Below are 54,751 nucleotides of genomic sequence, written 5' to 3'. Positions count from 1 at the left end.
GTGCGGTTCGTTGCCCGCCAAGCGTTGCCCGAGGGTGGCGAGCACGACCTTGACCGCGGCATCCGCCTGGTCGTCGTCCTGCGGGCCGCCGTGCTGGCGCAGATGTGCGAGGAATTCCTTGTACTGCATGGGTTTCCTTTCCTGGCGGTGAGTCGTGGTTCGGGTGCCGGCGCGTCCGATGGGGGAGGTCCGTCCGCTGAGCCGATGAGGTCGAGAACCCGCGGCGAATCCCGTTTCGGAGGCCCACGGCCGCGCGCCGGGTCGAGCCGGTGCAGCTCGCTGCGTGAGCCGCAATCGCCCGTGGTGGCCGGGCGCAGCGGTGTGGCGCGGGATTCGCGCTCAGATCAGGTGTTCCGGCAGCCGGCCGTGGCGTTCAACCGGCGGTCCGACATCGATGTGCCCGGACGGGCTCGTGTTCAAACATCGACTCGTCGTGCGCCGAATCGGTCCGATCTCGCCGAACCACGTGTAGGAGCGGGGTGATCGGGAAACTCGCATGGCAAGTCGGCGTTGTTCCCGGGGCGGGGCCGACCGAGGTGGGGTGTGGTTCAGCCGGAAGCCGTGCCCTGCCGGGCAGCGCGCAGGGGTGCATCCGTTCGGCACAGCAGCGGATGCACCCCTCCCCGCGTGCGCGGGGGAGCTCCCCCCCGGCCGGGACGTGAGCGGCTAGCCGCTCGTCCCGTTGGAGCGCGCGGTGACGGTTTCGGAGACGATGCGCTCGGCGGCGTCCCGCAGCTTCGTGTTGGTGTTCTGCGATTGCTTGACGAGCCAGGAGAAAGCCTGGTCGGCGTCGTAGCCGTGCAAGACCATGAGGATTCCTTTCGCCTGGTCGATGACGGGTCTCGAGTCCAGGGCGGTGCGCAACTGCTCGGTCAGCCTGCGGGTCGCCAGATAGCGTTGCCACGTCCGCAGGTGCCCCTCCACCGCGGTGGTGTAGAGCTCCAGGACCGTTTCGTCGAGTTCGCGGTACCCGTGGTCGCGCGACGAGTAGAGGTTCAGCGCGCCGCGGTACTCGGAATCGATGAACAGGGGCGCGGACAGGTAGCTGCCCACTCCGAGGCGGCGCGCGGCCGCCGCGAATTCGGGCCAGCGCTGCCGGGCTCCCTCCGCGTCGACCCGCACGATCTCACCCGACTCCGCGGCGTGCAGGCACGGCCCGGCGCCCGCTCGGTACTGCTCCAGATCGACTTCGAAGGTCGTCTCGTCGGTGCAGGCGCCGGTCTTGGGGCCGTCCTCGGTCTCCAGCGTGACCCCGGCCATGTCCACGTCCGGAATCGCCCGCAGCACCTGATCGCAGACCCCGTGGAGGAGCATGTCGAGGCTGTCCTCGCGATCCATGGCATCGGCCAGCGATTCCAGGGAGCCGGTGATCTCGTCGAGCTGGGCCTGCCAGGCGGTGGTGCCCTCAGCTTCGTTCTGCTGCATGCGGTCCTCTCCTCCTCCGGACCAGCACCGTAGCGGCCGGTTTCAGCGCGCTGAGGCGCACGCCGCGTCCAGGGTGGGATGGCAGCTCAGCTCCGCGCCCACGCCCGTCCGGTCGAGCGCGTGGGGCACTGCGTGGCCGCGGACCACCAGCCGCAGTCGCGACCCGGTGCTGAGCGCGCGCAACCGCGCGTGCCGCAGGACCTCCAGGCCCGCCAGCCCGAGGAATCCGACTTCGCTCAGGTCCACCACGAGCAGTCGAGCGGTCGCCGACAGCCGCGGCAGCAGGACTTCCTCGAAGCTCCGCACGGTCCCGGCGTCGATGTCCCCGTCGACCGCGAGCACGATCGTGTCCGGGTCCGGTCGTGAAACGCGCTGCCGCAGACCCGGCCTTCGCGGTGGACGGGCCGTCGCTGGTTCGGGCGTGCTGGTGAAGTCGGTCGATGCTCTCCCGGCGCGGACGGGCGTGGGCCCGAACGATGCAGGCGAACCGGTCACGGGATCCTCCTCGGCGCTCGTCGAGGCGCAGCCGCACCACGGCCTGGGAGGACACGTCCGCAGCGGGAACGCGACCCGAAGAGGGCAGCCAGGCCTGTGATCAGCGGCGACTACTCGCGTGCATGATCAGGCTGACTGCTCAACCGGTGGCCCACCCTACCGGCACCGGCGGAGCGACGACATCGTCGTCCCGGGGCCGTCGGGGCCGAGGCGTCGCCCGCGCGCTCCGGACCGCTGCCGTGGGCGACGCGCGGTGGTCGTGGCGATTCCCGAAGCGCGGTCGGCGGATTCCGGTGGTGCCGCTGATCGTCCCGCTCTTCGGGCTTCGTTGACCGGTGGTGATGGCCTGCCTAGCGTCGGGGTGGATCACCGGCACGAGGGACCGATTTCAGGAGTGCTCATGGCGCAAGTGCGCAGGGATTCGGAGAACCGCGAGGTTCGGCGGTCGGGGGAGACGACCATTCGCTACACGGTCAGCGGGCCGGTGGGGGGTTCGGCCGTGGTCCTCGTGCACGGTTGGGCGGGGAATCGGACGGAGTTCGACGAGTTGACGGGGTTCCTGCCCGAGGAGAACCGCGTGATCGTGGTCGATCTCGCCGAGCACGGCGAGTCGCGTTCCGGGCGGGAGGTCTGGACGGTCGAGGAGTTCGCCCGCGACGTGGTGGCGGTGCTCGACGCGGAGTCGGTGCACGAGTGCGTCGTCGTCGGGCACTCGTTGGGCGGCGCCGTCGTCGTGGAGGTCGCTCGGCTGCGTCCGGAGGTGGTCACCCGCATCGTCGCCCTCGACGCGCTGCACTACCTGTTCGTGTTCGGCGCGCTGGACGAGGAGCAGGCCGGAGGGCTGCTGCGGCCCCTCCGCGAGGACTTCGCCGGGTTCGTGCGCAGCATGGTCGAGGCGAGTTCGCCGGTGGACACCGATCCCGGCCTGAAGGAGTCGTACTTCGCCAAGATGTCGTCGGTGCGGCAACCGGCCGGGACCAAGGCGTTCGAAGGCCTGATCGCGTGGGACATGGAAGCGGCGCTGAGCGAGGTGCGGCATCCGATCACGGTGTTCGGAGTCGGGGAGAAGATCGCACCGGAGGCCGTCGAGCGGCTCGGGGATCGGATGCACCTCGTGCCCGTCGGTCTGGGCGCGCACTACTTCCACGTGGAGCTGCCCGAGGAGACGGGCCGGCTCGTCGCCGACGTCGTGCAGGGGCAGGGCTGAGCGGATTCCGCTCCGCTGCCGCTCGCGAGCCCCTGGGCGGAGCCTCGCTGAACCCGGTCGCACCGCAGGCCCACTCGGAGTTCCCGCCGGGTGGGCCTGCTCGTCCGGTCGCCGCTGCGCGCGGGCGGCCGGTCAGGACTCGGCTTGCTCGATCTTCTCGCGGCGGGGCAGGCCCAGGCGTCCCTTGGTGAACGCGAGCATGAGCAGGCAGAGCACGGTCATCGCGATCACCGCGTCGGCCTCGCCCGTCGAACCGAGCGCGGCGGCCTTGAGCCCGGAGGCGGTGTTGACGGCGGCGTGGGCGAGCACCATCGCGAGCAGTCCGCCCCGCGCGACGTTGTGGACGGTGCCGAAGGCGACGCAGAGTCCGACCACGAGCAGCACGTAGATCGGGATGGACATGCCCGCCTGCGAGGTGCCCTGGATCTCCCACAGCGGGGCGTGCCACACGGCCCAGATGATGCCGAGCACCACGTTCGAGGCGAACGGCGGCAGCGCGGACTGCAACCGCGGGAGGGCGAAGCCGCGCCAGCCGAGCTCTTCGTTGCCGCCGCCGGCGAGTGCGATGAACAGGAAGGTCATGGGCAGGCTCGCCAGGGCGGGTGCCAGTGCGACCTCGTCGATGCGGGCTCCGCGCAGCAGCACCGGGATCAGGCCGGAGGCGAGGACGAACGCGCCGGGCAGCAGTGCGATCAGGTAGGGCAGGAACCAGCCTCGACCGCGCGGGGAGAACCGCCGGAACAGGGCGCCCACGCCTGCTCTGCCGTGCAGGGCGGCGGTGACCACGACCGCGGCGACCGCCGGGCCGAAGCTGCCGACGATGACGAACGCCATCGGGTCCACGCCGGGGACCGCGGTGCTCGCCCACCACAGGATCCAGGAGAAGCCGAAGGCGATCAGGAAGTAGGCGGCGAGGCCGCGGGCCGGGAGGGTCGTGGCGCGGGCCGGGTCGACGGTGCCGGCGGGGCGCTGGGGCGCGTGCTCATCGGTGATCATGACGATCAACATACACTGTAGGAGAGAACTCCAACAGTGTAGGTCTCGATTATGCTCGACCCATGTCCGAAACACCGTCCGAGCAGCAGCCGGACAGCGTCTTCTACCGCCCGCAACGTCCCCGCCGCTCGGAGTCATCGCTGAGCCGGGACCGAATCGTCGCCGCGAGCGTCGCGCTGCTCGACCGCGACGGCGCGAGCGCGCTGACCATGCGCAAGGTCGCGGCGGAACTGGGCGTGCACGCGACGAGCCTGTACTGGTACGTGCAGCGCCGCGAAGATCTCATCGACCTGGCGGTCGACCACGTGCTGGCCGAAGCGGCGAGCGCGCTGCCCGGCGACGACGTGCCGTGGGACGACGTCGTCTTCCGCGTCGCGAAGCAGTACTACGACTCGTTCGTCGCCCACACCTGGGCCGCCGAGTTCGCGGGAGCGCGACCGCTGATCGGGCCGAACGCGCTGGCGCTGGCGCAGCGGATCATCACCGCGCTGCGCGAGGCCGGGGGCACCGAGCAGGACCGGGCGATCGCAGCGAGCGCGATCTCCCAGCAGGTCCTCGGGGCGGCCACGACGGCCGCCGTGGTCGGTGGCCTGTCGAACGCGCCCGCCGACGAGCTCGCCGCCGCCGTGGGAACCCCGGAGACGCTCGGCATCTGGATCCCGCCGTTCGACGACGTGCTGCGGCTGCTGGTCGACGCCATCCGGGCCAGGCTCGCGGCGGCGAACCCCGACCGGTGAGACCGGCGGGGAGCTCCGTCAGTTCGCGGACGCTCGCAGGCGGATCGGTTGCAGGTCCCACCAGGTGATGCAGCGCCAAGCCCGTTCCAGCGGGCCGTAGCGGAAGCGGGCGAGCCAGAGCCTGCTCGACACCACCTGGACGACGATGATCCCGGCGGCGAACACCGGCATCGTCGCCCAGGCGCTGGAGCCCTCCAGGCCGCGTGCTGGAGATGCCGAGCGCGGTCGACGGCGTCGACCAACTACGTCACCGCGACGCTGCTGGTGGTGCGCGTCGGGCGGCTCATCCCGGTCACGTGCCGAGTCGAGGATTCGAGGCGGGCGGGTGATCGGCTTCGCGGCCATCCCGAGCCACTGCTTTCGGGCAGCACCGGGCCGCGGCGGCGAGACCGCATTCGTCCTGAGTGGACAGTCACGCGAGGCCGGGTGCGCGCCCGTTCGGACGGGCGCGCACCGCCGGCCGAGCGGGCGTCAGGCCCGGTGGTTCTCCGGGAGCCACGCCTCGAAGTCCGCGCCGCCCACGACGAAGCGCCCGAACTGCTCGGCGAACTCGTCGACCTTGCGGCGGTTGTGCGCGGCCACCGCGTCCGGCGCGGCGGGCAGCGGTTCGCGGACACCGGCGAACACGCTGTAGAGCGGCACCGGCTGCGCGCCGCGGCCGAGCTTGGCCTCGTAGGTGCCCAGCCCCAGGCCGATCTCCGCGATGCCGCGCTCGGCACCGGTGCGCACCGCCTCGTACATCAGGACCTTGAAGTAGTCCGCCCGGTTCGGCAGGTCGTAGTCGAAGCCGACCACCCGCGAGTAGATCCCGTCGTCGCGGCGGTAGCGCAGGGCGAACGCGGCGGGCCTGCCCTCGTCCTCGACCAGCAGCACCGAGCTGTCGGCGGAGAGGTGCCGGGCCTGCCGGTGGTAGACGTCGAGCGCGCGCTCCAGGCTGTACCAGGTGTGGCCGTACTTCTGCATGAGCGCGTTGTTCAGCGGGGCGATCACGTCGACGACCTCGGCCAGCTCCACCTCGCGGATGGTGCGCCCGCTCTCGGCGAACTCGCGCAGCTCGCGCCGGACCCGGGTGCGGCGGTTGCGCGGCAGGTAAGCCAGGTAGTCGTCGAAGGACCAGTCGGTGCGCAGCACGTTCTCCACGTCCTGCAGCACCACGACCGGCTCGGCGTCGGCGTGCGCGCGGGCCACCTCCAGCGCCTGGTCCAGCGGCAGGAACAGGTAGCCGAGCAGGTCGGCGTCCCGGTCGACGGCCCACGTGAGGGTGTCGGCGGTGAGGGCGTCCACTGCGGCGGCGCGGTCGGCGGCCGGGAGCCCGGGGCGCACCGGCAGCTGGCCGCGGAACTCCGACCAGCCCGCGCCGATCACGTACGGCCGCCGCTCGTAGGCCTGCGCGCGCTCGTCGTCGACGATGCCGTCGAGTAGGAAGGTCGGGGCGTAGAGGCGGTGCGGGGGTTCGGTGAAGGCGTAGGTCTCCAGCCCGGCTGCCGCGCCCTCGTCGTCGGCGGCGATCAGGTGGCGGGCCGCCGCGGTCTCCGGCAGCTCCTCCTCGCGCACGCCCAGCCAGCCCGACGCCGAATAGGTGGTGGCCCGCTCGCGGAGGGAATCCCACACCTGCCCCGGAACTTCGGCGGCGCGGTCGTAGGCGGTGAGCTTCATCGGTCGTCCTTCTGGGGTGCGGCGGTGTGTGATCATCAACTCTTCCAGATGGGCCGCGACGCCGTCCTCGTCGTTGCCCCCGACCACCGCGTCGGCGCGGCGCCGCACTTCGGGCGAGGCCCCGGCGACGGCGACGGCGGTGCCCGCGACCTCGAACATGCCCAGGTCGTTGGGGGCGTCGCCGAAGCAGATCGCGGCGTCCGGTGTCGTTGCGCGCCGGGCCAGCACCCACCGCAGCGCGGTGCGCTTGTCCGCGCCGGGAGCGGAGAACTCCAGCAGGCCCGAGGTCGAGGAGGTGCAGCCGAGGCCGAGTTCGACGGCGACCTCGCGGCCGATCTCGGGCGGGCAGCCGACGACCATGAGGCACAGCACGCCGAACCCGGCGGGCACGGCCTCCGCCCGGTGCACCCGCGCCGACGCGCTGGCCAGGACGTCCGGCCAGCCGGGGGAGAGCACCCGGTCCTCGACCCGGTCCAGCGCCCACACCGCTTCGGGGCACCGGCGGGTCAGCTCGGCGACGGCGGCGGCGGTGAGCTCGGCGGGCATCGCGACGGTGCGCACGATCCGCCCGGATCCGGTGTCGGCGACCACGGCGCCGTTGGAGCAGATCAGGTCGCCCGGTGCCGCGTCCCGCAGCACCTCCCGCGCGCTCCACAGCGGACGAGCCGTGGCGTACACCAGGTGCAGTTCCGCCGCGACGGCGCGCAGGGCGCGCGCGGAGCGCTCGGACAGGGTGCCGTCCGAGCGCAGCAGGGTGCCGTCGAGGTCGGTGGCGACCGCCTCGACGATCCGCTCAGCCGACATCGCCGCGGCCGATCCGCCTGGCCAGCGCGGCGGGGTCGGAGGTGCGGCTGCGCACCAGCACCGGGCCGGTGCCGTCGAGCTCGTCGAACAGCCGCTGGTTGGCCTCCTCGATCCGCCGCCGCAGCCGCAGCGCGAACCACAGGATCGAGCGCGGGCCGACGACGCTGCGCAACGTCTCCCGGTTGCCCGACGCCCACAGCTCCTCCCGCCGCACGTATCGGCGGATCGTGCGGCGCAGCAGCCGCGGCCAGGACACGCGCAGCGGCGGGTCGAGCCACACCACGCAGTCCGCCGTGGCGGCGAAGTCGTCCACCGCCACGGCGTACTGCCCGTCGACCACCCAGGTCGGTTCGCGCAGCGCCGCGCCGAGTTCCGCGCGCAGTTCCGCCGCGGGCCGCGGCGTCCAGTCCCGCTGCCAGTGCAGCCGGTCCAGCTCCACGTGCCGGGCGCCGGCGACGGCCGCGAACTCGGTGGCGAACGTCGTCTTGCCGCTGGCCGAACCGCCGAGCACCCACACCCGGCGCGGTGGTGCCGGTGTCATCCGGCCGCCGCGTGGAAGCGGTGCGCGACGATCGCGGCGTAGCGGTGGTAGTGCCACTGCTCGAACCCGAGGTGGCTCTCGCCGTAGATGCCGAGGTCGGTGTTCTCGAAGACCTCCCAGCCGTCGCGGGCGACGATGCGCCCCATCTCCTCCAAGCCGGGGTAGTAGCCGCAGGCGCGTTCCTCCGGGTTGAGCCCGATCAGCCAGTCCGCGAAGAAGATCCCGCCCGGCGCGACCATGCCCATGGCGTGGTCGAACAGCGCCTGCAGGGTGTGGTGGCGGTTCGGTGGCATCGACCACAGCCCGCTGCCCATGACGAACTGGAACTCGCCGTCGGCGGGCAGCGTCATGTAGTCCTGCTCGACGATGGTGCAGCGGTCCTCCAGGCCCTCGTCGGCGAGCCGCTTGCGCAGCCCCACCACCTCGTGGCGGCCGTCGACCAGGTCGAGCTCCCCGCCGTCGAGGAACAGCTCGTCGGTCTCCACCCCGACGACCTCCCAGCCCGCGCGCAGCAGCGGCAGCGCGAACTTCCCGTCCGAGGCACCGAGCACGCACGCCCTGGGCCGCACCTGCTGGGCGTACACGCCGGTCGGCAGGTAGCGGGACATGGCGGGGAAGTAGGTGAAGTACGGCGCCCAGTAGCTGCCGCGATCCACTTCCAGCGGCGGATTCAGAGTCTGTTCCAGCATCGCGCATCCCTCTCGAACATCAGTCGTTCTTGCAGCGTGTTCTTGGTCTGTGTCTTGTCAGCGGCGGAGCCGCTGAGCAGTGACCGGCTTGAGCAGGGTGACCACCGGCGGGTTCTCAGCGGCCTTCTCGCGAGGACAGCGATTTCGCCGTGTATGGCATACATCAGAAATCGATCCCGCAGCGAGAAGGCCGCTGAGGTTCCGCTACCGGACCCGCTACGCAGATCACCCGACGGAAACGCCGCTCTCGTCGATGGCGCTGTTGCGGACGTTTCCCCAGCGGCGTTCGGCGGTTTCGTGGATGTACCAGATGTCGTCCTCGGTGAGCAGCTTCGAGACCACCTCCGGGTAGGCCTCCTCGAAGAAGGTGTACGGCGGGGTGTTCTCCCGTCGGGAGTGGTAGTCGAGCTTGTCCTGCCCGTGCTCCTGGGCCACGCCGGTGCCGGGGTGGTAGGTGAGGATGTTGGGACTGGCCATGATCAGCAGGTCGTCGTCGATGAGCAGGCCGATCTGCTCGATCGTCTCGGCGATGGTGTCGCGGTCCTCCCCGTCGAGGCCGAACAGCACGGAGCTGCCGACGCGGATGCCGTGGTCGCGGATCGTCTCCAGCGCCGCGCGGACCTTGCCCACCCACGGTTCGGGGTTGCGGCGCAGCAGGTTCTTCTTCACGTGCCGCATGACCTGCTCGGACATCGACTCGATGCCGATGTAGATGTAGGTGCATCCGGCTTCGCGCATCAGGTCGAGCCCGGCGGCCACTTCGTCGCGCTTGGCCTTGTTGAGCACGACGTCCACGGTCAGCTGCGCGCCCCACTCCAGTTCCCGCAGCGGGCGGTGGGATTCCGCCAGCGCGAGCAGGTCCCGGCAGAACTCGTTGATCGCCGTCCAGTTGCCACCCCAGAACACGGGGTCGTCGAAGAACAGCGCCTCCGCGCCCCAGTCGGCGAGGGTGCGCACCCGGCGGGCGACCTCCTGCGATTCGGTGATGGCGAACCGGGTGGGCAGCCGCTTCATCGCGCTGCTCTCCGAGCAGAAGGTGCACTTGAACGGGCAGGCGTCCAAGGTCATCATGTGCGCGGTCCGGCTGCCGTGCGGGGACGAACCGGCTTGCTCGAAGACCCCGAACCGGGCTCGGATGGAGAACGCCTCGTACGGCGAGGGCAGTTCCGACCGGCTCAGCGCCCGGCCGCGCACCGGTTGCACCAGCACGTCGCGGGTGCCGAAGCCGACGATGTTGCCGACTCCGGCGAGGTCTGCGCGGGTGGCGGCCAGCGGTGCCAGCGCGTCCATCACCGCGTCGACGTCGGTCCCGGCGAAGCCGGGTTCGGAGACGAGCCCGACCGCTTGCAGCAGCAGGTCGAGCAGCGGAGCTCCGTCGCCTGCGACGACGAAGTCCACCACCCGGTCGCTGCGCCCGTCGCGCTGCACCTCGACGGTGCTGCTCCAGGACAGCTGCACGAGGCCGGAGCCGCGTTCCTCCCGGATGGTCTCGTCGGCGTGCCTGCCGCCGAGCACCACCAAGCACTCGGGGACTTCCCGCTTGGCGTCCGCGGCCATCTCCAGCGCGTACCGGTGGCCGGCGGAGACCGCGCTGAGCAGCAGCACCTTCGGCCGCAGCGCGCGCAGCTGGGCGAGGAACGCGCTGCGCGCGGCCGCGTCCCAGATGCGCGGGTCGAACACCTTGCCGTCGGTGGTCGGGTTCTCGGCGGCCAGCCCGGTGCGCGGCCCGGACTGGCTGCGCCGGTAGTGCACGTCCGGGTAGTGGCCCCAGTCCGGGTACACGTCGTCGACGTCGGGCTGCTCGGGCAGCCCGGTCGCGCGCCGGTGCGCGGACCGTTCGACGGTGCTGATCAGGGCGGAGTACAGGCACATCGGGTCGCCGGGGTAGGCGACTTCGCCGCCCCGGTTGGTGGCCACCGGGACCAGCGCGGCCAGCACCGGGAAGCGCAGCGCCGCCTCCTGGTCGCCTTCGGCGGCGGTGAATGCGTTGCGGCGCAGGCGAAGCCGGTCGCCGAGCCGGCCTGCGGGATCGGCCGGGACCGGTTCGGGCAGCAGCGGGTCGCGCACGACTACGTCCACTTCGGACTCCCCTCGGTGCTTCGGCCCGGGGCGGTCACAGCGCGGTGATCAGGTCGCGCACCTCGGCCGCGGCGGCCGGGGAGTCCACCGTCGTGGTGGAGTCGCCGAGCTTGCGGTAGGCGAAGGTGGTCAGGCACGCGCGGGCCACGTCGGCGAAGTCGGATTCGGCCTTGGTGGCGGCGAACCGGTCCAGCGCCGCGGTGTCGCCCGCCGCCACGGCCTCGCGGACGCCGCGCTCGGTGTCGACGAGCTCGCGAACAGCGGCCTGGGCCTGCTCCGGGGTATCGGGCAGCGCGGGCAGCGATCCGGCGGTGATCGGGCCGTCGGCGACGGAACGGGCCAGCTCGATCTCGTTGTCGTAGAAGTGGAACGTGCCGGACTGGTGGATGTAGGGGCCGGGTTCCACGCCGAGCAGCGCCGCCGCCCACTGGTGCATCAGCATGAACAGGAAGCCGTCGTAGGGCAGCACCGTGAGGGCCTGCTGCGCGCGCATCACGGTGATCCAGCTCAGCCGGTCGTCGCGCAGGAACATCTGCACGCCCACCGCGCACGGGTATTCGCGGGACTGGCGGAAGTTGTCCTCGGGTTCGAGCACCAGGGCGAAGGTGCGCCGGTGCGCGGGGTCCTGCCGGATGCGCTCGACGACCGCCCCGATCTGGTTCCCCGAGGACGTGATCAGGCGGTGGCCGAAGGCGCCGCTGAGGGTGTGCTGGTCGTCGGAGTACTCGTGCGCGCCCCGCCGGTAGTGCGCGGGGGTGTCGACGTCGTTGCGCCCGTCCAGCGACCAGGCGAGCAGGCCGAAGCAGTAGGGCAGGTTCACCGGCAGCGCCGGGCTGATCGCGAGCGAGCTGCGGGGGTCGCGCACGCGGAAGGAGTGGGCGATCAGTTCCTGGTAGGGGCGGTCCTTCTGGCCGAAGTCCGATGCCTTGGAGTGCGGGTCGCGCACCGAGGGCACGGCGGAACCGCCCTCCAGGATCTCGCGAAGTCCGGTGGTGTAGGCGTCGGCGAAGGAATCGAATTCAGACACGGTGCTCCGCTCGGTGCTGTGGTTGTGCCCTCCGCGAGTGCGCCCGCACTCGTCGGACCGGCGGTGAATACCACCGGTCGAGGGCGTGGGCATAGCGGCCGGAATGGTGATTTCACCATTTCGCCGCGATGAGGAGGGGTCGGTGCTGACGTGCACGATCTGATGTGGTCGAACTGTCGTTATGAACCCGTCTGGTCTCGATTCCAGCACCAGAACTTTGGTGATATTACTAGGGTTGTTCGGCCGTTCGTGTACTTGCTTTCCATGTCAAAGACCATGTCTACCGGGCAAAACGGGCGATGATGATGCGTCCGGGCGGGGTGGAGGTGTAGTCGGGAACAGTGTGGAAAGACCTCGTTCTGGTCTTGCCGGTCAATTCGTCCTGGTTTTCGCGGGATCGCGTGATGGCGTCGATATCAGCACTGCTGATCCATGTGGGTGATCCCGTGTAAATGTTGTTGCCTTGGCAATTATGGGGTGTCTAGCGTGCTTGCGGCGCATATTTGGGCCGTGCTAGTTTCCTCGCTCGTGATCATCTTCGCAGATCAGGGGAATCTTCCCGGCGACCCATTCCGCGCCGGGCGGCCCGCCGCCCGCTGAGCCGATCCGGGTTCGGCGGCGACGAGATCGCCCCGCCCGGCCCGCCGCACCGGTGCGGCGCCCCCGCTGCCGCCGAGCGCGCGCAGGCGCGGGACACCCGCCCCGCGCGACCCCTGAGAGGAGAACCGTGCCCGACACCACCTCGCTCGACCCGGACCCGGCGCTGCTGCCCTCCGCCGACGACGTCCGGTTCTACGCCGAACACGGCTGGTACCTGTCCCCGAAGCTGCTCACCGACGACGAGGTCGACACCCTCGTCGACGCGAGCGAGCGCTACTACGCCGGGGAACGCGACCGGACGCTGCCGCACCACCCGGCGAAGCTGTCCTACTGGACCGCCGCCGACGGGGACGTGCAGCGCAACAACGACTACGTGCACTACGAGAGCGACGCCATCGCCGCGATCCTGCGCAAACCCGAGATCGCGGCGACCGCGGCGCGGCTCGCGCAGGTCGACCTGATCCGGATGTTCCAGGCGACCCTGCTCTACAAGCCGCCGCAGCCCGGCGAGAAGTCGAACATCGTGCCCTGGCACTTCGACAAGTACTACTGGGCGTCCTGCAGCTCCGAAGACCTGATCACCGCGTTCATCCCGTTCCACCACTGCGACGAGTCGCTCGGCACCATCACCATGGTCGACGGCAGCCACCGGTGGTCGGAGTTCCGCGGCTGGGACAGCCGCAAGGGCCACGCCGCCGTCGAAGGCGACCAGCAGCGCGAGCACCTGCTCGCCGAAGCGTCCCGGCGCAACGACGCCGACGTGGTCAAGGTGCCGATGACGATTCCCAAGGGGCACATGACCTTCCACCACTGCCGCCTCTACCACGGCAGCGGCCCCAACGTGAGCGACCGGCCGCGCCGGGCCATCTCCATGCACATGCAGGACGGCTCGAACGCCTACCGCGACCACCGGCTCGCCACTGACAGCAGGCAGACCACCTACAAGCACGACGAGCTGGTGCGCCGCACCGCCGACGGCGTGCCCGACTACTCCGATCCCGAGTACTGCCCGGTGCTCTGGCAGGAAGGCCGCCCGAGCGCATGACCGCACTCCGCTTCGCGCCGCCGATCCGGTTGTCGCCGGGGGCGCGCACCGCCCTCGGCACCGCCGTGGTCGTGCTCACCTACGCGTCCCTGATCGCGACCCGGCCGACGTCCCCGCACGGGGTCGGCGGCTCGGCGGCGCTGCTCGCCCTCGTCGGCTACCTGGCGGGGTCGCTGCTGATCGTCAGCGGCGCCATGGCCCGGCTCTCCACCTCCACGGTGACGCTGTTCCCGGTGGCCATCACCCTCAACATCGTGATCGGCCAGGTGGTGCGGATCAGCGGCCTGCCGGTGCACCTGGACTCCATCGGCACGGTGCTCGTCGGCGCGCTCGCCGGACCCGCGGCGGGCGCGGCGTGCGGGGCGCTGTCGAGCATCACCGTCGGCATGACGATCAACCCCGGTTCGCTGCCCTACGCGGTCACCGCCGCCTCCGTCGGCGCGCTGGTGGGCCTGTTCGCCCGGTTCGGCCTGTTCCGGCGAGCGCCCGCGGTGGTCGTGGCCGGTGCGCTGATCGGCGTGGTCGCCGGCATGGTGTCCGCGCCGACCACCGCGTTCGTCTTCGGCAACGCGAGCGGTCAGCTGGGGCAGTCGGTGGTCATCGGGACGTTGCAGGCCTACGGCAACAGCATGCTGGAGGCCGCCACCATCAACGGGCTCATCGCCGACCCGCTGGACAAGGTCGTGGTCTGCCTGCTGGCCTACGCGGTCCTGTCGGCGCTGCCCGCCCGGCTGCGCCAGCGGTTCCCGTTCGCGCGGGAGCACGGCGTCTTCGGCCGCGACCGGCGCGCCGCCGCGGAGGTGGGCGCATGAGCGCGGTGATGTTCTTCCAGGACGGCGGTTCGCCCGTGCACCGGCTCAACCCGGTGACGAAGCTGGCGCTCGCGCTGGCCGTGACCACCACGGCGTTCGCGATCCCGGTGTTCTGGGCGCCGCTGCTGCTGGTGCTGCTCGTGCTGGTGCCCGCGGTCGTGGTCGCCGGGGTGGGCCGCACCTACGCCCGGTTGCTGCCGCTGTTCGCGGCGCCGCTGGTGATCTCGGTGTTCCTGCTGCAAGGGCTGTTCTTCCCCGAGGGCACCACGGTGCTGGCCGCGTGGGGGCCGGTGGCGGTCACCGCCGAGGGGCTGTCTTTCGCGGCGCTCACCTCGCTGCGGCTGGTGGCGATGCTCGGAGCGTTCCTGTTCCTGCTGCTCACCACGCATCCGGGGGCGCTGATGAGCGCGATGGTCGAACGCGGCCTGTCGCCGAAGACCAGCTACGTGGTGTCGGCGACGCTGCAGATCGTGCCCGCGTTCCGCGCCCGCGCCCGCAACGTGCTGCGCGCCCAGCAGGCGCGCGGCCTCGACACCACCGGCCTGCGCCGCCGGGTTCGGACGCTGCTGCCGCTGATCGGCCCGCTGCTGCTGGGTTCGCTGGCCGACCTGGAGGCCCGCGCGGTGGCGATGGAGGCGCGCGCGTTCGGCGCCCCGCACCGCCGCACCGCGCTGCTCGCCCTCGCCGATTCCCCGGCGCAGCGGGTGGCGCGACTGCTCATGGCGGCGGTCGCGGTGGCCGCCGTCGTCGCCAACGTCGTCGGAGTCGCCCGGTGATCGAGTTCGAGAACGTCGGCTTCACCTACCCGGAGACCGCCGAGCCCGCGCTGCGCGGCATCGCGCTGTCGGTGCCGCAGGGCCAGGTGTGCGGGGTCGTGGGCGCGGGTGGGGCGGGCAAGTCCACCTTCGCGGCGGCGATCGCGGGCATGGTCCCGCACGTCACCGGCGGGACCCTCACCGGAGCGGTGCGGGTGGCGGGCCGCTCGATGGCCACCACTGCGCTCGCCGAAGCGGTCACCGATGTGGGCCTGGTCGTGCAGGACCCGTTCAACCAGATGTCCGGCGCCAAGTTCACCGTCCGCGAGGAGCTCGCGTTCGGCCTGGAGAACCTCGGCGTGCCGCGGGCGGAGATGGTCGAGCGGATCGACGCCGTGCTCGCCGAACTGGGCATCGCGCACTTGGCGGACCGGTCGCCGTTCAGCCTCTCCGGCGGCCAGCAGCAGCTGGTGGCGATCGGTGCGGTGCTGGTCATGCGGCCGAAGGTGGTGGTGCTCGACGAGCCGACCTCGCAGCTCGACCCGGCCAGCACCGCGCTCGTGTTCGGCGCCTTGGCGGCGCTGCGCGCGGGCGGGATCACCGTGGTGCTGGTCGAGCACAAGGTGGCGGGACTCGTCGAGCTGGCCGACCGGATCGTCGTGCTCGCCGACGGCGCGATCGCCCTCGACGGCACTCCGCACGAGGTGTTCACCGACGAGCGGCTGCCCGGCTTCGGCGTCTCGCCCACCCGGTACACCCGAGCGGCGCGGCAGGCCGCCGAACGCGGCCGGTGGCCCGCGGACCGGCCGCTGCCGGTCCTGTTCGACGAGGCCGCCGCGGGTTTCGCCGCACCCGAGCCGATCCACCCCCGCTGACCCGGAATCCCGGCGGCACCGGGGAAAACGACGTGTCGAGGAGGCCCCGCCGTGCGGGCAGACATCCGGGTCGAGTCCCTGACCCACCAGTACGACGAGCACGTGACCGCGCTGCGCGGGATCTCCACGACCGTGCGCCAGGGGGAGCGGGTCGCGGTCATCGGCCCCAACGGGGCGGGCAAGACGACGCTGGTGCAGCACTTCAACGGCCTCGCGCGCCCCACCTCGGGCCGGGTGCTGGTCGGTGACCGGGACACCGGCGAGTACCCGATCTCGACGCTCGCGGCGCAGGTCGGCTTCGTGTTCCAGAACCCCGCGGACCAGTTGCACGCGCGCACGGTGGCGGCCGAGGTCCGCTTCGGGCCGCGCAACCTGGGGCGCTCGGCGGCCGAGGCGGACGCGCAGGTCGCGGCGGCGCTGGCGGCGACCGGGCTGACCGAGCTCGCGGACGCGCACCCGTACCACTTGGCGCCCGCGCAGCGGAAGCTGGTGGCCATCGCGTCGGTGCTGGCGATGGACACTCCGGTGGTGGTGCTGGACGAGCCCACCACCGGCCAGGACGCGTTCGCGCTCGACGTGCTCAGCGCGGTGCTCGCGGACCTCGCCGAGCGGGGCCGGACGGTCATCGCCACCACGCACGACATGGACTTCTGCGTGGAGAACTTCGACCGGGTCCTGCTGCTCACCGACGGCGAGCTGGTCGCCGACGGCGCTCCCGCCGAGGTCTTCACCGACACCGCCCCGCACCGCTTACCGCAGTTGTTCCGCCTCGCGGGCGAACTCGGCTGGGACTCCCGACCGACCACAGTGGACGAATTCGTGACGATGCTGGAGTGAGCGGGGGCGCACCAGGACGAGGTGCGCCCCCGCTCGGCCTCCCGGAGCGCGGGCCGGGTCGGGGTTTCCGGCGCCGCGACGGGCGGGAGGCCACCCGGGCTGCGAGCGAATCGGGGAGGAGGGGTCCGCTCGGCCCGGGAGTTCAGGAGTCATATCGGAGTGACCTGCGTAGCTGGTCGCTCAGCGGAACCTCAGCGGCTTGCTCTGGCTGGTCGCTGCTCAGCGGCTCCGCCGCTGACAGGACTACGACCTGAGTTCATTCTGCGAGGGCCTCAACCGAACAGGCCCGGCTCCGGCCCCGGGAGTTCGGCGCGCAGCACCGCGTTGCAGTCGGTGCAGGTAGGGGCGATCACCCAGTCCTCTTCGGACGGATCGGCGGTGAGCCGAACGCCGGTGCCGCACACCGAGGTCTCGCTCACCTGGCCGCACCAGCGGCGCCCCCGGAACGCGTGCCGCACCGCATCGCCGCCGGGGCGCCAGAAGTGCCGGTCAGGCATCGCTCACCGCCACGCATTCCCGGCAGGCGTCCCGATCGAACGTGCCGTCCGGGCAGGCGCCGCGCCGCAGGTGCACCGGCCCGTACACGAACGCCCCGCACGGCGCGGGCAACGCGCCGCCGTCGGACCGCCGCACCACGTGCCACCGCGAATCCACCGGCCCGCACGACGCGGCCCAGATCAGAACATCCATCGCCTTACCCCCTGCAGCCGCATTTACCAATGTTTGCCAACTTATGATCGTGTATCGGTAAATCAGCTTTCAATTCCCCGAAAGGGGGATGATCTGTGCTGGTAGAGCGAATATGATCATTTTCATGCCTGGAAAATCGGAGCACACTCCCAAGGCCCGAGCGCTCGGAGCGGAACTGCGCGAGTGCCGGACTGCGGCGGGGCTCACGCAGCAGCAGTTGGGCGAGCAGATCGGCATCAGCTACGTGTCGATCTCCCGCTATGAAACCGGTACGCGGACGCCGAAACCCGAGGACGTCGCGCAGATCCTCGCGACGCTGGGCGTGACGGGGGAGCGGTACGGCTCGCTCGTGGAGATGGCCCGGGGTGCGGACCAGCCCAACTGGCTCGACACGGGGGTGGGCCTTCGCAAGGAGCTGACCAGGCTGATCCACTTCGAACGGACCGCCACGGAGATCGTCGACGTCGCCACGAGCATCGTTCCGGGACTGCTGCAGACGGCCGACTACGCGCGGGCGGTCATGGCCGACATGGCCAGCGACGAGATCGAGCCCTACGTGACCATGCGGGTGGGCAGGCGCGAAGTGCTCACCAGGAGGAATCCGGTGCGGCTCACGGCATTCATTTCGGAGACCGCGCTGCGAGACCGGATCGGCGGTGCTGAAGTCATGCTCGATCAGCTCCGACACTTGGAAACGGTGATGGGAAACGAGCACGTCACCCTCTACGTGATCCCTGCGGTGTCGGAGCGGTGGCATCCGGGCCACGTGGGGTCTTTCAGCTACTACACGTTCGCCAAGACCTCACCGATCGTCCACTTGGAGCACTACGCGTCCGGTGTCTTCCTCTACGACGAAATCGATGTCGCTCCGTACTCGCCTGCACTGGATACGCTGCGGGAAGTCGCGCTGAGCCGAGACCACTCGGCGAAGCTCGTCGCCGAATTGGCACGTGATCTGGAAGGGGAGGTTCTGTGAATGTCACGCCCACGAACTGGCGGAAGTCGAGCCGTTCGCACCAGGTTTCCAACTGCGTCGAGGTAGGCAGGGTCGGTGCTGGCGCTGCGGTTCGTGACACCAAGTACCGCGCCGCCGGATACCTGGCGATCGACGCCGATCGCTGGAACGAGTTCCTGTTAGCCGTCAAGTCTGGCCGCTTCTCGGGCTGATTCGTCCGGCTCGCCGAACGTCGTGCCGTCCACGGCGGGCGTTCGGCGCAGCCGGTCCGCTGCACGCCGCCCGGATTCCGGGCGTTTCCGGAGCCGTGGCATCAAGCCGTTCGCGGCGGAGGCGGCGTGCTTTGCACTCAGCCTGATACCAGGGACGCTGCAAATCGAGTGTTTCGCCTGCACACATCGCCGAAGACACGAAGAGGGATCGCAGTGGATCTGCATGACGTGAAGTGGCGCAAGTCGTCCCGGTCGAACTCGGGCGGAAACTGCGTCGAGGTGGCGATCACCCCGGCCGTGATCGGCGTGCGGGACACCAAGAACCGCGCCGCCGGGCACTTCACCACCGACCACGTCCGCTGGAACGAGTTCCTCACCGCGGTCAAGTCCGGCCGCTACTCGCGCTGACCTCACTCGGCGAAGCTCGCCGTCGTCTCGGTCGGTGATCTGGAAGGGGAGATGCAGTGAACGTCACGCCCACGAACTGGCGAAAGTCCACCCGCTCGCACCTGGTTTCCAACTGCATCGAGGTCGGCAAGCTCGGCTCAAGTGCTGCGGTCCGCGATACGAAGGACCGCGATGGTGGGTACGTGGCGATCGATGCCGCTCGCTGGAGCGAGTTCCTGTTAGCCGTGAAGGCCGGCCGCTTCTCGCGCTGATTCGTCCGGCTCGCCGAACGTCGCGCCGCGCATCGCGGGGCGTTCGGCGCAGCCCCTCGCACCGCGCGCCGCCCGGATTCCGGGCCGTTCCGGGGAAATGACAGCATTCACGTCTGCCCCGAGAGGGCGCGGCCCGGCCGGGTTTTCGGCGCGGGGATCGCGGTGTTGAGAGGTCTCTGTCGTGCAGTTGACGCATGTCGCCCGAGGAAGCCGCCGGGGTTTGGTCCTGGCTGGCGGCGGGCTGGTGGACGCGCTGGGAACCGGCCTGTTCCTGGTGCTCATCCCGGTGTACGTGGTGGTGCGCCTGGGGATCGACCCGGTCCAGGTCGGTGTTGTGGTGGGTGCCGCGAACCTGATCGCGCTCGCCTCGCCGGGCCCGGCCGGGTGGTTGTCCGACCGGATCGGGGCCGGTGGGGTGTGGACGTTCCTGCTGCTGGTCCGGACCGTCGGGTACGCGGCGTTCCCGTTCGTGTCCTCGTTCTGGGCCTACGCGGTCCTGCTCTGCGTGCTGGGCCTGGCGGACCGGGCGAGCGCGCCCGTCCAGCAGCTGTTCCTGCTCCAGGCCGAACGCCCGGAGAACCGCAGCCGCGCCATGGCCGTGCTGCGCACCGCCCGCAACATCGGCATGAGCGTCGGACTGCTGCTCGGCGGCGTCGTCGTCTCCATCGGCACCGACGCCGCGTACTTCACCGGATTCGCGATCAACGCGCTGTCGTTCCTGGTGCTGCTGGCCGTCGTGCGGGTGCTCATCCGGCGCGGACGCGGACCGGTGCCCGAACCGGACGAGGTAGCGGTCGAATCCCCGGAGCGGCGCAAGGCGGTCCTCAAGGATTCCCGCTACCTCACGCTGGTGGCGGGCAACGCGATCCTGCTGCTGCACGACTCGGTGCTGTTCACCTTGCTGCCGCTCTGGATCATCACCAGGACCCCGCTGGCCGACGGCTGGGTGGGGCCGCTGCTGGCGATCAACACCGTGCTGACCGTGGGATTGCAGGTGCCGCTGACCCGGTGGACCCGCACCATCCCCGCCGCGCGCCGCACCGCGATCCGCGCGCTGGTCCCGCTGCTGGCCGCGGCGGCGCTGTTCCTGACCGCGGAGAACGCCTCCGCCGACGTCGTACTGCTGGTCGTGGTGCTGGCGGTCGTGCTGATCACGGTGGGGGAGAACATGCACTCGGTGTCGGCGTTCGAACTGTCCTACCGCCTCGCGCCGGAGCGTTCGATGGGCGCCTACCTCGGCGCCTTCGACTTCGGCCAGGCCGTGCAGTTCGCGGTGGGGCCGCCGTTCATGACCGTCGTCGTGCTGCGCGGCGCGCTGACCGGCTGGGGAGCGCTGGGCGCCGCCTTCGCCGTGGGCACCGTGATGATGGCGGCGGCGGCCCGTGGCAGGCGTGGGGCGGAGGAGGTTGCTCCCGTGGCTCCGCGATGAGAGCCCGTTCCGCCGCGAGCCGGCCGCGACCCGCCGCCGCGCCCGTGCGCCGTCAGGACTGGCGGAGGAGGCGCTTGGTGGTGCGGCGGAAGGCCCAGACGACGACCACGGCGGCGAGCGCCGTCAGCGGGGTGCCCATGGCGACCTTCGCGAACGCGAGCCAGCCGGTGGAGTCGGCGAGGTAGAGCCATTCCTTGACGATGAACCGGGCGGTGAACACGGCGGTCGCGGCGAGCGTGGCGATGTAGTGCGCGCGCAGCGACGGCCGGTCCTCGCGCCAGTGGTGCGTGCCGCCGTGCAGGGCGTTCCAGGCGAGCCCGGTGATCGGCCTGCGGGCCAGCAGCGAGGCGAGGGTGACGACGGCGCCCGCGAGGCTGGCCCAGATCCCGATCAGGAAGAAGTCGTTGGCCGACCCGGTCCACGCGGCGATGCCGCCCGCAGCCGCGACGCCGAACACGCCGCCGAGCGCCGCCGAGACCTTCTCCCCGCGCAGCAGCCGCACTCCGGCGAGCACCAGGGCCACGGCGACCGCGATCCCGATGGTGATGGGCAGCGGCGCGAAGGGGACGGTCGCGGCGAACACGACGACCGGCAGCGTCGTGTACACCATCCCCGAAGGACCGCCCAGGTGGTCGAGCATCGTCTGCTTCTGCTCGAAGGCCGGTGCGGTGGTCGTCTCGTCGGTGCGGTCGTCGATGCGGTCCATCGTGGTCATCGCTGATCTCCCGGTGTGCCGTGGTGTGGGGTGAGCTGCGAACCAGGAGAAGCCGTGCCGCAACGGCATGCTCAAGATCCAGGCGGAGTGTCATGGGTCACACTTCTGGGTTATGCCTGTTCGTGCGCGGTGCTTCGGCGCTCGCGCGCTTGACCGTGCCGCAACGGCACGGTTTTCACTGGAACCCGTCGGCGCGACCGCGTCGGCGGAACGCTCTACGAACGAGGTGATGGCGTGGGATGGAGCACGCGTGAGATCGCTGAGCTGGCCGGGACGAGCCTGCGAGCGGTGCGGCACTACCACGAGGTCGGCCTGCTGGCGGAGCCCGAGCGGCGGGCCAACGGCTACAAGCAGTACGGCGTGGCCCACCTGGTTCGGGTGCTGCGCATCAAGCGGTTGACCGACCTCGGCTTCTCGCTGTCCCAGATCGCCGCCATGGGCGACGCCGACGACCACCCGGAGCAGGCATTGCGCACCCTCGACGCCGAACTGGCCGCCACCATCGAACGGCTCCAGCGAGCCCGCATCGAACTCGGCCTCATCCTGAGCAAGTCCGCGCCCACCGACCTGCCCGCGGACTTCGCCCCGGTCGCCGCGAACGCAGGGCTCTCCGACGCGGACCGCTCCCTCGTCGTGGTCATGACCAGGGTCCTCGGCCCGCAGGGCTTGCAGACCTACGGCGACCTGCTGCGCAACGCCCCCGGAGACGCCGCGGACAAGGAGTTCGAGGAGCTGACCGCCGACGCGGACGACGACACCCGCCAGCGGCTGGCCGAACGCCTCGCCCCCTACATCCGCGACGTCGAAGAGGCGAACCCCGGATTGCGCGACATCCACGCCGACGCCCCCGGCGGCGTCCGCCACGCCCAGCGGACCTTCGGCAAAGCCATTCGCGACCTCTACAACCCCGCCCAGATCGACGTCCTCGTCCGAGCCGAAGCCCTCATCGTCGACAGCCGCAAATCCGAGGAAGACCCCGGCTGACCCGTTCCACCCCGCAGCAGCGGGCGCTGCTCCAGTAGGGCGCCCCCTGGTCCGCTAACGCCCCCGCCCGAGCTTTCCCGCGCTCAGATCGACGAAAGATCGTTCGCGAGCAAGAGGATCGTCGGTAGCATCGATCGATCTCGGCCGAGTCGCCGATCCTTCTACGCGCTGGGGGCCGTGTGGTGCACCGGAACGCTGGCAACGGGGAACCGGTGGCGCTCGGCAAGTGGCAGCAGTTGGCTCTGGCCCTGGGAGGTGTCCTCGGGTCCGGCTGGATCATCGGCATTCCCGAGGTCGCGCAGGTGACCGGTCCGCACCGTTACCTCGGCGTGCTGCCGTGGCTGGTCGGGTTCGCCGTGCTCGTGCTGGTGGCCGCGATCGTGGTTCGGCTCGCCCGCACGGATCCGCGTTCGGGCGGGTTGGCGTGGTGGGCGCAGGACCGCAGCGGCCGGGTCGTCGGCACCATCATCAACGCGGGACTGTTCGTCGTCTACGCGGGGAATCCGCCCGCCGGGGCGTTGGCCGCCGCGACCGCGCTCAACGACGCGTTCGGCTGGCGGTGGTGCACGTCCGAGGACGGCACGTGCGAAGTGGCGGACTGGCGCATCGGGCTGCTCGCGCTGGGCTTGCTGAGCGCGTTGTTCGCGGTCCACGTCCTCGGTGCCCGCGCGATGCTCCGGTTGAACGTGGTGCTCAGCGCGGCGAAAGTCCTCCTGCTGCTGGTGTTCATCGGCGTCTCCGCGTTCGCCCACGTGCTGATCCTCCCGAACCCGGGCCAGGATGGTGACGCCGTCTTCGCCGTGCTCACCGTGACCGCGACGACCGGGATCATCTTCGCGTTCACCGGGTTCCAAGGGCCGGTGGACAACGGCGACAAGTCCGGCAAGGACCACCGCGGCTTCGCCGTCTACGGCGCGCTGATCATCTCGTTGTTGCTCTACGCGGGGCTCCAGCTGGTGTTCGCCGAGGGACTTGCCGGGAACTGGCACCTGCCCGATCCCGGATCGGGCTGGCCGTTCGCGTTGCGGGTCGTCGCGACGGTCCTGCCGCCGCTGACGAACGCGCTGGTCTTCCTCTACCTGGCCGCGATCGTGCTCAAGACCTCCGCGGAGCAGGGAGTGCTCGCGCTGCCCGGCTTCAACAAGCGCAAGTCGTTCCAGCCGATGCTGGTCATCTTCGCGTTCGGGTTCGGCCTGCTGGTGCTGATGTGGGCGGGCATCTCCGAGATCACCGCCGCCAAGAGCGTGCTCTACCTGTTCGTCTACTCCTACGCCGCCGTCTGCTACCGGGCGTCGTGGCGGCAGAACGTCCTGGAGCACTCGCGACTCGACACCCGCGGGGGCCGCGCGCTGGCGCCGGTGAGCTTCGCGGCGGTCACCGTGATCGCGTTCTACACCGGATTCCCCACGTTGCTGTGGGCGTGCGCGCTGATGGTCGTGGTCGCGACACTGATGTTCTGGTCCCGCCGCGCGGAAGCGGATCGCAACCGGGCCCAGCACCTGCGCCGCGCCCGGTGGCTGCTCGGCTACTTCGCGGTGCTGCTGGTGCTGAGCGGGTGCCACTTCGTCGTCCGGTACTCCTTGGCCGCGGACCCCGGCCCGCTCGCCGACCTCCTGCGCGGATCCCGCGATCTGCCGCCGTTCGAGAACGGGCTGGTGGACGGAATCGTCACCAGCGTCCTCGCGGTGGTCGCGGTGGTCGCGGGGCTGCTGTTCTACCGCAGCGGTGTGCGGGAGGCCGAATCCTTCATCCGGCTCAAGAACGGGACCTCCGGCTGACGGCTCCACGAACCCCGCCGGCGTCCTCCGCGCGACCGCCGAACGTGCGACGAACGGGCCGATCCGATCGGAGAAAGCAGATCGACCGGACGAAGCTCGCCAGTAACATGGATCACTCCTGGCGGCATCGGAGTCGCCGACTCGGATCCGTCTACGCACTGGGAGCCGTGTGGTGCACCGGAACGACGACAGCGGAGAACCGGTCGCGCTCAGCAGGGGACAGCAGTTGGCCCTGGCGCTGGGCGGCGTCCTGGGCGCTGCCTGGCTTTCCGGGGTTCCCGAGATGCACCAGGTGTATTCGAAGTCCGGTTCCCCCGTGTACCTCGTCGTCCTGCCGTGGCTCGTCGGCTTGGTCGTGGTGCTCGCCGTCGCCGCGATCGTCGTCCGGCTCGCCCGCACGGATCCGCGGTCGGGCGGGTTGGCGTGGTGGGCGCAGGACCGCAGCGGCCGCGTCGTCGGCACCATCATCAACGCCGGACTGTTCACCATGTACGCGGGAAATCCTCCCGCCGGGGCGCTCGTCGCGGTGCTGGCGCTCGACCGCACCTTCGAGGGCGTGACGTTGTCCTACCCGCGCAGCGACGGCGGCTTCGCGCTGACCGGTGGGGGAGCGCTGGCCGCGTGGGCCGTGCTGAGCGGGCTGTTCGCGATCCACGTCGTCGGCGCTCGCCTGATGCTCCGGCTGAACCTGGCGCTGAGCGTGGCGAAAGCGGTGCTGCTGGTGGCGCTCGTCCTCAGCGCCGCGAGCGTGCACTACCTGATCCTTCCCGCGCCGACCGGTGCCGACCAGGACATGGCCCTGACCATGCTGATCCCGGTGATCACGGCAGCCGGGATGATGTTCGCGTTCACCGGGTTCCAGGGGCCGGTGGACAACGGCGACAAGGCCGGCAAGGAGCACCGCGGCTTCGCCATCTACGGTGCGCTGATCATCGCGACGGTGATCTACCTCCTGCTCCAGCTGGTGTACACGGTCGGGGTGCACGACGCCTGGCGCGCCCCCGAGCCCGGTTCCCCGGAATCCCTGCTGGTAGCGGTCGTGAGCGTCCTGTCCCCGCTGACCAACGCCCTGCTGTTCATCTACCTGGCCGCCATCGTGCTCAAGACCTCTGCGGACCAGAGCGTGCTGAAGCTGCCGCGGCTCACCATGCGCAGCTCGTTGCAGGTGCTGTTCGTCGTGTACCTGTTCGGCGTCGCGGTGCTGGTGCTGATGACGAGCCTGGGCGACTGGTCGGAGATCACCGACGCCAAGAGCGTGATCTACCTGTTCGTCTACTCCTACGCGGCCGTGGCCTACCAGGCGTCGTGGAAGGCGGAGATGTTCCCCGGTCCGCGCGGTGGCCGGCTGCTGGCACCGGTGAGCTTCGTCGTGAGCACGGTGATCGCGTTCTACACGGGCTTCATCACGCTGCTGTGGGCCTACGCGCTGATGGCAGTGGTGGCGGCGGCGATGTTCTGGTCGCGGCGCTCGGAGACCGACCGCAACCGGGCCGAGCACCTGCGGCGGGCCCGCTGGCTGCTCGGTTACTTCGCGGTGCTCCTGGCGCTGGCCTGGTGCCACCTGGTGATCCGGTACCTCCTGTCGGATCCGACCAGTAAGGAGGAGGGCCGCCCCGAATTCGTCGAGTTCATGCTCGGGCGCGAGGACCTCTTCCGGTTCGAAGATCCGCTGCTCTACGGGATCACCGCGGTGGCGCTGGCGGTGGCCGCAGGGGCGGCGGGCCTCCTGTTCCACCGGGTCGGTGTGCGGGAGGCCGAATCCTTCATCCGGCTCAAGAATCGATCCGACGCCTGAAGTCGCGTTCCCGCCCCGGCGCACCGCTCTCGCCCAGCTCCTTCGCATACCGCCGGTGCAGCGCCGCGTCGTCCCGGTTGTAGACGGCGCCGTCGATCCGCGCCACGAGGTCTTCGGCGACGGGATGGTCGTAGTGCGACACCGCCGCCACCACCCGGGCCAGGTAGGTGAGCGTCACCGCGTCCTCGCCGGGCTCCTCGCTCTGCTCCTGGACCGGCAAGTCCTTGAACTCCTCGTCCAGCTTCCGGACCAGCGGCACGGTGATCTCGGACAGCTTGCGCGAGCTCGGCGCGGGCAGGGCGACCAGCAACGCCGCGAGCTCCTGAGGTGCCAACCGGAGCGCGTGCTCGTGCAGCACCATCCGGAGCACGTCGTCCACCGGTTTCGTCGACTCCTTCTTGCCCAGGCCCACCAGGAACTCCCGTGCGTCCAGCAGGACTTCCGGCGGCACCACGGCGGCGAACCAGGTGGCCAGCGGAACGCTGTGGCGGAGCCCGTCGACGTCTTCGTGCCACTTCCGCAGCAGGAGACCGATGTCGTCACCGTCGCGCTGCCGTCCCACGGCGGTGAACAGCTGCTCGGCGTAGCGCGGGCACGCGAGCGCGAACTGCACCAGGTGCGAGGGTTTGCGGCTGCCCGCCACCGCGTGCGTGATGTTCCAGGCCAGTTCGGCGTCCTCGTCGGCGGCGTGGCGGTGCAGCGCGATCACGTCGTCGATCGGGCGGTCGGCGACGACGTCGCGCACCAAGGCGTCCGAGCGGCCCAGGAAGTCCTTGCGGCTCAGATAGGTCTCCAGCTCCTCCACCGAGGCGCCGCGCAGGTGCGTGAGGAACAGCTCCTCGATCGCGGTCCGCTGGTCGGGGGCGCTGCCGGCGAGGCCGTCGAGCAGGTCGCAGACGTCCTGGGGCGGGGCACCGTCGTGCAGCGCCCGCTCCATGACGATCGCCGGGGCGTCGGCGAAACCCCGCGACCGCAGCGCGCGCGCCAACCGGATCAGGTCGTGAGAGGACGAGGTCTTCACCGCGACCGCCAGCAGGCCGCGCATCACCGACTCGGACCGCAGGTCGAACGCGGCCACGTAGGCCGCGACGTCCTGCGGCAACCGCTTGCGCACCACGAGCTTGCCGATTTCGCGTTCCGCCGCGTCCCGCTGCAGCTGCGCGAACTTCGCCGCGTCGACCGCGGACCGGCCCAGCGCCACGTTCGCCAGCACGGTCTCCACCGCGAACTGCTCGCCCCGCGCGTACAGCGCGGTCAGCACCTCCTGCAGGTCGGTCATCCGGCGCTCCGCGGCGAACAGGCCGAGCAGGCGGTCGGCCGCCTCGGCCGCCGGTTCCTCCGGCTCGCTCACCAGCGCGGCGAGGCGTTCTCCGGTGACCAGTCCCGCCAGGTCCTGTTCGAGCCGGGTGACCTCGGGTTCCCCGGCCACGAGTGCTCGGTGGAACTCCGCGAACCGGTTCGCGTCCAACTCGACGGCCCGCTCCAGCAGGACCTGGGCGAAGTGCGCGCAGTCCGGGCAGGCGCTGCGCGAGAGCTGGCGGGCCGAATCTCCGGCGACGTCCTCGGCGCCGGTCATGAGCACGTCGGCGAGGCCCCGGTGCAGGGCCGGGCGTTCGTGCAGCTGGTGCGCCAGGTCGATCGCGTTCTCGCTGGTGCGCAGCCGGGCGCGCAGCTGCTGCTCGATCGCCGGCGCCGGGAGGTCCGCGCCGCCGTCCAACATCGCCGCGAGTTCGAAAAGGCTCGCGGACTCCAGCTCGTCCTGGATCCGCTGCTTGGCTTCCGGTGAAGAGTTCTCCAGCAGTGCCAGCGACCCTCGTCCGCGGCGAATCATGTCCGGCACCGGGTGACGGTCTCGGTGCAGGTTCCGCTCGAGTTCGGTGAAGACCTCGTCGATGTCGAGCAGGTTGCTCGCGTCGGGGAGTCCGCCGTCGAGGATCTTGATGAGCGCGCCGCTGAACGCGGTGTACACGCCGCGGTCGCCATCGATCGCCTTCGCGTAGGACTCCCCCCAGCGCAGTGCTTTGAGCACCCACGTCCGCTCGTCCCGGAACTCGGGCATCTCGACGTCGACGTGGCTGAGCATCGGCACCTGACCGCACTCGCAGCAGTCCAGGACCAAGACCTTCTTGCTCGCCAGGCACGTCTCCAGCGCTTCGTAGACGTGGTGCACGGGCAGCTGGGTCGATGCGTCGTGCGGCTTGCTGTCGCTGAGCGCCAGGTGCAGTTCGGGTCGGCTGGTGCGCCCGCACGGGGGCAGATCACCGTGGCCGCAGAAGTAGACGAGCGCGGAGTCCGAGGGCCCGCACTCGTCGAGCGTCGAGCGGAGCTCGTCCATGAACCGGCCGCGGATCGGGTTCTCGACCAAGCGGCTCGCGTCCCACAGGGAGCTGGCGTCGAACAGGTCGTGCAGCTTGCGCGCCGATTCTCCGACGGTGGGGTAGGAGTCGAATCCGTCCGATTCGTACTCGGAGACACCGATGAACAATGCGTGTCCGGTCATGAGTCCGCCCTCGTTCTCCCATGGCAGGGTCACCGCGTCATTGCGGGGCGGGCCGCTACCAGGATCTGCCGCTTCTCCGCCCCACCTCGGATGGCGGAGAAGCTTCACCACTGTGCCGCACCGGGGTGGTTCGTTGAACTGCGGTTGGAGTCCGCTTTCGTTCAGATGCCCGAAAGTGCGATTACTTTCAGTGATCGATGATCGTTGCTCGAGTGTGTCTTGCTTGCAAGCATACCAATAGATCGATTAATCAGCCACGTTGCGTAGTGCCTCGATGGCGGCGCCGTGTCGGGCGGATTCGGTTTTTCCGGCACGCAGGATTGCCCGAAAGGGCAGGTGGATCGGAGTCCTGCTCAGGTCAATTACTCCACAGTGGATCGAAATTAAAACCATCGCGATGTGGTGGCGATAGGGGCAGTTCCGTTTCGTTCGCCGCTGATTTCCGCAGGAATGCGGGATCTCCTGAAAGTGGTTCGACCGCCGCCCTAACGGCGCGGGTCGGATCGCCCCGAGGAATAGGTGTTCGGCTCGGTGGGTAGGTGGGGGTGGAAGGACTCGCCGAGCACAGAGGGGACGCGGACATCATGGCGAACAACGCGCACTTCATCACCGCGAACGCGGGCGGTGCTCCGGTGGTCATCGTGCGGGACGACCGCGGAACGCCCGTCACGAAGCTGGAGCTGCCGGCGGAGAAGTCGAAGCCCGAGCACGCCGACGAAGAGCTCAGCGCCGCGGGCTGGAGCCGTCAAGCGGACTGGAGCGCGGCCGACGACGGGTGGGTCGTGCCGGTCGTGCCGTCCTGATCGCGCCCACCCCGAGCTCCACTGCTGATGTGAGGAGATTCTGTTGGCCGAGCAAGGACTTCCGCTGCCGGACTACGACGAACTGCCGATCGGGACGCTGCGCCACCGGATGCGCGCGCTGGACGCGGACCAGATCCGGACGTTGCTGGAGCACGAACGCGCCCACGCCGATCGGGTGCCGGTGACCACGCTGCTCAGCAGCCGCCTCGACGAGCTGGAGCACGGCGCCACGCCCTCGTCCGGCTCGCAGGAGCAGATGCCGGAGGTGTCCGAGCACAAGCGCACCGGTTCGCCGGTGGGGCCGAGCGCTCCGGCGCAGCCGGGCCGCTCCACGGCGCACGGCACCGTCGGCCAGACCGGGAAGGGCGCCGAGCACAGCGAGTGAGGCGGGGGCGCGGGCTCCGCGGAGTCCGCGCCCCCGGCGGTCAGTCCGAGATGCGGACGTCCTCGCTCGTGCCGTCGGACAGGAACGACGCGAGCTCCCGGCCCTGGTCGGTGACCTCGGCGCGGTCCGGTCGGGAGAAGTCGCGCAGCGGGCTGACGTGCACGGTCGCGTCCTCGAACGACCAGGTGGCCGCCACGCGGCCGTCGACGAGCACCGCGCGCCGTCCGGCCACCGACAGGCCGCGGTGCTCGTCGTCGATGATCCGGCTGCGATCGGCGTAGCCGAGGATCGCGTTGTCGAACGCGGGCAGGAAGCGCACCGGCGCGGGCACGTCCGGATCGGGCCGCGGCGCGTCGGGGAGGTCGAGCAGTTCGCGCCCGCGCTCGTCGCGGAAGGCGACCAGCTCACCCCGGACCGACGCCACCGCGGCGGGCAGCCCGGCCACTCCGCACCAAGCGCGCAGGTCCGCCGTCGCGGCCGGGCCGAACGCGGCCAGGTAGCGCCGCACCAGCGCCACCCCCGCCGGATCCGACCCGTCCGCGGGTGCCGGATCGACCGCGCGCCCCAGCCACGAGGACAGCAGCACGTTGCGCGCGCCCCCGCTCGCCCGCCACAGCCCGCGCGGCGGCACCTGCACGGCGGGCACGAGGACGATCACCGCTTCTCCGAGCGCCCGCGGTCCGGCGGCGGGCCAGCGGTCGGTGAGCGCGCGCCCCAGCTCCGGCATCGACCTCGGCTCGTCGTCGGCCAGCAGATCCCGGCCCGCCGCGGCCAGTTCGTCGAGGTCGACGCCGTCGAGCTCCCGGCGGTACACCCCGAGCAGCCGCTGGCGGAGCATCGCGCCGTGCCGGGTCCGCCACGCCACCGCGTCCGCGGCGCTGACCAGGTGGATCGTGCGGCGCATCAGGTGCGTTCGCACCACCCGCCGCTCGGTCAGCAGGTCCGAGAGCACCGCCGGGTCGAACCCGCGCAGCCGGGACCAGAGGCCGAGGAACGGCTCCTGCGGTTCCTGCGCCTGCAGGCCGCCGAGGTGCGCCACCGCGTCGAGGACCCCGAGCTCTGCCCGCTCCAGCAGCAGCTGGCGGGCGAGCGCGGCCCGGTTGAGCGCCCGCGCGGACAGCCGGGTCAACACGCCGCGACCACCTCGTGCTCCCCGGCGGTCACGCCGAACGACCGTCGAGCGTTTCGCGGATGATGTCCGCGTGCCCGGCGTGCTGGGTCGTCTCCGCGATGACGTGGATCAGGACGCGGCGGGCGCTGTGGCGGCCACCGGGCTCGTGCCAGGGCGCCTCCGGCAGCGGCTGCGTCGCGGACAGGTCGGGCAGGTCGGTGACGATGCGCTCGGTCTCGGCGGCGGCCCGCTCGTAGTCCTCGACGATGCCCGCCAGCGTCTCGCCGGGCAGCACCTGGAACTCCCGCTGCCGGTCGATGGCCCACTGCGGGTACTCGCTCGCCGTGCCGGCCATGAAGTCGTCCCAGGTCACGCCGTCGGGCAGCGCGAAGCTCATCGCCGACGGTCCTTCGAGGACGAAGCGCAGCCAGCCCCGCTCGACGTTCGTGACGTGCTTGAGCAGGCCGCCCAGGCACAGCGCGCTGATCGTGGGGCGCGCGGCGGCCTGCTCGTCGCTGAGCCCGCGGGTGGTGGTGATCAGCGCTGCTCGGGCGGCGGCGAGTTCGGCGAGCAGGTCGGCGCGCTCGTCGACGGCGGGGGTGGTGGCGGTCATGATCGGATCCTTCGGGTCGTCGTCGTGGTTCGGGACGACTCTCGCAGGGGTAGCGGCCAGGTACCGTCCGCTTCTGCGGGCATCATCGGATTCATGCACGGAACCTCCGCTCGGCTGCTCGCGCTGCTGTCGTTGCTGCAAGCCCGCCGGGACTGGCCCGGCTCGCTGCTGGCGGAGCGGTTGGACACCAGCGAGCGCACCGTGCGCCGCGACGTCCAGCGCCTGCGCGAACTCGGGTACCCGATCCTGGCCGTCAAAGGACCCGACGGCGGCTACCGGCTGGAGGCGGGAGCGGAACTGCCGCCGCTGCTGTTCGACGACGAGCAGGCCGTCGCCCTCGCCGTCGCCCTGCAGATCGCCACCGGTACCGGGGCGGGCATCGGGGAGGCCTCGGCTCGGGCGCTGAGCACGGTCCGCCAGGTCATGCCCGCCCGGTTGCGCCACCGCATCGACGCCCTGCGGGTCACCGCCGTCGAACGGGCCGGGACCGGGACGTATCCGCAGGTCGACACGGAAGTCCTGGTGGCGGTGGGAGCCGCGGTGCACGCCCGCGAGGTGCTGCGGTTCGACTACACCCCGGCCTCGGCGCCGCGGCACGACGGTCCGCCGCGAAGGGTGCAGCCGCACCACCTGGTGACCTGGGGCGGGCGCTGGTACCTCGTCGCGTGGGACCTCGACCGCGAGGACTGGCGGACCTTCCGCGTCGACCGGATCGCGCCGCGCACGCCCACCGGCCCCCGCTTCACCCCGCGCGAGCTGCCCGGTGGGGACGTGGCGGACTTCGTGACCGAGAAGTTCATGGGCTCCGCCGGGTGGCCCTGCCGCGGTGAGGTGATCCTCGACCTGCCCGCCGACGCGGTGTCGCGCTTCGCCCACGACGGCGTGGTCGAGGAGCTCGGTCCGCGGCGCTGCCGGCTCGTGCTGGGGTCGTGGTCCTGGGTCGGCCTGGCCGCCACGATCGGCAGGTACGACGCGGACGTCGAGGTAGTCGGGCCGCCCGAGCTCGCGGCGGCCTTCGCGCGCCTGGCACGCCGGTTCGGCGCGGCAGCAGGGGAGTCCACTTAGGACGAGCGGGAATGTTCCGGCTGCGGCGCCGGTTGGTCGAGGTGGGCGCTGCTCAGCGGCTCCGCGCTGACGAGGCGGTGCCGGCGCGCCGATGTCCCTGGGGAACACGCGACCACGAGGAGGCCGGCATGAAGGCGGCGGTGTACTACGAGAACGGCGGCCCCGAAGTCCTGCGCTACGAGGACGTCCCGGACCCGGTGGCGGGAGCCGGTGAGGTGCTGCTGCGCGTCGCGGCGGTCAGCGTGCAGGGCGGCGACCTGCTGCACCGGCAGGGCTCGCCGTTCGAGACCGCCCCGCACATCGTCGGCTACCAGGCGGCGGGCACCGTCGAGGCCGTCGGCGCGGGAGTGACCTCGGTGCGCGCGGGTCAGCGCGTGGTGGCGTTCATGCCCGCCGGTTCGCACGCCGAACTCGCCGTGGCGCAGGAAGGGCAGGTCTACCCGGTGCCCGACGAGCTGGACCTGCGGCTCGCCGCGGGCGTTCCCGTCGAGTTCGGCACCGCCGACGACTGCCTGTTCGAGTTCGGCCGGTTGCAGGCGGGGGAGACGGTGCTCGTGCAGGCCGCCGCGGGCGGCGTGGGCCTGGCGGCCGTGCAGCTCGCGAAGGCCGCCGGGGCGACGGTGATCGGCACGGCCTCCAGCGCCGAGAAGCTGGCCCGGCTCACCGAACTCGGCCTGGACCACGCCATCAACTACAAGGACACCGACGTCGCCGAGCGGGTCGGCGAGCTCACCGACGGGCGCGGTGTCGACCTCGTCGTCGACTCGGTCGGCGGGAGCACCCTGGAGGGCAGCGTGGGCGCGCTCGCCTACCGGGGGCGGATCAGCTGGGTCGGCCAGGCCGGTCGGGAGACGCGACCGCCGCAGCTCGGGCCGCTGATGTTCAAGAACGCCTCCCTCAACGGCGTCTACTTCGGCGGCGAGATGGAGCACGACCCGGCTCGCGTCAGGACGGTCGTCGAGCGGCTCGTCGAGCGGGTCGCGTCCGGTGAGCTCACCGTCGTGCTGGACCAGGAGTTCCCGCTCGCCGAGGCCGCCGCCGCGCACCGCCACATCGAGAGCCGCGCCGCCTTCGGCCGCGTCCTGCTCATCCCCTGACGCGTCGCACCGGCTGATAACACCGAACAGCACCACCCACTACCCGCCCGCACAACAGCGCGCGGGCCGGCGCTCGTCCCGTCGGGAGGAGCGGAGCTGAGCGTTGCCACGATCGGCCGTCGGCCCGGACCCTCAGGGCCGCAAGCCCTTCGTGCCGGAGCACTCGAACCCGCGAGATCGCACCGATCCGCCCGGACGTGCGCATCGCCGACGCGTTCGGTGCCGGAGACCGGGAAACGGGGAAAAATCGGCCTTACCGCCGCGATCGCGGGGGAACTAGCATCGGTACTCGTGTCGGACGGGGTTCGCGGGCGGATCGTCGATGCGGCGTCCGCGCTGCTCGCCGAGGGCGGACCGGACGCCATGACCACCCGCGCGGTCTGCGCGGCCGCGAGCGTGCAGGCCCCGACGATCTACCGGTTCTTCGGCGACAAGGGCGGTCTGCTCGACGCCGTCACCGAGCACGTCTACGCGTCCTACGTGCGGCGCGAATCGTGGTCGGCCCGCCGCGATCCCGTCGAGGACCTGCGCCGCGGCTGGGACCTGCACGTGCGCTTCGGGATCGAGCACCCCGCCGTGTACGCGGCAGCGCACGCCCCGGCACGTCCCGGCGGCGGATCGAACGCGCGGCGGCGGGCGGCGGAGATCTTCGCGGGCCCGATCCGCCGCATCGCCCGGGACGGCCGGCTCCGCGTCCCGGAGCCGCGCGCGAACCGGCTGGTGCACGCCGCGGCGACGGGCACGACCTGGGAGCTCATCGCGACCGCGGCACCGGACCGGGACCCCGGCCTCGGCGACCTCGCGCGGGAAGCGGCGATCTCCGCGATCGTCGGCCCCGGTCCCGAGCGCGACGCCCCGCCGGAAGTCGGCGCGGCCCTGACGCTGCGCGCGGGACTGGACGGGCTCACCGAGCTCACCGCCCCCGAACGCGCCCTGCTGGCCCAATGGCTCGACCGGATCACCACCCCCGGCTGAGCGGCGACCCGCGCACGGCCGGGACTCGGCCGGAATCCGGCGGTTCCTGTCGTCGTCGCCACTGCTCGGGGGCGGTGGTCGCGGCATAGCGTCGGGCCATGTCCATCATCGCGCCGCTGCTCATCGGCGTCCTGTACGTGCTGCTGAACTCGCTGATCCCGGAGCGGCACCGCCGCCCGTTCAACGCGATCATGGTCGCCGGAGCCGGTGCCGCCTACCTCAGCGGCGGCGGTCTGGGACTCTGGGAGTTCGCCTTCACCGCCGTGCTGACCTACGTGGCCTACCGCGGCCTGAGCTCGTGGACGTTCATCGGGATCGCGTGGCTCCTGCACACGGCGTGGGACGTGCTGCACCACCTCAACGGCACCCCGATCATCCCGTTCGCCGAGCACTCCTCGTTCGGCTGCGCCCTGTGCGACCCGGTGATCGCCGTGTGGTGCTTCGCGGGCGGCCCCTCGATTTCCGACCTTTTCCGCCGCTTCCGAGGTGCGAAGTCCGTGGTCGCGTCGGGCGACTGATTCCTCCTGAAATCGCAACCCGCCGAACGGAGTGGAATTCGCATGGAGGCACGCGCGGCGCACATCTGTTCGCGCCGCGCGTGCCTCCAATTCATTCGAATCGATCGCTCATTCGCATCTCAGCATAACCGGTGCTGTGGAGATGGTTGAGTCGTGCATTGTTCGGATCAGACGACCCGTAGGTAGAGGTCGACGCGCGATCCCTTGTGTGACTTGTCGAAGTTCTTCCTGGTTCCGTTCCCGCCGGCCCGGACGGTGCCGAAGCTGTCGCCGTTCTCCCAGGTTCCGTAAATCTCGGCGGCCTTGCCGTCCGCCTTGGTGTCCTTGACCCAGCCCTGTGCCCGGATCTTCCCTCCGCCGCAGGTGAGGGTCCACCCGGCGGCGCCCCCGCGAACCGAGGGGTTCTTCTTGTCCCCGCAGGTCCCCTGGATGTGGATGATCCCATCGGATTCGGCCGGAGCCGCTACCGCGGCCCCGCCTCCGACCAGCGCGCTCCCCAGGACGGCACCGGTCAGCGCGACGGCGGTGGCCGCCTTCTTCGTGATCCGCATGTGTTCTTCCTCGATTTTCTGTTGAACCCCAGTCCGGTTTCCCCCACGGATAACCGGTGGAAGCCTCATCGGCTTCACGGTTCATATTTCCAGGTTCTCGGTCGCCGTTCCAGGTTGATCACCGAAATGGCTTAACCGGACATTTCGTCGACCTTTTCGGTGTGATTCGGCGGGGCAGGGTAGCGGTTTCGCGGACCGTCCGGTGGTGGAACGGAAAAGTTCTTCGGTGGTCGGTGCTGCTCCGATCGGTCCTCGAAATTGGGCCGATCGAGACGTTGATTCTTTTTCGGCATCGGATGATGCCGAAACGGTGTTAGCAGTGCATGATCTCCCGCCCCTAGTCTGCTGGCACGCCGCGATCGGGAGCCCCGGTGGTGCTGCTCAGGGGCTGTCGGTTCGCTTTCCCCGCGGAAGGACGACGATGTCTGGCATTGAGTCGGAAGTGGCCGGGAGCACGGCAAGACGACCCGCCGTCCGCATCCCCACCCGGTTCCTCGTGCTGGCGCTGATCTTCGTGATCACCGTGGTGAACTACGCCGACCGCAGCAGCCTGTCCATCACCGGCAGCAGCCTGCAGGCGGACCTCGGGTTCAGCACCGTGCAGCTGGGCTACATCTTCTCGGCGTTCAGCTGGGCCTACGTGATCGCGCAACTGCCTGGCGGGATGCTGCTGGACCTGTTCGGCGCCCGCCGGGTCTACGCGTTCAGCCTCGTGCTGTGGACGCTGGTGACCCTGGCCGTGAGCTTCGTCGGGTTGATCACGACTCCGGTGCTGGTCGCGGTGACCGTGATCTTCGTGCTGCGGTTGCTGCTGGGGGCGTTCGAATCGCCCGCGTTCCCGGCGAACGCGCGGGTCGCGACGGCCTGGTTCCCCACCGCGGAACGCGGCCGGGCCACGGCGATCTTCAACTCCGCGCAGTACTTCGCGACCGCGCTGTTCGCGCCGATCATGGGCTGGATCACCCACGAGTTCGGCTGGCGCTGGGTGTTCGTGATGCTGGGCGTGCTCGGGTTCGCGCTCGCCGCACTGTGGCTGCGGTGGATGGACTCGCCGCGCAACCATCCTCGGGTCTCGCCGGAGGAGTTCGAGAAGATCCGCTCGGGCGGCGGCATCGTCGACCTGGACGCCCCGAAGGGCGGGGGCGCGGCGCCCGTCCAGGAACGCGCCCCGCTGAACGCGGCCACGTTCCGGCAGATCTTCGCGGCCCGCGCGCTGTGGGGCGTGTACCTCTCGCAGTACGCGGTGAACGCGCTGACCTACTTCTTCATCACCTGGTTCCCGGTGTACCTGGTGCAGGGCCGCGGCCTGTCGCTGCTCGAAGTGGGGTTCGTGGCGGCGCTGCCCGCGGTGTGCGGGTTCGGCGGCGGACTGCTCGGCGGCTTCCTCTCCGACGGGATGCTGCGGCGCGGGTATTCGCTGACGGCGGCCCGGAAGGTGCCGTCGGTGGTGGGCATGCTGCTGGCCACCAGCATCGGGCTGTGCAACCTCACCGACAGCAGCGTGTTGATCGTCGCCCTGATGACGCTGGCGTTCTTCGGCAAGGGCATCGGAGCGCTCGGCTGGGCGATCACCACGGACATCGCGCCGCCGCAGGCGTCGAGCTTCGTGGCCGCCACGATGAACGCGTTCGGCAACGCCGCGGGCATCGTGACCCCCATCGTCATCGGCTACACCGTGCAGGCCACCGGGTCCTTCACCGTCGCGCTGTGGTTCGTCGCCGCGCACGGACTGCTCGCGCTGGTCGGTTTCGCCGTGATGGGCCCGATCAAGCGGATCACCTTCGACGCGGCCTGACCTCCCGAAGCCCGAAGCCGTCCATCCCAGTTGAACGGAGCGTTCCGATGACCTCGTCCGCCACCCTCGACCAGATCACCCGGGTGAAGATCTCCTCGGTGACGCTGCCGCTGGCGACGCCGATCAGCGACGCGAAGGTCCTCACCGGCAGGCAGCGGCCGATGACCGAGGTCGCCATGCTGTTCGCGGAGATCAGCACGGCCTCCGGCCAAGAGGGCGTGGGCTTCAGCTACTCCAAGCGCGCCGGTGGACCGGGGCAGTTCGCGCACGCCCGCGAGATCGCGCCGGTGCTGATCGGCGAAGACCCCAGCGACATCGGCAAGATCTGGGACAAGCTCGTGTGGGCGGGCGCGTCGGTCGGCCGCAGCGGGCTGTCCATCCAGGCCATCGCCGCGTTCGACGTGGCGCTGTGGGACCTGAAGGCCAAGCGAGCCGGCCTGCCGCTGGCGAAGCTGCTCGGTGCCCACCGCGACTCGGTGCGCTGCTACAACACCTCCGGCGGCTTCCTGCACTCGCCCATCGAGGAGGTCGTGGACCGCGCCGCGGAATCCGTCGCGAACGGCATCGGCGGCATCAAGCTCAAGGTGGGGCACCCCGACCACGGCACCGACCTCGCCCGCGTGAGCGCCGTGCGGGAGAAGGTCGGCGACGGGGTGGCCCTGATGGTCGACGCGAACCAGCAGTGGGACCGGCCCGCCGCGCGCCGCATGTGCCGGGCGCTGGAACCGCTGGACCTGGTGTGGATCGAGGAACCCCTCGACGCCTACGACGCGGAGGGCCACGCGCTGCTCGCGTCCACCTTCGACACGTCCATCGCCACCGGTGAAATGCTCGCCAGCGTCGCCGAGCACGCCGAGCTCATCCGCGCCGGCGGCGCCGACGTCGTGCAGCCCGACGCGCCCAGGATCGGCGGCATCACCCAGTTCCTCAAGGTCATGGCCCTGGCGGAGCAGCGCAAGCTGCAACTCGCACCGCACTTCGCGATGGAGATCCACGTCCACCTCGCCGCCGCGTACCCGCACGAACCGTGGGTGGAGCACTTCGAATGGCTCGACCCGCTGTTCAACGAACACCTGGAGATCGCCGACGGCCGGATGCACCTCTCCGCACGCCCCGGCCTCGGCATCACCCTCAGCGACCAGACCCGAGCCTGGACGGTCGCAGAACACGAAGTGAGTTGATCCGGGTTCGCCGCTCAGCGGCTTCGATGCTGACCGGACATCGATCGAAGGTTTCCGGTCGTGCTGGGCGGGTTGGTCATCCGGTCCTTCCGAAACGGCCCGATCCGCTCGGATTCCTCGCTGTGGTGCGGGACTCCGAGCGGGGTGGGGGTCAGCCTTTCGGTCAAGGGGGGTCGGGCCGATCAGCCGAAGTGGGGGAGGGCGTCGGCTGTGAGAGTGGTTCTCGTCGGTGGCGGACGCCCCGGCAGAACCACTCGGAACGGAGCCCCCCGATGATGTCCCTGATCGCTCAGCAGCAGGCCGAGCTCATCTCCGAAGACAGCGTGCTCGCCGCACTGGCGATCAACTTCCCGCTGGTCATCCTCGCCGCGTACGCGCTGCTGTTCATCGGAGCGCTGATCAGCATCCTCGGTTCCGCGCTGAGCGGCGGCATGAAGCTGGTGTGGGTCATCGTGGCCTTCATGGCGCCGTTCCTGGGGAGCCTGCTGTGGTTCGTGATCGGCCGCGCCGACGCCCGCAGGCGAGTCGTCCTCTGATGATCGCCACCCGGCTCGGCCATCAGGCCGGTGGATCAAGACTTTCGGCCGGGCGATCAAGTCGATCGGCGGACGTGGCCGATGCGCCCCGCTTGCGAAGGTGGTCCCGCCGGTGACCAGCCGGTGAGGAGCACTGCGAACGGAGCGTCCCATGCACACCTTCACCCACTTCTTCGAAGCGGCCGGTCTCGGCGTCCTCGGACAGCTCGTGGTCGGCATGGCGGTGCTGCTGGCGCTGAGCACGCTGGCCGGGGTCGTCGTCGAACCCGGCCTCGGCGGTCGCCGCAAGCTGCTGTGGGGATCGCTGGCGTTCGTGCCGTTCTTGGGCGGTGCGCTGTGGTTCTTCGTCGGCCGGTCGCGGGCCGAACCGGAGTCCGCCGACTCCGAGAACGCGAATCCCGAGATCGCCGACCCCGAGCCCGCCGCCGAATCGCGGCGAGCCCCGGCGACGATCAGCCGTTGACGGCGTCGGCGAACCAGCTCGTGATCGTCGTCGGGTGCGTGATGGCGGTGCCCACGACCACCGCGTGCGCGCCCCGGCCCATCGCCTCCGCCGCCTGCCGCGGGGTGTGGATGCGACCCTCGGCGATCACCGGCACCGAGACGGCGGCGACCAGGCCCTCGACCAGGTCCAAGTCCGGACCGGTGGGCTTCGGGCCCGCCCCGGTGTAGCCGGACAGCGTGGTGCCGACGGCGTCCACGCCCAGCTCCGCCGCCCGCACTCCTTCGTCCCATGTGGACACATCGGCCATCGCGAGCCTGCCCGCGTCGTGGATCGCCGCGATGGTGTCCTCGATCGGCCTCCCGTCGGGGCGTGGCCGGTCGGTGGCGTCGAACGCCACGACGTCCGCGCCGGTCCCGGCGACGGCGACGGCGTGGTCCGCGGTCGGCGTGATGTAGACGCCCTCCGCACCGTCCTTCCACAAGCCGATGATCGGCACGTCGACCGACTCGCGGATCAGCCGCAGGTCGTCGAGGCCCTGGGCGCGGATGCCCGCCGCGCCGCCGTGCAGCGCGGCCAGCGCCATCCGCCGCATCGAGTCCGGGTCGCGCAGCGGCTCTCCGGGATACGCCTGGCACGAGACGACGAGCCGTCCGCGCAACCTGTCGAGCACTTCGTTCATCCGAGTTCGTCCCAAGCCATCCGGGCGGCGCCGAGCACCGCGGCATCACTTCCGAGCCCGCCGGTCACGACCGGCACGTCGCGCACCGCGGGCAGCACCTCGGCGGCGACGGCGGCGCGCAGCGCGCTCCACCACACCGGCCCGCAGGAGCTGACGCCGCCGCCGACCAGCACCAGCTCCGGGTCCACGGCGTTGACCAGCCCGCCGAGCAGCTGCCCGGTGGCCGCGGCGCCGAGGGCGAGCACGTCGGCGGCCACCGCGTCACCGGACTCGGCGAGCGCGGCGACCTCCGGCAGCGCCGTCGCGGAACCGCCCCGCTCCAGGTACTCCGCGAGCAGCGCCGGACCGCTGCCGACGCCCTCCGCGTGCCCGGAACCGCCGCACGGGCACGGCTTTCCGGCCGCCGCCGGGATCGGCAGGTGCCCGATGTGGCCTGCCACGGCGTGCGCGCCGTGGTGCGGGCGGCCGTCGATGATGAGCGAACCGCCGATGCCGGTGCCGACCGTGACGAACAGGACGTGGCGCTTCCCGGCCGCCGCACCCGTCCACAGCTCGCCGAGCGCGTGGGCGTGCACGTCGTTGTCGACGGTGACCGGGACGCCGAGCCGCGCGGCGAGCTCGCCGCGCAGGTCGGTGCCCGCCCACCCCGCGAGGGAATCGGTGGCCGAGCGCACCCGGCCCGACGCGCGGTCGATCACCCCGGCGCTGCCCACCCCGGCCGCGGCGAACGACCCGCCGAGCTCGCCGACGGCGGCGGCCACCGCGTCGAGCACCGCGCCCGCGCCCTCGGTGGCCGGAGTCGGCACCGAGGAGCGCGCCGTGATCCGCCCGTCGCCGGTCACCAAGGCCGCGGCGATGCCGGTGCCGCCGATGTCGACGCCCACGACCTCGGTCACAGCAATCCCGCCGCGACCAGCCGCTCCTTGACGCCGTCCACCTCGTCGGCGGTGAGCGGCAGCTGCGGCGGCGCCGTGACGGGGCAGTCGATGACGCCGCGCAGGTGCAGGGCGGCCTTGAACGCGCCCAGCGCCGAGGAGCTCGCACCGATCCGGTTCGGGTCGCCGACGGCGGTGAGGGCGAACAGTTCGATCAGCCGCTCCTGCTCCGCCTTCGCCCGATCCCACTCGCCGTCCGCGCACAGCCGGTTCAGCCGCACGTAGGCGTCGGGGTCGACGTTGCCCAGGCCCGGCACGGAACCGTCGGCGCCCATCCGCATGTTCGTGTCCACGGTCAGCTCGGAACCGGTGAGCACGCTGAACGACTCCAGACCCCGTGCCTTCCGGCCGACGAGCAGCCCGCGCAGCCCGGCGTCGTCGCCGCTGGAGTCCTTGACCCCGGCGAGCACGCCCTCGGCGGCGAGCCGCAGCAGCAGCTCGGAGCTCAGCTTGGAGTGCACCGAAACCGGGATGTCGTAGGCGTAGAGCGGGAGTTCGGTGCTCTCGGCGAGCAACCGGAAGTGGTGCTCGATCTCCGCCGGGTGGGTGCGCGCGTAGAACGGCGCGGTCGCCACCACGCCGGAGCACCCGGTCCGCTCCGCGGCGCGCACGTGCTCGCGCACCCGCGGCGTCGTGGTGTCGATGGCGCCCGCGAGCACCGGGACCTGGCCGGCCACCGCGTCGACGACGGTGCGCAGCACCTGCTCGCGCTGCGCGTCGGTCAGGAACGCCATCTCACCGGTCGAGCCGAGCGCGAACACCCCGTCGACGCCCGCCGCCAGCAGGTGCTCCACGAGCCGCGCCAGCGAACGGGTGTCCACCTCCAGTTCCGGGGTCAGCGGCGTGCAGATCGGGGGGATGACTCCGTTGCGGAGTTCCATGTCTCTCCTTGCGATGTCGGGAGCGGGATCAGGAGGCGGCGCGGAGTTCGGCACCGTCGACGGCGTCGGTCGTCCACACCGCGTCGGGCCGCAGCCATCGCTGCATCCGGGACGGCGCGTCCACGGCGATGAGGACGAGCACGACGAACGTCAGGCCGAACGACAACGTGGCCAACGCGGTGCCGAGGCTCAGGCTGCCGGCCAGTGCGGCACCGAGCGCGGGGGCGACGGCGCCGCCGAGCGAACCGACGTTGTAGCTGAACCCGAGCGCCGCGGCGCGGTGGCGCACGTCGAAGTAGCCACCGATCCACTTCGGCAGCAGGCCCGCGATGCCCTGGCCGAAGATCTGCTGCACGAACAGCAGCGCGCCCAGCGCGAGCAGGCTGCTGCCGCCGATGGCGAAGACGGGGAAGATGACGACCTGCGAGACGAGCAGGCTGATCCAGTAGGCGCGCCGGGTGCCGAGCCAGTCGCCGGTGAACCCGGCGACGCAGCAGCCCACGGCCGCGCCGAGACCCGCGAAGAACAGCACGTTGCCGGTTTCGGTGGCGGTGTAGCCGAGGTCGGTCTTGAGGTACGTCGGCAGCAGCGACTGGATCGGCCACGAGTACAGGAACGCCGTGAACACGATGACGAGCACGGTGAGGCCGGTGGGCCAGCGCGCTCCGGTGAACTGCACCATGTACGACACGAACACGGCGGCGGTGAGCACGCCCAGCACCGCGATCAGCCAGACCGATCCGGCGGCCTGCGTGAAGATCGCGATCAGCGCGCCCAGCGCGACCAGCCCGGACACCACGTTGAGCGGTGCGCGGCGCCCGGTGAACAGGATGCCGATCACCGACGGGGAGGCGGTGCCGGTCTCCTGCTGCTCGGACCAGTCCCGCGACTCGGGCAGGCTCCGGCGCAGCCAGACGGCGAGCAGGATCGGCAGCAGCCCGATGTAGAACAGCGCGCGCCAGCCGAAGGCGGGCACGATCAGGCTGTAGGCCTGCGCCGCGACGACAGTGCCGATGGAGTAGCCGGAGATGAGGAATCCGCTGGCCTTGTTGCGCATCGTCGTCGGCCAGGACTCGATGACGTAGGTGGAGCTGGCGCCGTACTCGCCGGCCATGCCCAGCCCGACGATGAGCCGCGCCGCGAACAGCACTCCGAAGGTCGGCGCGAGGCCGCAGATCAGCGTGCCGACGGAGAACAGCACGATGCTGGCGATCATCGCGGACTTCCGCCCGTAGCGGTCCGCCAGCGCCCCGAGGGTGAGGCCGCCGATCCACCGGGAGATGAACGCCGCCGAGATCAGCGTGGCCGCCTGCACCGTGGTGAGCCCGAACTCCGCCTTGATCTCGGTGAGCACCAGCGTGATCAGCACGAAGTCGAAGCCGTCGAGCAGGTAGCCGATCCAGGCGGCGGCGAACGCCTTCCACTGCGTTCGATCCAGCTGCCGGTACCAGGGCACGTTCCCGGTGCCGGTCGGGGCGGCACGTCGCATGGGTCACCTCAGTTCCTGAGCATGTCGCACCTCGGTGTGCGGACATTGGACATCAGACGTTGGACGTCTGTGTCGCCGGAACTGTAGAGTGCCCCTCGCGGCCTGTAAACCCCCGAGATCGACAGTGCGAGGCGGAATCCCGATGACAGACGTGGCGATCGGCACGACTCGCCGCCCGGTGCTGGACCCGCTGCCCGAGCGGGTCCTGGAGCTGATCCACGACCGCGGACTGCGGCCCGGTGATCCGATGCCGACGGAGCTGGAACTGATCGAACTGCTCGGCGTGTCCCGCAACAGCGTGCGCGAAGCCGTCCGCTCGCTGCGCGCGCTCGGCATCGTCGACGTCCGCCACGGCCACGGCACCGTCGTCGGCGACGCGTCGCTGCGGGTGCTGTCACCGTCGCTGACCTTCCGCGCGGTCGCGGGCGGTGCCGACGACCTCGCCGGGCTGCGCAACCTCATCGAGGTGCGGGAACTCATCGAGGTCGGCGTCGTCGGCCGCCTCGCCGGTGAGCTCGACGAGTCCACATTGGACTCACTGGACGCGTTGTGCGCCGCGATGGGCGAGACCGAGCTGGACCCGGAGACCGACCGGGAGTTCCACCGCGTGCTCTACGCGCGAGTCGACAACCCGCTGATCGGCCAGCTCGTCGACGTCTTCTGGGACTCCTACCGCACCGCGCACGCCGTGCTCAGCGCGCCCGGCGACACCGAGAAGGCCGAAACCGTGCGCCTGCACACCGCGATCGTCGACGCCCTGCGCGCGGGCGACTCCGCCGCCGCCCGGGATGCGATGACCGCGCACTTCGCCGAGATCAACCACCGCCTCGGCTCCGCCGAAGCCGCGCGCTGACCAGGCACGTCCGAAGCCCCCGACGCGACGCCCGATGTCGGGCGAGGCGAACGGGGGCTTCGCGGGACGAATTCCGGCGCGGCCGTTTTTCAGGCAGCACGGGTCCCGCCGCGAATTGCGGTGGTGCTGCGGGAATCGTCGAAGAACGCCGGTGGAGAACCGGGATGGATCAGAAGGTGACGCCCTGCGCGGACGGCTGGAGGGTGCCGATCTGCATCGACTCGATCGGGAATTCGAGGTATTCCTGGTCGCCGCTGTCGATGTTCACGTTGACCTCACCGGAGGTGTCCTGGAATCCGGCCTTGAACCCGGTGGCGGTGGGGATCTCGTTCTTGTCGCCGAGCTCCATGTGCACGCCCGCGAACGCGGTGCGGCCCGGCTCCAGCGAGATCTCGGTTGGCCCGCCGGGGATCTCGACGTTCTCGGAAGCCACGTCGATGGGCTCACCGGCCATGTTCTCCGGGGTCAGCGAGGCCCAGCCGGAGACGGGGCAGGTCTCGTCCGAGTTGTTGGTGACCGCCATCAGGAACACGCCGGCGCGGTCCGGCTGCGGGATCAGGTCGACCTTGTAGTCCTCGGCGGAGCACGGGGAAGCGGAGATGTCCTCCGCGGAACCGCCCTGCTGGACCGCGGCGTTCGACACGCCCTCCGGGACCGAACCGGTGGCCTGGCCGCACCCGACCAGCAGCAGCGCGCCGCTGAACAGGGCTGCGGTGGCACCGAGCTTGCGGGTCTTGGTGAGCGACATGGTGGTGTTCCCCCTTCTCGTTCCTGCACGGGCATCCCGTGCTCTTTTCACCCCGTAAGACGCCTGCCCCGCAACGGGGTTGTTCGCGGGTTCGAAAAAATCCGAACGGGCACTTCTGCTGCCCTTTCGTTCCTGTTTCGTGCCCGCGAGTGGTGGTCTCGGCTCGGTAGGCTGATCGCATTCGCGAGCGAACCGCGCGGGCGCACGCCTCGGCGCCGGGCCGCACCGGGTCGCCGCTTCGCGGGCGCGAGCCCCCGGAAACCTGGTAGGTCCACATGAGACGAACGAACGACGCCAGGGCCGTGCGCTCGCGGCGCCCGTCCCGCGCGGCGACCGTGCTGGCCGTGTCCGCGGTGCTGACCGCGCCCGCGGCGACGACCGCGCTCGCCGCCGCGCCGGAAGGCCCGGACACCGCGCAGCAGCGGGCCTACGAGTCCGCCGCCACCGAGTTCGGCGTGCCGCAGTCGCTGCTGATGGCGGTCTCCTTCCAGCTCACCCGGTGGGAGGACCACCACGGCGAGCAGAGCAGGGCAGGCGGCTACGGCCCGATGCACCTCGTGGAGCTCAGCGAGCAGGAACTGCGCGACCGGAACCCGAAGCTCGGTGAGCTCGGAGCCGATCCGGCGCTGCACACCCTCACCGAAGCCGCGGAACTGGTGGACGCCGATCCGGCGCGGCTCAAGACGGACTCGGCCGCGAACATCCGGGGCGGGGCAGCGCTGCTGGCGGAACGCGCCACCGGGGCCGACGGCCGGCTTCCGGAGACCGTCGGCGACTGGTACCCGGCGGTCGCCGAGCTCAGCGGCGACCCGGACACGAGCGCGGCCCGCGCCTTCGCCGACGACGTGTACGACGTGCTCGGCCAGGGCCGCGCCCGCACCACCTCCACCGGCCAGCGCCTCGCGTTCGCGCAGGTCGCCGACGCGGAACCGGCCGCACCGCCCGCGCCCGGCGTCGACGAGTCCGAAGTGGACTGCCCGGTGGACGTGGACTGCCGGTACATCCCCGCGGCCTACGAGCCCACCGACCCGGAGGACCCCACCGCGGGCTACGGGAACTACGACACCGCGCAGCGGCCCGACGACGTCGGCATCGACTCGATCGTCATCCACGACACCGAGATCTCCTACGAGTCGACGATCACCGCGTTCCAGAACCCCGCGCACGGAGCCGCCGCGCACTACGTGATCCGCTCCTCCGACGGCGAGATCACGCAGATGGTGCCCGTCGAGGACATGGCGTGGCACGCGGGCAGCTGGGAGCGCAACATGCGCTCCATCGGCATCGAGCACGAGGGTTGGGCCGCCGAAGGCGGCACCTGGTACACGGAACCGATGTACCGCGCGTCCGCGAAGCTGGTGCGCCACCTCGCCGACGAGTACGACATCCCGCTCGACCGCGAGCACATCCTCGGCCACGACGAGGTGACCGCCGAAACGGCGGCGAAGGCCGGCAGCGAGCACTACGACCCCGGCCCCTTCTGGGACTGGACGCACTACATGGACCTGATCGGCGCCCCATCGGCGGCGAGCGGCGAGGACGCGGACGCGGTCACCATCGACCCCGACTTCGACTCGAACCGCCCCGAGGTCACCAGCTGCCCGCCCGACGAGGAGTGCCAGGTGCTGCCCGCGCAGCCCGCGAACTTCCTCCCGCTGCGCACCGAACCCCGCGCCGACGCCCCGCTGCTGAGCTCCGAGGTGCTGCACCCCGACGGCGGCCCCGGCACGACCCGGATCGACGACTGGGGAGACAAGGCCACGACCGGACGGCAGTACGCCGTCGCCGAGCGCTCCGGTGACTGGCTCGCCATCTGGTTCGACGGCCGGAAGGCGTGGCTGCACGACCCCGACGGGAAGAACACGACGCCCGCCTCGGACGTCGACCTCCGCACGCCCGTCCGCGACGGCATCCCGACCTACGGCAGGCCGCTGCCCGACGCCGCGGACTACCCCGGCGGCATCGACCCGCAAGTGCTCGAACCGCTGCCGTACACGATCCCGGCGGGCCAGGTGTACGTCACGGGAACGCCCACGGACGCCCTCGACTACTACGCGACCTACGACGAGCTCGACGACCCGGACAACCACACCGTGATCAGCGGCTCCGAGACCTTCGTCCCCGTCTCCTACCACCACCGCTGGGTCTACGCGAAGAAGTCGGACCTGGAACGAGCCTGAGGCCGCCGTCGCCTCAGGAGGACCAGAGGTGCCAGGTCCTCGTGGTGATCAGGGCGGCGGACAGGGCGGTGCACAGGGCGAAACCGGCGGCGTCGTTGATCAGCAGGCAGATCACGGCGAGCACTCCGGTGAGCACGCCCAGCACCAACCGTCCCCGGCCGGGGGTGGCGGTGGCCAGCTCGTCGTCGGAGAACGCGCGGGCGAATTCCGGGTCGTCGATGGTGAGCCGGTTCTCGATCTCCGCGAGCAGGCGTTGTTCGTAGCGGTGCACGGCGTCCCCTCCCGGCTCGTGCGCGGACGTGTCCGCTGAGCTTGGCGGGCGCGGGGCGCGGGGGTGAGAGGACAACGGCCCGCTTTCCCGGGCCGAAAGGCCCGGACGCCGGGCGGCCGAGGTGGCCGCCCGGCGTCGGGTCAGCCCTGGCGCACCGCCGCGAACGGTGCCACGTCGGGGTAGCCGCCGGTGCCGCCGACGGTCAGCAACCGCCCGTCGGCCAGTTCGGCGCCACCGGAGGGCACGCCGGCGGGCGGCCCGTCCTGCTGCTGCCAGCCGGTGCCGTCGAAGTGCAGCAGCCGCTCGCCCAGCGACCACAGCCCGCCCCCGGCGCGCACCAGGTCACCGCGGGCGCCCGCGTCCCGCGCGGCGTCGGCGAAGGACCACTCGTGGCCGTCCCAGTGCAGCAGCAGCGGTTCGTAGGTGGTGGTGCCGCCGGAGGCGTCGTGGACGTTGCCGGTCGCCCACACGTCGTCGGCGGCGAGGGACTGCACCGCGGTGAGCTGCACCGTGCGCAGCTCACCGAGCTCGACGTCCGGAACCGGGACCTCCGCCCACTCCTGGCCGTTCCAGTGCATCGCCAGGCCCTGCGCCTGGTAGCCGCCGTCGTTGCCCACGGCCCACACGTCGTCCGGTGCCGCGGCGGTGACGTCCGAGAACGTCCAGTTCACCGTGCGCTGCGGAACCGGGACGTCCCGCCACGCCGCGCCGTCCCAGTGCTGCGCCAGGCCGCGCCCGGTGCCCGCCCCGTCGTCGTAGGACGAGCCGACGGCCCACACGTCGTCGGTGGCGGACGCGTCGATGCCGCGCGCCCCGTCGCGGCCGCCGGTCGCGGTGAACGGGGCCTCCGCCCACCGCTCGCCGTCCCAGTGCAGGGCGGAGCCGATGCCGTACTTGGCGTCCGCGCCGATCGCCCACACGTCGTCGGCCGCCACCACGACGGCGTCGTCGAGGCGGCCGACGTCCGGCGTCGGCACCTCCGTCCAGCCGTGCGGATCCCGCAGGTAGGCGAGGCTGTGCTGCTGCGGCATCGACGTGCTCCACGAGCCGAACGCCCAGGTCGTGCCGTCCCCGCTCGCCGCTGACGTGAGCGTCGCGGAGGTGTCGCGCTCCGGCAGCGGCTCCAGCGTCCACGTCGCCGCCCCCGCCTGCGGCGCGGTGCCCACCAGCAGTGCCGCCGCGGCGACCCCGATCCATCCCGTGCGTCCCATACCGGCTCCCCAGTGATCGTCCTACCTGGGGGAACGCGGGAAGACCGCAGCAGGTTGCCTGCGGCAGGGGAGCGCCGGGGCGGAAGCCCGCCCCGGCGGGTCGTCACTTCACCTGGTTGCAGGGCAAGCCGACCGAGAAGTAGGTGCCGTCACCGCGCTTTTCGAAGCCCTGCGCGCAGACCTTTCCGGCCCCGTACTTGCCCGACACCGAGGTGCTGGGCGACCAGCCGTCCTTGCCGTTCACGAGCCAGCCCGGACCCCAGATGTCGATGTGCCCGAAGAAGCGCTCGTTCGCGTATCCGCGGACCGAGTACCGGGTCGAATCGCCGGTGATGCTGATGGTGACCTTTCCGTTGCGCCCGATGGAATCCCGATTCTGCGGTGAGTCCGCGGCGGCGCTTCCGGTGATTCCCATCGTGAACATGATTGCGACCAGTGCGGTCAGGGCATGGCGACGCATGGTGTTTCCCTTCGGGGCAGGTTGGAACCGTTTCCTTCTGGTCGATCGCGGGAGAGCGCGGAAGTCCGCCAGGTCGTAGGCGGTGGTTTTTCCCAGCGCACCGAGGTGGTGGCTCAGCGAGGTCCGGCAGGTTTTCCTGCGGTGGTGAACCGGATGACGCGTGCTGCCGATCGAGTCGATGAATCGAACTCGACGATTCCGCTCCGCTTCAGCGGTCGCCTCTCGGCTGTTCGGATTTCGCGGAGGCGATGTTCGCGGACGGCATCTCGTTGATCCCCCTGTGCTCGCGCTGTGATCGAGGGTTTCGGGTGAACGCTTTCGCGGCCCGCTCGACCGGCTCCCCAGCGGCTTTCGACCGGGTCGACGTTAGCAGCGATTCCCCGAATCAAGTGGGTGATATGTCCGGTTCGCCTGAATGGCTGCACAGCGCGGGGAGATGCCGAGCGGGCCGGGAAATGCCGGGAAGAACCGGAAATTCCCGCCGAGTCACCTCAGGTGAGGACCACCGGCAAGGTTCGGTAGCCGTTCATGACGAGGCTGGTGCCGCGGTGCAGGTCTTCGCCGGGGACGGCGAGGCGGGCCGACGGGAAGCGGCGGGTGAGTTCGGCGAACGCCACCTCGCCCTCCAGGCGGGCCAGCGGGGCGCCGAGGCAGTGGTGCAGGCCGTGGCCGAAGGCGATGTGGCCCGAGTGCGCGCGGTCCAGGTCCAGCTCGTCGGCGTGCTCGAACTGCGCGGAGTCCCGGTTCGCCGAGGTCAGGTTGATCATCACCAGCTCGCCCGCCGGGATGGTCACCTCGCCGACGGTCACGTCCTCGGTGGTGAAGCGGTGGGTGGCCATCCGCAGCGGGCCGTCGAACCGCAGCACCTCCTCGACCGCGCGGGGCAGCAGCTCCGGCCGTTCGCGCAGCGCCGCCCACTTCTGCGGGGACTCCAGCAGCCAGCGGACGCCGTTGCCGACCAGGTTCACCGTGGTCTCGTGGCCCGCGACGATCAGCAGGAACGCGGTGGCCAGCAACTCCTCCTCGGAGAGCCGGTCGCCGTCGTCGGAGGCGACCGTCAGCGCCGAGATCAGGTCCTCGCCGGGGTTCGCGCGCTTCGCCGCGAACAGGTCGACGAAGAACGTCGCCATCTCGCGGGAAGCGGTCAGGCCGTCGCCGTGGCGCGCGGGCTCCATCAGCGCGGACGTCCAGCCGCGGAACCGGGAGCGGTCGGCCTCCGGCACGCCCATCAGCTCGCAGATCACCGTGATCGGCAGTGGGAAGGCGAACCGCTCGATCAGGTCCAGCGGTTCACCCGTCGGCAGCTCGTCGAGCAGGCCGGACACCAACGACTCCACCCGGGGGCGCAGGTTCGCGATGCGGCGGGCGGTGAAGTCCCGCGCCAGCAGCTTGCGCAGCCGCGTGTGGTCCGGCGGGTCGGAGTTGAGCATGTGCTTGGAGAACAGACCGGAGAGCTCGCCCTCCGGCTGGTCCAGCTTGCTCAGGATGACCGCGTTGAGGCGGTCGGAATCCTTCGAGAAGCGCGGGTCGTTGAGCGCCGCGCGGGCGTCGGCGTAGCGGCTGATCACCCACAGCGGGGTGCCGGACTTCGGGGTGGCGAGGTGCACCGGGGCCTGCTCGCGCAGGCTCCGCTCGACCTCGGCGGCCCGGTCCCAGTAGTCCTCGTCGAACAGGGCGATTCCAGTTTCGGTCACAGCAGAAGTGTGCCGTTGATCTTCGTCGGGCACCAGGAGCCGGGCGGCACGCCGGGTGGCGCCGCGTGTGCGGGCGGGCACCGGAGATGTGGGGTTGGCCGCCGTCAGCGGCCGGCGGGGGTGGTGAGCGGGGAGTATGGCGCGGTGCGGACCCTGCTGATCGACAACCACGACTCGTACACGTACAACCTGTTCCACCAGCTCACCGAGGTGAGCGGGACGGTGCCGACGGTCGTGCGCAACGACGTGGACGCGGCGGACCTCGACCTGGACGGCTACGACGCCGTCGTGCTCTCACCGGGAGCGGGCGATCCGCGCAGGCCGCGGGACTTCGGCGTGTGCCGGGACGTGCTGCGGAAGGCGAGCGTGCCGGTGCTCGGGGTCTGCCTGGGGCACCAGGGGATCGCGGTCGCCGACGGCGGTGAAGTGGTGCGCGCCCCGCAGGCCAGGCACGGGCACCGCAGCACGGTGCGCCACACCGGGGACGCGCTGTTCGACGGCATGCCCGCCGAGTTCGACGCCGTGCGGTACCACTCGCTGTGCGTGGCCGAACCGCTGCCGCCGGAGCTGGAAGCCCTGGCGTGGGCGGAGGACGACGTGCTCATGGCGCTGCGGCACCGCACCCTGCCGCGCTGGGGCGTGCAGTTCCACCCGGAGTCGATCGAAACGGAGCTCGGCACCCTGCTGCTGCGGAACTTCCGCCGCCTCGCCTGCGAAGACCGGGCCGTCGAGGCGGCGCCGCACGGGGCCGCGCGGCGCGCCGCGCCGGAACCCCGCGCGGCGGCGGGCGAGGAGCCGATCCACTACACCGCGCACGTCGCGACGCTGCCCTGGGAGGTCGACGCGGAAGCGGCGTTCGCGCAGCTGCACGCGGCGTCGGCGGACGCGTTCTGGCTGGACAGCTCGCGGGTGCGGCCCGGCCTGTCCCGGTTCTCCTACCTCGGTGACGCCGCGGGCCCGCTCGCCGAGGTCGTGCGCCACCGCGTCGGCCCCGGCCAGGAGTCGATCTTCGACCGGTTGCGGCGGGAACTCGCCCGGCGGCACGTGCACGCGCCGGAGGTGCCGTTCGACTTCGTCGGCGGTTACGTCGGCTACTTCGGGTACGAGCTCAAGGCCGAATGCGGCTCCCCGAACCGGCACGTCGCCGACACCCCGGACGCGATCTGGGTGTTCGCCGACCGGTTCCTCGTGGTCGACCACGAACAGCGCACCACCTACCTGGTGGCGCTCAGCGGACCCGGGTCCGGCGTGGACGACGCGCGGCGCTGGCTCACCGGCACCGAGAGCGCGCTGGCGCGGCTGCGGCCGCTGCCCGCCCCGGACACCGGCGGCGGCGCGGACGTCGCGCCGCTGCTGGACCGCGACGCCTACCGCCGGGACGTGGCGCGCTGCCAGGAACACCTGCTGGCGGGGGAGAGCTACGAGATCTGCCTGACCACCTCGGCCGCGATCCCGCCGCGCGGCAGCGCGTTCGACGCCTACCGGCGGCTGCGGGCGCTGAACCCCGCGCCGTACTCGGCCTTCCTCTCGTTCGGCGCGGTCGAGGTCGCGTGCTCCTCGCCGGAGCGGTTCCTGAAGATCAGCGACGGGATCGCCGAGGCCAAGCCGATCAAGGGCACCGCGCCGCGCGGGGACACCCCCGAGCAGGACGAGCGCTCGCGCGCCGAACTGGCGGCCGACCCGAAGAGCCGCGCGGAGAACCTGATGATCGTCGACCTGCTGCGCAACGACCTCGGCCGGGTGTGCCGGCCCGGATCGGTCCAGGTGCCGGTGCTGCGCGACGTGGAGAGCTACCGGACCGTGCACCAGCTGGTCTCCACCGTGCGCGGCGAACTCGCCGACGGCCGCGACGCGCTGGACTGCGTGCGCGCGTGCTTCCCCGGCGGCTCCATGACGGGGGCGCCGAAGCTGCGCACCATGGAGCTGATCGACGAGCTCGAAGGCACCGCCCGCGGCGTCTACTCCGGCGCGCTCGGGTTCCTGAGCTGCAACGGGAACGCGGACCTCAACATCGTGATCCGCACCCTCGTGCGCTCCGGCGGTGACTGGCGGGTCGGCGCGGGCGGCGCGGTCGTGCTCGCCTCCGACCCGACGGCGGAATACGAGGAAATGCTCCTCAAAGCTTTGGCGTCAGCTCGGGCTTGTTGAGGGTTCGCCGGGGGCGGCTTGCCTGGTGGGTCGGGTGGCGGAAGCTCACTGCCTGTCCAGGTGAGTGGCGTTTGTTGGTCGTTGTCTTTGTCAGCGGCGGAGCCGCTGAGCAGTGACCACCAAAGCAAGCCGACCACCGGCGGGTTCTCAGCGGTTTCCTCGCGAGGACAGCTTTTTTCCTCGTGGCGGAGCCATTTGGAAAAAAGATCCCGCAGCGAGGAAACCGCTGAGGTTCCGCTGAGCGACCCACTGCTCAAGCCGAGATCAAAGTCTCAGCGTTCTTGTCTTGTCCAGATGAGGCGGAGGAAGAGGTTGGTGAGGCGCCAGCCGTCGGGGGTGCGGCGGGCGTCGGCGCGGTAGCGGCCGCCGATGCTGCGGTAGCGGTCCTCGTCGCCGGCCGGGAGGGCGCCGGTCTCGATCGAGTTCCAGCGCAGCGACGCGGTGCCGCCGTGGACGGTGATCAGGTGGCCGGTGCCGAGGCGCTGCGTGCGGTCGTAGCGTTCGGCGTCGCGGCTGAGGAACTCGGCGATCGCGACCCGGTCGCGGCACAGGCGGCCGGGGAACTCCAGGCGGGCGTCGGCGGTGAACACCGAGTCCGCCCAGCCGGGCGGGAATTCCTGCTCGTCGAGCAGGCTGAAGTAGCGGTCGGCCATGGCCACCAGTTCGACGTGGTCGGCCAGCGCCCGGAGGCGCTCGTCCAGCGCCGCGAGGTGTTCGCGGGTCGTTCGCCGCTCGTCCACGTCCCGAGGATGCGCCTTGCAGTGCGCTCGAACTCCAGGGCGTGGTGGCTCAGGTCACATGTGCTTGCGGATGACGCGCTGCACCGCTTCGGCTTCGGCGTTCAGGTAGAAGTGCGCGCCGGGGAACGTGTGCAGTTCGAACGATCCGCTGGTGCGCTCCTGCCAGGCGCTCGCCTCGTCCGCGGTGACCTTCGGGTCGTCCGCGCCGATCAGCGCCACCACGGGGCAGCTCACGTCTGAGCCGGGCCGGTAGGTGTAGGTCTCCGCGGCGCGGTAGTCGGCCCGCAGCGACGGCATGACCATCCGCAGCAGTTCCTCGTTAGCCAGCACCGCCGTCGTGCTCTCGTCGAGCGCGGTGAGCGCGGCGACGAAGTCCTGGTCGTCGAGGGCGTGCACGCCCTCGTTGCGGGTGCGGTGCGGGGCGGCGCGTCCGGAGGCGAACAGCGCCCGCACGGGCGTGCCGCCGGCTTCCAGCCGCCGGGCCACCTCGAACGCGACGGAGGCGCCCATGCTGTGCCCGAACAAGGTGAGCGGCCCCTCGGCGGCCCAGCCGCGGAGTCCGTCGAGCGCCCGCTCGGCGATCTCCTCGACGCTGGTCAGGCACGGCTCGGCGCGCCGGTCCTGCCTGCCCGGGTACTGCACGGCGAGCACTTCGACGTCGGGCGCGAGCGCCTTCGACATCGGGAAGTAGTAGGAGGCGGCACCACCGGCGTGCGGGAAGCACACCAGCCGCGGCCCCGGAGCGGCAGCCGGGTGAAACCGCCTGATCCAGGCCCCGGTGTCATCGGCGATCCCCGTCATGACCCCTCACTTCCACTGGACGACCCACCCGAAGCTAACAACCCCACTACCACCCCGACCCCGAAGAGAGCCCGATCTCACCAAACCCGAGCCCCGTGCCTTGGGCGGCGTAGCCGTGCCTGGGACGAGCGAAGCGAAGTCTGCCTTGCGGCCGAAGGCCGTGCCTGTATTCGCGCAGCGAATAGCCCACGTCGAAAAGCCGACCACCCGCGGGTTCTCAGTCGGTCTCTCGCGAGGACAGCTTTTTCCCTCGTGGCGGAGCCACTTGGGAAAAAGATCCCGCAGCGAG

At 71.0% G+C, this 54,751-nt stretch carries 56 protein-coding genes (1 of these 56 cut by a window edge); 28 read left to right on the top strand and 28 right to left on the bottom strand.

The genetic code is table 11. The annotated features are described in order from the left end of the window. From ACWD38_RS15925 to ACWD38_RS15915, 3 genes are all read right to left on the bottom strand, one after another. Positions 1 to 129, bottom strand: the 5' portion of a protein-coding gene (locus ACWD38_RS15925; RefSeq protein ID WP_184482884.1) for a DUF2267 domain-containing protein. It extends 252 nt beyond the left edge of the window; 129 of the gene's 381 nt are visible here — the first part of the coding sequence; its start codon is at positions 127 to 129; the stop codon falls past the left edge of the window. Positions 130 to 666: 537 nt separating this feature from the next. Then, positions 667 to 1,425 (bottom strand): ANTAR domain-containing protein, encoded by a 759-nt coding sequence (locus ACWD38_RS15920; protein ID WP_450124342.1) that lies wholly within the window; start codon positions 1,423 to 1,425, stop codon positions 667 to 669. Between the two features lie 42 nt (positions 1,426 to 1,467). Further along, on the bottom strand, positions 1,468 to 1,767 hold the full coding sequence (locus tag ACWD38_RS15915; protein ID WP_184482878.1) for an STAS domain-containing protein: 300 nt from the start codon (positions 1,765 to 1,767) through the stop codon (positions 1,468 to 1,470). A gap of 553 nt (positions 1,768 to 2,320) precedes the next feature. Here ACWD38_RS15915 and ACWD38_RS15910 point away from each other — a divergent pair. Further along, positions 2,321 to 3,127 carry an alpha/beta fold hydrolase gene (locus ACWD38_RS15910; protein WP_450124341.1) on the top strand — a complete coding sequence of 269 codons (807 nt, stop codon included), beginning with the start codon at positions 2,321 to 2,323 and terminating at the stop codon, positions 3,125 to 3,127. Between the two features lie 132 nt (positions 3,128 to 3,259). Here the strand turns inward: ACWD38_RS15910 and ACWD38_RS15905 are convergent, their stop codons facing one another. Continuing rightward, positions 3,260 to 4,123 carry a CPBP family intramembrane glutamic endopeptidase gene (locus ACWD38_RS15905; protein ID WP_450124340.1) on the bottom strand — a complete coding sequence of 288 codons (864 nt, stop codon included), beginning with the start codon at positions 4,121 to 4,123 and terminating at the stop codon, positions 3,260 to 3,262. Positions 4,124 to 4,185: 62 nt separating this feature from the next. Between ACWD38_RS15905 and ACWD38_RS15900 the strand changes: the two genes are divergently transcribed. Next, the gene (locus ACWD38_RS15900) at positions 4,186 to 4,860 is read left to right on the top strand and encodes a TetR/AcrR family transcriptional regulator (protein WP_184482870.1); all 675 of its coding nucleotides are present in this window, start codon (positions 4,186 to 4,188) and stop codon (positions 4,858 to 4,860) included. Between the two features lie 18 nt (positions 4,861 to 4,878). Here the strand turns inward: ACWD38_RS15900 and ACWD38_RS15895 are convergent, their stop codons facing one another. The 6 genes from ACWD38_RS15895 to ACWD38_RS15870 form a co-directional block, all read right to left on the bottom strand. Next, positions 4,879 to 5,205: a DUF418 domain-containing protein gene (locus ACWD38_RS15895; protein WP_184482867.1), complete on the bottom strand. Its 327-nt coding sequence runs from the start codon at positions 5,203 to 5,205 to the stop codon at positions 4,879 to 4,881. A gap of 126 nt (positions 5,206 to 5,331) precedes the next feature. Next, positions 5,332 to 7,320: a GNAT family N-acetyltransferase gene (locus ACWD38_RS15890; RefSeq protein WP_450124339.1), complete on the bottom strand. Its 1,989-nt coding sequence runs from the start codon at positions 7,318 to 7,320 to the stop codon at positions 5,332 to 5,334. After that, on the bottom strand, positions 7,310 to 7,861 hold the full coding sequence (locus ACWD38_RS15885) for a hypothetical protein (protein WP_450124338.1): 552 nt from the start codon (positions 7,859 to 7,861) through the stop codon (positions 7,310 to 7,312). Before ACWD38_RS15885 ends, ACWD38_RS15890 begins: the two co-directional genes overlap by 11 nt. Continuing rightward, positions 7,858 to 8,550, bottom strand: a complete 693-nt coding sequence (locus ACWD38_RS15880; RefSeq protein ID WP_184482859.1) for a class I SAM-dependent methyltransferase — start codon at positions 8,548 to 8,550, stop codon at positions 7,858 to 7,860. The genes ACWD38_RS15885 and ACWD38_RS15880 overlap by 4 nt, the downstream gene beginning before the upstream one ends. A 225-nt stretch (positions 8,551 to 8,775) precedes the next feature. Then, positions 8,776 to 10,629 (bottom strand): radical SAM protein, encoded by a 1,854-nt coding sequence (locus ACWD38_RS15875; protein ID WP_184482857.1) that lies wholly within the window; start codon positions 10,627 to 10,629, stop codon positions 8,776 to 8,778. 34 nt (positions 10,630 to 10,663) lie between these two features. Next, positions 10,664 to 11,656 (bottom strand): thymidylate synthase, encoded by a 993-nt coding sequence (locus ACWD38_RS15870; RefSeq protein WP_221315934.1) that lies wholly within the window; start codon positions 11,654 to 11,656, stop codon positions 10,664 to 10,666. Between the two features lie 727 nt (positions 11,657 to 12,383). On the opposite strand from ACWD38_RS15870, the gene ACWD38_RS15865 reads away from it, so the two are divergent. Genes ACWD38_RS15865 through ACWD38_RS15845 form a run of 5 tightly spaced genes read left to right on the top strand, consistent with a single transcriptional unit; the run spans position 12,384 to position 16,580 of the window. Then, positions 12,384 to 13,301: a phytanoyl-CoA dioxygenase family protein gene (locus ACWD38_RS15865; protein ID WP_184482850.1), complete on the top strand. Its 918-nt coding sequence runs from the start codon at positions 12,384 to 12,386 to the stop codon at positions 13,299 to 13,301. After that, positions 13,298 to 14,113 (top strand): hypothetical protein, encoded by an 816-nt coding sequence (locus tag ACWD38_RS15860; RefSeq protein ID WP_184482847.1) that lies wholly within the window; start codon positions 13,298 to 13,300, stop codon positions 14,111 to 14,113. Before ACWD38_RS15865 ends, ACWD38_RS15860 begins: the two co-directional genes overlap by 4 nt. Continuing rightward, positions 14,110 to 14,889, top strand: a complete 780-nt coding sequence (locus ACWD38_RS15855) for an energy-coupling factor transporter transmembrane component T family protein (protein WP_184482844.1) — start codon at positions 14,110 to 14,112, stop codon at positions 14,887 to 14,889. Before ACWD38_RS15860 ends, ACWD38_RS15855 begins: the two co-directional genes overlap by 4 nt. Further along, positions 14,886 to 15,743: an ATP-binding cassette domain-containing protein gene (locus ACWD38_RS15850; RefSeq protein ID WP_184482841.1), complete on the top strand. Its 858-nt coding sequence runs from the start codon at positions 14,886 to 14,888 to the stop codon at positions 15,741 to 15,743. Before ACWD38_RS15855 ends, ACWD38_RS15850 begins: the two co-directional genes overlap by 4 nt. A 51-nt stretch (positions 15,744 to 15,794) precedes the next feature. After that, positions 15,795 to 16,580 (top strand): energy-coupling factor ABC transporter ATP-binding protein, encoded by a 786-nt coding sequence (locus ACWD38_RS15845; protein ID WP_450124337.1) that lies wholly within the window; start codon positions 15,795 to 15,797, stop codon positions 16,578 to 16,580. Positions 16,581 to 16,852: 272 nt separating this feature from the next. Here the strand turns inward: ACWD38_RS15845 and ACWD38_RS15840 are convergent, their stop codons facing one another. Together ACWD38_RS15840 and ACWD38_RS15835 are read right to left on the bottom strand one after the other, a co-directional pair. Beyond that, positions 16,853 to 17,077: a hypothetical protein gene (locus ACWD38_RS15840; protein WP_184482835.1), complete on the bottom strand. Its 225-nt coding sequence runs from the start codon at positions 17,075 to 17,077 to the stop codon at positions 16,853 to 16,855. Further along, a complete protein-coding gene (locus ACWD38_RS15835) occupies positions 17,070 to 17,270 on the bottom strand; it encodes a hypothetical protein (RefSeq protein ID WP_184482832.1) in 201 nt (66 codons plus the stop codon). The genes ACWD38_RS15840 and ACWD38_RS15835 overlap by 8 nt, the downstream gene beginning before the upstream one ends. Before the next feature lie 88 nt (positions 17,271 to 17,358). Between ACWD38_RS15835 and ACWD38_RS15830 the strand changes: the two genes are divergently transcribed. The 5 genes from ACWD38_RS15830 to ACWD38_RS15810 all read left to right on the top strand — a co-directional run bounded on the left by ACWD38_RS15830 (position 17,359) and on the right by ACWD38_RS15810 (position 20,525). Beyond that, the gene (locus tag ACWD38_RS15830; protein WP_450124336.1) at positions 17,359 to 18,246 is read left to right on the top strand and encodes a helix-turn-helix domain-containing protein; all 888 of its coding nucleotides are present in this window, start codon (positions 17,359 to 17,361) and stop codon (positions 18,244 to 18,246) included. Continuing rightward, on the top strand, positions 18,243 to 18,437 hold the full coding sequence (locus ACWD38_RS15825) for a DUF397 domain-containing protein (protein WP_450124335.1): 195 nt from the start codon (positions 18,243 to 18,245) through the stop codon (positions 18,435 to 18,437). Before ACWD38_RS15830 ends, ACWD38_RS15825 begins: the two co-directional genes overlap by 4 nt. A gap of 213 nt (positions 18,438 to 18,650) precedes the next feature. Further along, complete coding sequence (locus ACWD38_RS15820) at positions 18,651 to 18,845, top strand: DUF397 domain-containing protein (RefSeq protein ID WP_450124334.1); 195 nt, start codon at positions 18,651 to 18,653, stop codon at positions 18,843 to 18,845. Between the two features lie 56 nt (positions 18,846 to 18,901). Beyond that, on the top strand, positions 18,902 to 19,096 hold the full coding sequence (locus ACWD38_RS15815; RefSeq protein WP_184482820.1) for a DUF397 domain-containing protein: 195 nt from the start codon (positions 18,902 to 18,904) through the stop codon (positions 19,094 to 19,096). A 220-nt stretch (positions 19,097 to 19,316) separates the two neighbouring features. After that, complete coding sequence (locus ACWD38_RS15810; RefSeq protein WP_450124333.1) at positions 19,317 to 20,525, top strand: MFS transporter; 1,209 nt, start codon at positions 19,317 to 19,319, stop codon at positions 20,523 to 20,525. 52 nt (positions 20,526 to 20,577) lie between these two features. On the opposite strand, the gene ACWD38_RS15805 is transcribed toward ACWD38_RS15810, so the two are convergent. After that, a complete protein-coding gene (locus ACWD38_RS15805) occupies positions 20,578 to 21,240 on the bottom strand; it encodes a DUF3159 domain-containing protein (protein WP_450124332.1) in 663 nt (220 codons plus the stop codon). 234 nt (positions 21,241 to 21,474) lie between these two features. Here ACWD38_RS15805 and ACWD38_RS15800 point away from each other — a divergent pair, with 234 nt between their 5' ends. From ACWD38_RS15800 to ACWD38_RS15790, 3 genes are all read left to right on the top strand, one after another. Continuing rightward, positions 21,475 to 22,224: a MerR family transcriptional regulator gene (locus tag ACWD38_RS15800; protein WP_184482807.1), complete on the top strand. Its 750-nt coding sequence runs from the start codon at positions 21,475 to 21,477 to the stop codon at positions 22,222 to 22,224. A 182-nt stretch (positions 22,225 to 22,406) separates the two neighbouring features. Further along, on the top strand, positions 22,407 to 24,002 hold the full coding sequence (locus ACWD38_RS15795; RefSeq protein WP_184482804.1) for an amino acid permease: 1,596 nt from the start codon (positions 22,407 to 22,409) through the stop codon (positions 24,000 to 24,002). 172 nt (positions 24,003 to 24,174) lie between these two features. Beyond that, complete coding sequence (locus tag ACWD38_RS15790; RefSeq protein WP_184482802.1) at positions 24,175 to 25,797, top strand: APC family permease; 1,623 nt, start codon at positions 24,175 to 24,177, stop codon at positions 25,795 to 25,797. On the opposite strand, the gene ACWD38_RS15785 is transcribed toward ACWD38_RS15790, so the two are convergent. Further along, positions 25,775 to 28,297: a caspase family protein gene (locus ACWD38_RS15785; protein WP_184482800.1), complete on the bottom strand. Its 2,523-nt coding sequence runs from the start codon at positions 28,295 to 28,297 to the stop codon at positions 25,775 to 25,777. The genes ACWD38_RS15790 and ACWD38_RS15785 overlap by 23 nt on opposite strands. A gap of 539 nt (positions 28,298 to 28,836) precedes the next feature. Between ACWD38_RS15785 and ACWD38_RS15780 the strand changes: the two genes are divergently transcribed. After that, the gene (locus ACWD38_RS15780; RefSeq protein WP_450124331.1) at positions 28,837 to 29,100 is read left to right on the top strand and encodes a hypothetical protein; all 264 of its coding nucleotides are present in this window, start codon (positions 28,837 to 28,839) and stop codon (positions 29,098 to 29,100) included. Between the two features lie 43 nt (positions 29,101 to 29,143). After that, entirely contained in the window at positions 29,144 to 29,485 is a 342-nt protein-coding gene (locus ACWD38_RS15775; RefSeq protein ID WP_184482797.1) for a hypothetical protein, read from the top strand. Between the two features lie 40 nt (positions 29,486 to 29,525). Here ACWD38_RS15775 and ACWD38_RS15770 read toward each other — a convergent pair whose 3' ends face one another. Both ACWD38_RS15770 and ACWD38_RS15765 read right to left on the bottom strand, forming a co-directional pair. Then, on the bottom strand, positions 29,526 to 30,614 hold the full coding sequence (locus ACWD38_RS15770) for a winged helix DNA-binding domain-containing protein (protein ID WP_450124349.1): 1,089 nt from the start codon (positions 30,612 to 30,614) through the stop codon (positions 29,526 to 29,528). Between the two features lie 31 nt (positions 30,615 to 30,645). After that, positions 30,646 to 31,209 carry a DinB family protein gene (locus ACWD38_RS15765; RefSeq protein WP_184482794.1) on the bottom strand — a complete coding sequence of 188 codons (564 nt, stop codon included), beginning with the start codon at positions 31,207 to 31,209 and terminating at the stop codon, positions 30,646 to 30,648. 93 nt (positions 31,210 to 31,302) lie between these two features. On the opposite strand from ACWD38_RS15765, the gene ACWD38_RS15760 reads away from it, so the two are divergent. The 4 genes from ACWD38_RS15760 (at position 31,303) to ACWD38_RS15745 (ending at position 34,864) form a co-directional block, all read left to right on the top strand. Beyond that, positions 31,303 to 32,274, top strand: coding sequence for a helix-turn-helix transcriptional regulator (locus tag ACWD38_RS15760; protein ID WP_184482791.1), 972 nt, complete (start codon positions 31,303 to 31,305; stop codon positions 32,272 to 32,274). A 128-nt stretch (positions 32,275 to 32,402) separates the two neighbouring features. Next, positions 32,403 to 33,371: a quinone oxidoreductase family protein gene (locus ACWD38_RS15755; RefSeq protein WP_450124330.1), complete on the top strand. Its 969-nt coding sequence runs from the start codon at positions 32,403 to 32,405 to the stop codon at positions 33,369 to 33,371. 291 nt (positions 33,372 to 33,662) lie between these two features. Beyond that, positions 33,663 to 34,346: a TetR/AcrR family transcriptional regulator gene (locus tag ACWD38_RS15750; protein ID WP_450124329.1), complete on the top strand. Its 684-nt coding sequence runs from the start codon at positions 33,663 to 33,665 to the stop codon at positions 34,344 to 34,346. Positions 34,347 to 34,444: 98 nt separating this feature from the next. Further along, positions 34,445 to 34,864 (top strand): DUF6010 family protein, encoded by a 420-nt coding sequence (locus ACWD38_RS15745; RefSeq protein WP_450124328.1) that lies wholly within the window; start codon positions 34,445 to 34,447, stop codon positions 34,862 to 34,864. 167 nt (positions 34,865 to 35,031) lie between these two features. Here ACWD38_RS15745 and ACWD38_RS15740 read toward each other — a convergent pair whose 3' ends face one another. Beyond that, on the bottom strand, positions 35,032 to 35,484 hold the full coding sequence (locus ACWD38_RS15740) for a hypothetical protein (RefSeq protein ID WP_450124327.1): 453 nt from the start codon (positions 35,482 to 35,484) through the stop codon (positions 35,032 to 35,034). 352 nt (positions 35,485 to 35,836) lie between these two features. On the opposite strand from ACWD38_RS15740, the gene ACWD38_RS15735 reads away from it, so the two are divergent. The 4 genes from ACWD38_RS15735 to ACWD38_RS15720 all read left to right on the top strand — a co-directional run bounded on the left by ACWD38_RS15735 (position 35,837) and on the right by ACWD38_RS15720 (position 39,390). Further along, the gene (locus ACWD38_RS15735) at positions 35,837 to 37,210 is read left to right on the top strand and encodes an MFS transporter (RefSeq protein WP_450124326.1); all 1,374 of its coding nucleotides are present in this window, start codon (positions 35,837 to 35,839) and stop codon (positions 37,208 to 37,210) included. A 47-nt stretch (positions 37,211 to 37,257) separates the two neighbouring features. Next, complete coding sequence (locus tag ACWD38_RS15730) at positions 37,258 to 38,391, top strand: L-talarate/galactarate dehydratase (protein WP_450124325.1); 1,134 nt, start codon at positions 37,258 to 37,260, stop codon at positions 38,389 to 38,391. A 272-nt stretch (positions 38,392 to 38,663) separates the two neighbouring features. Next, positions 38,664 to 38,927, top strand: coding sequence for a PLDc N-terminal domain-containing protein (locus ACWD38_RS15725; protein WP_450124324.1), 264 nt, complete (start codon positions 38,664 to 38,666; stop codon positions 38,925 to 38,927). A 151-nt stretch (positions 38,928 to 39,078) separates the two neighbouring features. Next, complete coding sequence (locus tag ACWD38_RS15720; RefSeq protein WP_184482766.1) at positions 39,079 to 39,390, top strand: hypothetical protein; 312 nt, start codon at positions 39,079 to 39,081, stop codon at positions 39,388 to 39,390. Here the strand turns inward: ACWD38_RS15720 and ACWD38_RS15715 are convergent. From ACWD38_RS15715 to ACWD38_RS15700, 4 genes are read right to left on the bottom strand one after another with little or no spacing between them, the layout of a single operon-like run. Beyond that, positions 39,380 to 40,051 (bottom strand): N-acetylmannosamine-6-phosphate 2-epimerase, encoded by a 672-nt coding sequence (locus ACWD38_RS15715; protein WP_450124323.1) that lies wholly within the window; start codon positions 40,049 to 40,051, stop codon positions 39,380 to 39,382. The genes ACWD38_RS15720 and ACWD38_RS15715 overlap by 11 nt on opposite strands. After that, positions 40,048 to 40,947: an ROK family protein gene (locus ACWD38_RS15710; RefSeq protein WP_184482760.1), complete on the bottom strand. Its 900-nt coding sequence runs from the start codon at positions 40,945 to 40,947 to the stop codon at positions 40,048 to 40,050. Before ACWD38_RS15710 ends, ACWD38_RS15715 begins: the two co-directional genes overlap by 4 nt. Continuing rightward, the gene (locus ACWD38_RS15705) at positions 40,944 to 41,867 is read right to left on the bottom strand and encodes a dihydrodipicolinate synthase family protein (protein ID WP_184482756.1); all 924 of its coding nucleotides are present in this window, start codon (positions 41,865 to 41,867) and stop codon (positions 40,944 to 40,946) included. Before ACWD38_RS15705 ends, ACWD38_RS15710 begins: the two co-directional genes overlap by 4 nt. Before the next feature lie 28 nt (positions 41,868 to 41,895). Next, positions 41,896 to 43,356: a sialate:H+ symport family MFS transporter gene (locus ACWD38_RS15700; RefSeq protein WP_450124322.1), complete on the bottom strand. Its 1,461-nt coding sequence runs from the start codon at positions 43,354 to 43,356 to the stop codon at positions 41,896 to 41,898. Between the two features lie 142 nt (positions 43,357 to 43,498). Here ACWD38_RS15700 and ACWD38_RS15695 point away from each other — a divergent pair, with 142 nt between their 5' ends. After that, complete coding sequence (locus ACWD38_RS15695; protein ID WP_184482749.1) at positions 43,499 to 44,209, top strand: FadR/GntR family transcriptional regulator; 711 nt, start codon at positions 43,499 to 43,501, stop codon at positions 44,207 to 44,209. A gap of 169 nt (positions 44,210 to 44,378) precedes the next feature. Here the strand turns inward: ACWD38_RS15695 and ACWD38_RS15690 are convergent, their stop codons facing one another. Then, positions 44,379 to 44,957 (bottom strand): DUF4232 domain-containing protein, encoded by a 579-nt coding sequence (locus ACWD38_RS15690; RefSeq protein ID WP_184482746.1) that lies wholly within the window; start codon positions 44,955 to 44,957, stop codon positions 44,379 to 44,381. 275 nt (positions 44,958 to 45,232) lie between these two features. Between ACWD38_RS15690 and ACWD38_RS15685 the strand changes: the two genes are divergently transcribed. Then, the gene (locus tag ACWD38_RS15685) at positions 45,233 to 47,137 is read left to right on the top strand and encodes an N-acetylmuramoyl-L-alanine amidase (RefSeq protein WP_450124321.1); all 1,905 of its coding nucleotides are present in this window, start codon (positions 45,233 to 45,235) and stop codon (positions 47,135 to 47,137) included. Positions 47,138 to 47,150: 13 nt separating this feature from the next. Here ACWD38_RS15685 and ACWD38_RS15680 read toward each other — a convergent pair whose 3' ends face one another. From ACWD38_RS15680 to ACWD38_RS15665, 4 genes are all read right to left on the bottom strand, one after another. Continuing rightward, positions 47,151 to 47,408 carry a DUF3040 domain-containing protein gene (locus ACWD38_RS15680; protein ID WP_184482739.1) on the bottom strand — a complete coding sequence of 86 codons (258 nt, stop codon included), beginning with the start codon at positions 47,406 to 47,408 and terminating at the stop codon, positions 47,151 to 47,153. A gap of 140 nt (positions 47,409 to 47,548) precedes the next feature. Next, positions 47,549 to 48,619 carry a hypothetical protein gene (locus ACWD38_RS15675; RefSeq protein WP_450124320.1) on the bottom strand — a complete coding sequence of 357 codons (1,071 nt, stop codon included), beginning with the start codon at positions 48,617 to 48,619 and terminating at the stop codon, positions 47,549 to 47,551. Positions 48,620 to 48,722: 103 nt separating this feature from the next. Continuing rightward, entirely contained in the window at positions 48,723 to 49,034 is a 312-nt protein-coding gene (locus tag ACWD38_RS15670) for a hypothetical protein (RefSeq protein WP_450124319.1), read from the bottom strand. 536 nt (positions 49,035 to 49,570) lie between these two features. Beyond that, positions 49,571 to 50,773: a cytochrome P450 family protein gene (locus tag ACWD38_RS15665; RefSeq protein ID WP_450124318.1), complete on the bottom strand. Its 1,203-nt coding sequence runs from the start codon at positions 50,771 to 50,773 to the stop codon at positions 49,571 to 49,573. 144 nt (positions 50,774 to 50,917) lie between these two features. On the opposite strand from ACWD38_RS15665, the gene pabB reads away from it, so the two are divergent. Beyond that, positions 50,918 to 52,921: an aminodeoxychorismate synthase component I gene (gene pabB, locus ACWD38_RS15660; RefSeq protein WP_450124317.1), complete on the top strand. Its 2,004-nt coding sequence runs from the start codon at positions 50,918 to 50,920 to the stop codon at positions 52,919 to 52,921. Positions 52,922 to 53,193: 272 nt separating this feature from the next. Here the strand turns inward: pabB and ACWD38_RS15655 are convergent, their stop codons facing one another. Both ACWD38_RS15655 and ACWD38_RS15650 read right to left on the bottom strand, forming a co-directional pair. Next, positions 53,194 to 53,661 carry a nuclear transport factor 2 family protein gene (locus tag ACWD38_RS15655; RefSeq protein ID WP_450124316.1) on the bottom strand — a complete coding sequence of 156 codons (468 nt, stop codon included), beginning with the start codon at positions 53,659 to 53,661 and terminating at the stop codon, positions 53,194 to 53,196. A gap of 54 nt (positions 53,662 to 53,715) precedes the next feature. Then, a complete protein-coding gene (locus ACWD38_RS15650) occupies positions 53,716 to 54,462 on the bottom strand; it encodes a thioesterase II family protein (RefSeq protein ID WP_450124315.1) in 747 nt (248 codons plus the stop codon). Between the last annotated feature and the right edge of the window lie 289 nt (positions 54,463 to 54,751).

Source organism: Saccharopolyspora sp. NPDC002578 (assembly GCF_053592695.1).
This window is presented reverse-complemented; position numbering and strand designations above follow the sequence as displayed.

What these genes read in the sequence shown, in the direction of transcription:
- ACWD38_RS15740 (WP_450124327.1), bottom strand. Translation starts at nt 35,484, where the DNA reads ATGAGGCTTCCACCGGTTATCCGTGGGGGAAACCGGACTGGGGTTCAA.
- ACWD38_RS15885 (WP_450124338.1), bottom strand. Translation starts at nt 7,861, where the DNA reads ATGACACCGGCACCACCGCGCCGGGTGTGGGTGCTCGGCGGTTCGGCC.
- ACWD38_RS15760 (WP_184482791.1), top strand. Translation starts at nt 31,303, where the DNA reads ATGCACGGAACCTCCGCTCGGCTGCTCGCGCTGCTGTCGTTGCTGCAA.
- ACWD38_RS15730 (WP_450124325.1), top strand. Translation starts at nt 37,258, where the DNA reads ATGACCTCGTCCGCCACCCTCGACCAGATCACCCGGGTGAAGATCTCC.
- ACWD38_RS15700 (WP_450124322.1), bottom strand. Translation starts at nt 43,356, where the DNA reads ATGCGACGTGCCGCCCCGACCGGCACCGGGAACGTGCCCTGGTACCGG.
- ACWD38_RS15860 (WP_184482847.1), top strand. Translation starts at nt 13,298, where the DNA reads ATGACCGCACTCCGCTTCGCGCCGCCGATCCGGTTGTCGCCGGGGGCG.
- ACWD38_RS15755 (WP_450124330.1), top strand. Translation starts at nt 32,403, where the DNA reads ATGAAGGCGGCGGTGTACTACGAGAACGGCGGCCCCGAAGTCCTGCGC.
- ACWD38_RS15840 (WP_184482835.1), bottom strand. Translation starts at nt 17,077, where the DNA reads ATGCCTGACCGGCACTTCTGGCGCCCCGGCGGCGATGCGGTGCGGCAC.
- ACWD38_RS15715 (WP_450124323.1), bottom strand. Translation starts at nt 40,051, where the DNA reads ATGAACGAAGTGCTCGACAGGTTGCGCGGACGGCTCGTCGTCTCGTGC.
- ACWD38_RS15650 (WP_450124315.1), bottom strand. Translation starts at nt 54,462, where the DNA reads ATGACGGGGATCGCCGATGACACCGGGGCCTGGATCAGGCGGTTTCAC.
- ACWD38_RS15720 (WP_184482766.1), top strand. Translation starts at nt 39,079, where the DNA reads ATGCACACCTTCACCCACTTCTTCGAAGCGGCCGGTCTCGGCGTCCTC.
- ACWD38_RS15895 (WP_184482867.1), bottom strand. Translation starts at nt 5,205, where the DNA reads ATGGCCGCGAAGCCGATCACCCGCCCGCCTCGAATCCTCGACTCGGCA.
- ACWD38_RS15705 (WP_184482756.1), bottom strand. Translation starts at nt 41,867, where the DNA reads ATGGAACTCCGCAACGGAGTCATCCCCCCGATCTGCACGCCGCTGACC.
- ACWD38_RS15805 (WP_450124332.1), bottom strand. Translation starts at nt 21,240, where the DNA reads ATGACCACGATGGACCGCATCGACGACCGCACCGACGAGACGACCACC.
- ACWD38_RS15890 (WP_450124339.1), bottom strand. Translation starts at nt 7,320, where the DNA reads ATGTCGGCTGAGCGGATCGTCGAGGCGGTCGCCACCGACCTCGACGGC.
- ACWD38_RS15880 (WP_184482859.1), bottom strand. Translation starts at nt 8,550, where the DNA reads ATGCTGGAACAGACTCTGAATCCGCCGCTGGAAGTGGATCGCGGCAGC.
- ACWD38_RS15855 (WP_184482844.1), top strand. Translation starts at nt 14,110, where the DNA reads ATGAGCGCGGTGATGTTCTTCCAGGACGGCGGTTCGCCCGTGCACCGG.
- ACWD38_RS15765 (WP_184482794.1), bottom strand. Translation starts at nt 31,209, where the DNA reads ATGACCGCCACCACCCCCGCCGTCGACGAGCGCGCCGACCTGCTCGCC.
- ACWD38_RS15785 (WP_184482800.1), bottom strand. Translation starts at nt 28,297, where the DNA reads ATGACCGGACACGCATTGTTCATCGGTGTCTCCGAGTACGAATCGGAC.
- ACWD38_RS15695 (WP_184482749.1), top strand. Translation starts at nt 43,499, where the DNA reads ATGACAGACGTGGCGATCGGCACGACTCGCCGCCCGGTGCTGGACCCG.
- ACWD38_RS15685 (WP_450124321.1), top strand. Translation starts at nt 45,233, where the DNA reads ATGAGACGAACGAACGACGCCAGGGCCGTGCGCTCGCGGCGCCCGTCC.
- ACWD38_RS15735 (WP_450124326.1), top strand. Translation starts at nt 35,837, where the DNA reads ATGTCTGGCATTGAGTCGGAAGTGGCCGGGAGCACGGCAAGACGACCC.
- ACWD38_RS15675 (WP_450124320.1), bottom strand. Translation starts at nt 48,619, where the DNA reads ATGGGACGCACGGGATGGATCGGGGTCGCCGCGGCGGCACTGCTGGTG.
- ACWD38_RS15690 (WP_184482746.1), bottom strand. Translation starts at nt 44,957, where the DNA reads ATGTCGCTCACCAAGACCCGCAAGCTCGGTGCCACCGCAGCCCTGTTC.
- ACWD38_RS15835 (WP_184482832.1), bottom strand. Translation starts at nt 17,270, where the DNA reads ATGGATGTTCTGATCTGGGCCGCGTCGTGCGGGCCGGTGGATTCGCGG.
- ACWD38_RS15900 (WP_184482870.1), top strand. Translation starts at nt 4,186, where the DNA reads ATGTCCGAAACACCGTCCGAGCAGCAGCCGGACAGCGTCTTCTACCGC.
- ACWD38_RS15725 (WP_450124324.1), top strand. Translation starts at nt 38,664, where the DNA reads ATGATGTCCCTGATCGCTCAGCAGCAGGCCGAGCTCATCTCCGAAGAC.
- ACWD38_RS15745 (WP_450124328.1), top strand. Translation starts at nt 34,445, where the DNA reads ATGTCCATCATCGCGCCGCTGCTCATCGGCGTCCTGTACGTGCTGCTG.
- ACWD38_RS15910 (WP_450124341.1), top strand. Translation starts at nt 2,321, where the DNA reads ATGGCGCAAGTGCGCAGGGATTCGGAGAACCGCGAGGTTCGGCGGTCG.
- ACWD38_RS15905 (WP_450124340.1), bottom strand. Translation starts at nt 4,123, where the DNA reads ATGATCACCGATGAGCACGCGCCCCAGCGCCCCGCCGGCACCGTCGAC.
- ACWD38_RS15830 (WP_450124336.1), top strand. Translation starts at nt 17,359, where the DNA reads ATGATCTGTGCTGGTAGAGCGAATATGATCATTTTCATGCCTGGAAAA.
- ACWD38_RS15670 (WP_450124319.1), bottom strand. Translation starts at nt 49,034, where the DNA reads ATGGGAATCACCGGAAGCGCCGCCGCGGACTCACCGCAGAATCGGGAT.
- ACWD38_RS15920 (WP_450124342.1), bottom strand. Translation starts at nt 1,425, where the DNA reads ATGCAGCAGAACGAAGCTGAGGGCACCACCGCCTGGCAGGCCCAGCTC.